This is a genomic window from Streptomyces sp. NPDC058646, from assembly GCF_042716875.1.
GTDB lineage: Bacteria > Actinomycetota > Actinomycetes > Streptomycetales > Streptomycetaceae > Streptomyces.
Window position 1 is genome coordinate 512,615 of the sequence record NZ_JBHXRK010000001.1, and the last position, 54,597, is coordinate 567,211.

Annotated in this window: 59 protein-coding genes and 6 pseudogenes (1 of these 65 running past the window's edge); 40 read left to right on the forward strand and 25 right to left on the reverse strand. The window is 70.0% G+C overall.

Annotated elements, in window-relative coordinates; genetic code table 11:
* Positions 1-117: 117 nt before the first annotated feature.
* Positions 118-813 (reverse strand): alpha/beta fold hydrolase, encoded by a 696-nt coding sequence (locus ACFWUZ_RS02225; protein WP_384365597.1) that lies wholly within the window; start codon positions 811-813, stop codon positions 118-120.
* A 223-nt stretch (positions 814-1,036) separates the two neighbouring features.
* Between ACFWUZ_RS02225 and ACFWUZ_RS02230 the strand changes: the two genes are divergently transcribed.
* The 6 genes from ACFWUZ_RS02230 (at position 1,037) to ACFWUZ_RS02255 (ending at position 8,088) form a co-directional block, all read left to right on the forward strand.
* A complete protein-coding gene (locus tag ACFWUZ_RS02230; protein WP_384365600.1) occupies positions 1,037-2,092 on the forward strand; it encodes a LacI family DNA-binding transcriptional regulator in 1,056 nt (351 codons plus the stop codon).
* Positions 2,093-2,290: 198 nt separating this feature from the next.
* A complete protein-coding gene (locus ACFWUZ_RS02235) occupies positions 2,291-3,490 on the forward strand; it encodes a thiolase family protein (RefSeq protein WP_384365603.1) in 1,200 nt (399 codons plus the stop codon).
* A 157-nt stretch (positions 3,491-3,647) separates the two neighbouring features.
* The gene (locus ACFWUZ_RS02240; RefSeq protein WP_384365606.1) at positions 3,648-5,087 is read left to right on the forward strand and encodes an aldehyde dehydrogenase family protein; all 1,440 of its coding nucleotides are present in this window, start codon (positions 3,648-3,650) and stop codon (positions 5,085-5,087) included.
* A 97-nt stretch (positions 5,088-5,184) separates the two neighbouring features.
* The gene (locus tag ACFWUZ_RS02245) at positions 5,185-5,595 is read left to right on the forward strand and encodes a thioredoxin family protein (RefSeq protein ID WP_384365609.1); all 411 of its coding nucleotides are present in this window, start codon (positions 5,185-5,187) and stop codon (positions 5,593-5,595) included.
* Positions 5,596-5,636: 41 nt separating this feature from the next.
* Complete coding sequence (locus ACFWUZ_RS02250; protein WP_384365612.1) at positions 5,637-7,067, forward strand: dihydrolipoyl dehydrogenase family protein; 1,431 nt, start codon at positions 5,637-5,639, stop codon at positions 7,065-7,067.
* Between the two features lie 199 nt (positions 7,068-7,266).
* Positions 7,267-8,088 (forward strand): metallophosphoesterase, encoded by an 822-nt coding sequence (locus ACFWUZ_RS02255; protein WP_384365615.1) that lies wholly within the window; start codon positions 7,267-7,269, stop codon positions 8,086-8,088.
* Here ACFWUZ_RS02255 and ACFWUZ_RS02260 read toward each other — a convergent pair.
* The 7 genes from ACFWUZ_RS02260 to ACFWUZ_RS02290 form a co-directional block, all read right to left on the reverse strand.
* Positions 8,061-8,366, reverse strand: coding sequence for a DUF2087 domain-containing protein (locus ACFWUZ_RS02260; RefSeq protein ID WP_384365618.1), 306 nt, complete (start codon positions 8,364-8,366; stop codon positions 8,061-8,063). The two genes, ACFWUZ_RS02255 and ACFWUZ_RS02260, sit on opposite strands and share 28 nt — an antisense overlap.
* Positions 8,367-8,524: 158 nt before the next feature.
* Positions 8,525-9,181, reverse strand: a complete 657-nt coding sequence (locus ACFWUZ_RS02265) for a hypothetical protein (RefSeq protein ID WP_384365621.1) — start codon at positions 9,179-9,181, stop codon at positions 8,525-8,527.
* Positions 9,178-9,720, reverse strand: a complete 543-nt coding sequence (locus tag ACFWUZ_RS02270; RefSeq protein ID WP_384365623.1) for a DUF6114 domain-containing protein — start codon at positions 9,718-9,720, stop codon at positions 9,178-9,180. Before ACFWUZ_RS02270 ends, ACFWUZ_RS02265 begins: the two co-directional genes overlap by 4 nt.
* Positions 9,711-10,268: a DUF6230 family protein gene (locus ACFWUZ_RS02275; protein WP_384366295.1), complete on the reverse strand. Its 558-nt coding sequence runs from the start codon at positions 10,266-10,268 to the stop codon at positions 9,711-9,713. The genes ACFWUZ_RS02270 and ACFWUZ_RS02275 overlap by 10 nt, the downstream gene beginning before the upstream one ends.
* 218 nt (positions 10,269-10,486) lie before the next feature.
* A complete protein-coding gene (locus ACFWUZ_RS02280; RefSeq protein ID WP_384365626.1) occupies positions 10,487-11,311 on the reverse strand; it encodes a MerR family transcriptional regulator in 825 nt (274 codons plus the stop codon).
* 28 nt (positions 11,312-11,339) lie between these two features.
* Positions 11,340-12,533, reverse strand: coding sequence for a methyltransferase (locus ACFWUZ_RS02285; RefSeq protein ID WP_384366298.1), 1,194 nt, complete (start codon positions 12,531-12,533; stop codon positions 11,340-11,342).
* Positions 12,534-12,637: 104 nt separating this feature from the next.
* The gene (locus ACFWUZ_RS02290) at positions 12,638-12,988 is read right to left on the reverse strand and encodes a tetratricopeptide repeat protein (protein ID WP_384365629.1); all 351 of its coding nucleotides are present in this window, start codon (positions 12,986-12,988) and stop codon (positions 12,638-12,640) included.
* Positions 12,989-13,092: 104 nt separating this feature from the next.
* Here ACFWUZ_RS02290 and ACFWUZ_RS02295 point away from each other — a divergent pair, with 104 nt between their 5' ends.
* The 3 genes and pseudogenes from ACFWUZ_RS02295 to ACFWUZ_RS02305 all read left to right on the forward strand — a co-directional run bounded on the left by ACFWUZ_RS02295 (position 13,093) and on the right by ACFWUZ_RS02305 (position 16,238).
* A complete protein-coding gene (locus ACFWUZ_RS02295; protein WP_384365632.1) occupies positions 13,093-14,058 on the forward strand; it encodes a pirin family protein in 966 nt (321 codons plus the stop codon).
* 851 nt (positions 14,059-14,909) lie between these two features.
* The gene (locus ACFWUZ_RS02300; RefSeq protein ID WP_384365635.1) at positions 14,910-15,797 is read left to right on the forward strand and encodes a DUF5655 domain-containing protein; all 888 of its coding nucleotides are present in this window, start codon (positions 14,910-14,912) and stop codon (positions 15,795-15,797) included.
* Between the two features lie 19 nt (positions 15,798-15,816).
* A pseudogene (locus ACFWUZ_RS02305) lies at positions 15,817-16,238 on the forward strand (peptide deformylase).
* Between the two features lie 37 nt (positions 16,239-16,275).
* Here the strand turns inward: ACFWUZ_RS02305 and ACFWUZ_RS02310 are convergent.
* Entirely contained in the window at positions 16,276-16,473 is a 198-nt protein-coding gene (locus ACFWUZ_RS02310) for a DUF6233 domain-containing protein (RefSeq protein ID WP_384365638.1), read from the reverse strand.
* Between the two features lie 324 nt (positions 16,474-16,797).
* Positions 16,798-17,034, reverse strand: a complete 237-nt coding sequence (locus tag ACFWUZ_RS02315; protein ID WP_384365641.1) for a hypothetical protein — start codon at positions 17,032-17,034, stop codon at positions 16,798-16,800.
* A 365-nt stretch (positions 17,035-17,399) separates the two neighbouring features.
* On the opposite strand from ACFWUZ_RS02315, the gene ACFWUZ_RS02320 reads away from it, so the two are divergent.
* From ACFWUZ_RS02320 to ACFWUZ_RS02340, 5 genes are all read left to right on the forward strand, one after another.
* Positions 17,400-17,936, forward strand: a complete 537-nt coding sequence (locus tag ACFWUZ_RS02320; RefSeq protein ID WP_328765442.1) for a hypothetical protein — start codon at positions 17,400-17,402, stop codon at positions 17,934-17,936.
* A complete protein-coding gene (locus tag ACFWUZ_RS02325; protein WP_384365644.1) occupies positions 17,933-18,598 on the forward strand; it encodes an RES family NAD+ phosphorylase in 666 nt (221 codons plus the stop codon). The genes ACFWUZ_RS02320 and ACFWUZ_RS02325 overlap by 4 nt, the downstream gene beginning before the upstream one ends.
* A gap of 111 nt (positions 18,599-18,709) precedes the next feature.
* The gene (locus ACFWUZ_RS02330; RefSeq protein WP_384366301.1) at positions 18,710-19,189 is read left to right on the forward strand and encodes a hypothetical protein; all 480 of its coding nucleotides are present in this window, start codon (positions 18,710-18,712) and stop codon (positions 19,187-19,189) included.
* A gap of 599 nt (positions 19,190-19,788) precedes the next feature.
* Complete coding sequence (locus ACFWUZ_RS02335) at positions 19,789-21,192, forward strand: hypothetical protein (RefSeq protein ID WP_384365647.1); 1,404 nt, start codon at positions 19,789-19,791, stop codon at positions 21,190-21,192.
* A gap of 397 nt (positions 21,193-21,589) precedes the next feature.
* Positions 21,590-22,087 (forward strand): ATP-dependent DNA ligase, encoded by a 498-nt coding sequence (locus tag ACFWUZ_RS02340; RefSeq protein ID WP_384365649.1) that lies wholly within the window; start codon positions 21,590-21,592, stop codon positions 22,085-22,087.
* Positions 22,088-22,217: 130 nt separating this feature from the next.
* On the opposite strand, the pseudogene ACFWUZ_RS02345 reads toward ACFWUZ_RS02340, so the two are convergent.
* A pseudogene (locus ACFWUZ_RS02345) lies at positions 22,218-23,052 on the reverse strand (SDR family oxidoreductase).
* 316 nt (positions 23,053-23,368) lie between these two features.
* Between ACFWUZ_RS02345 and ACFWUZ_RS02350 the strand changes: the two are divergent.
* The 14 genes and pseudogenes from ACFWUZ_RS02350 to ACFWUZ_RS02415 all read left to right on the forward strand — a co-directional run bounded on the left by ACFWUZ_RS02350 (position 23,369) and on the right by ACFWUZ_RS02415 (position 33,027).
* Positions 23,369-23,650 (forward strand): hypothetical protein, encoded by a 282-nt coding sequence (locus ACFWUZ_RS02350; protein ID WP_355801129.1) that lies wholly within the window; start codon positions 23,369-23,371, stop codon positions 23,648-23,650.
* On the forward strand, positions 23,604-24,128 hold the full coding sequence (locus tag ACFWUZ_RS02355; RefSeq protein WP_384365652.1) for a DUF6879 family protein: 525 nt from the start codon (positions 23,604-23,606) through the stop codon (positions 24,126-24,128). The genes ACFWUZ_RS02350 and ACFWUZ_RS02355 overlap by 47 nt, the downstream gene beginning before the upstream one ends.
* 22 nt (positions 24,129-24,150) lie before the next feature.
* Complete coding sequence (locus tag ACFWUZ_RS02360; protein ID WP_384365655.1) at positions 24,151-24,999, forward strand: Scr1 family TA system antitoxin-like transcriptional regulator; 849 nt, start codon at positions 24,151-24,153, stop codon at positions 24,997-24,999.
* Between the two features lie 357 nt (positions 25,000-25,356).
* Positions 25,357-25,566: a hypothetical protein gene (locus ACFWUZ_RS02365; RefSeq protein ID WP_384365658.1), complete on the forward strand. Its 210-nt coding sequence runs from the start codon at positions 25,357-25,359 to the stop codon at positions 25,564-25,566.
* A gap of 113 nt (positions 25,567-25,679) precedes the next feature.
* Entirely contained in the window at positions 25,680-25,808 is a 129-nt protein-coding gene (locus ACFWUZ_RS02370; RefSeq protein ID WP_384365660.1) for a hypothetical protein, read from the forward strand.
* A gap of 22 nt (positions 25,809-25,830) precedes the next feature.
* Positions 25,831-27,015, forward strand: a complete 1,185-nt coding sequence (locus ACFWUZ_RS02375; protein ID WP_384365663.1) for a JmjC domain-containing protein — start codon at positions 25,831-25,833, stop codon at positions 27,013-27,015.
* Entirely contained in the window at positions 27,012-27,905 is an 894-nt protein-coding gene (locus ACFWUZ_RS02380; RefSeq protein WP_384365666.1) for an aldo/keto reductase, read from the forward strand. The genes ACFWUZ_RS02375 and ACFWUZ_RS02380 overlap by 4 nt, the downstream gene beginning before the upstream one ends.
* Positions 27,886-28,731 carry a hypothetical protein gene (locus tag ACFWUZ_RS02385; protein WP_384365669.1) on the forward strand — a complete coding sequence of 282 codons (846 nt, stop codon included), beginning with the start codon at positions 27,886-27,888 and terminating at the stop codon, positions 28,729-28,731. The genes ACFWUZ_RS02380 and ACFWUZ_RS02385 overlap by 20 nt, the downstream gene beginning before the upstream one ends.
* A 61-nt stretch (positions 28,732-28,792) precedes the next feature.
* Entirely contained in the window at positions 28,793-29,308 is a 516-nt protein-coding gene (locus ACFWUZ_RS02390; protein WP_384365672.1) for a GNAT family N-acetyltransferase, read from the forward strand.
* 96 nt (positions 29,309-29,404) lie between these two features.
* Entirely contained in the window at positions 29,405-29,926 is a 522-nt protein-coding gene (locus ACFWUZ_RS02395) for an NUDIX domain-containing protein (RefSeq protein WP_384365675.1), read from the forward strand.
* Positions 29,919-30,689 carry a GDSL-type esterase/lipase family protein gene (locus ACFWUZ_RS02400; RefSeq protein ID WP_384365678.1) on the forward strand — a complete coding sequence of 257 codons (771 nt, stop codon included), beginning with the start codon at positions 29,919-29,921 and terminating at the stop codon, positions 30,687-30,689. The genes ACFWUZ_RS02395 and ACFWUZ_RS02400 overlap by 8 nt, the downstream gene beginning before the upstream one ends.
* Positions 30,686-31,513, forward strand: a complete 828-nt coding sequence (locus tag ACFWUZ_RS02405; protein ID WP_384365681.1) for a hypothetical protein — start codon at positions 30,686-30,688, stop codon at positions 31,511-31,513. The genes ACFWUZ_RS02400 and ACFWUZ_RS02405 overlap by 4 nt, the downstream gene beginning before the upstream one ends.
* Positions 31,514-31,614: 101 nt before the next feature.
* A pseudogene (locus tag ACFWUZ_RS02410) lies at positions 31,615-32,028 on the forward strand (AAA family ATPase); the annotation flags it as partial.
* 360 nt (positions 32,029-32,388) lie between these two features.
* Positions 32,389-33,027, forward strand: coding sequence for an HAD-IA family hydrolase (locus ACFWUZ_RS02415; RefSeq protein ID WP_384366304.1), 639 nt, complete (start codon positions 32,389-32,391; stop codon positions 33,025-33,027).
* A 136-nt stretch (positions 33,028-33,163) separates the two neighbouring features.
* On the opposite strand, the pseudogene ACFWUZ_RS02420 reads toward ACFWUZ_RS02415, so the two are convergent.
* Positions 33,164-33,310: pseudogene (locus tag ACFWUZ_RS02420) on the reverse strand (SAM-dependent methyltransferase); the annotation flags it as partial.
* A 482-nt stretch (positions 33,311-33,792) separates the two neighbouring features.
* Between ACFWUZ_RS02420 and ACFWUZ_RS02425 the strand changes: the two are divergent.
* Complete coding sequence (locus ACFWUZ_RS02425; protein ID WP_384365684.1) at positions 33,793-34,146, forward strand: VOC family protein; 354 nt, start codon at positions 33,793-33,795, stop codon at positions 34,144-34,146.
* Between the two features lie 167 nt (positions 34,147-34,313).
* On the opposite strand, the gene ACFWUZ_RS02430 is transcribed toward ACFWUZ_RS02425, so the two are convergent.
* Positions 34,314-34,490 carry a hypothetical protein gene (locus tag ACFWUZ_RS02430; protein WP_384365687.1) on the reverse strand — a complete coding sequence of 59 codons (177 nt, stop codon included), beginning with the start codon at positions 34,488-34,490 and terminating at the stop codon, positions 34,314-34,316.
* Positions 34,491-35,019: 529 nt separating this feature from the next.
* Between ACFWUZ_RS02430 and galE the strand changes: the two genes are divergently transcribed.
* Together galE and ACFWUZ_RS02440 are read left to right on the forward strand one after the other, a co-directional pair.
* Positions 35,020-36,015, forward strand: coding sequence for a UDP-glucose 4-epimerase GalE (gene galE / locus ACFWUZ_RS02435; protein ID WP_384365690.1), 996 nt, complete (start codon positions 35,020-35,022; stop codon positions 36,013-36,015).
* 585 nt (positions 36,016-36,600) lie between these two features.
* Entirely contained in the window at positions 36,601-37,164 is a 564-nt protein-coding gene (locus ACFWUZ_RS02440; RefSeq protein ID WP_384365693.1) for a hypothetical protein, read from the forward strand.
* A gap of 123 nt (positions 37,165-37,287) precedes the next feature.
* Here ACFWUZ_RS02440 and ACFWUZ_RS02445 read toward each other — a convergent pair.
* A pseudogene (locus ACFWUZ_RS02445) lies at positions 37,288-37,446 on the reverse strand (transposase); the annotation flags it as partial.
* Positions 37,447-37,581: 135 nt separating this feature from the next.
* On the reverse strand, positions 37,582-38,052 hold the full coding sequence (locus ACFWUZ_RS02450; protein ID WP_384365696.1) for a hypothetical protein: 471 nt from the start codon (positions 38,050-38,052) through the stop codon (positions 37,582-37,584).
* Between the two features lie 61 nt (positions 38,053-38,113).
* On the opposite strand from ACFWUZ_RS02450, the gene ACFWUZ_RS02455 reads away from it, so the two are divergent.
* From ACFWUZ_RS02455 to ACFWUZ_RS02495, 9 genes are all read left to right on the forward strand, one after another.
* Positions 38,114-38,635, forward strand: coding sequence for a hypothetical protein (locus ACFWUZ_RS02455; protein WP_384365699.1), 522 nt, complete (start codon positions 38,114-38,116; stop codon positions 38,633-38,635).
* A 522-nt stretch (positions 38,636-39,157) separates the two neighbouring features.
* The gene (locus tag ACFWUZ_RS02460; RefSeq protein ID WP_373916414.1) at positions 39,158-40,354 is read left to right on the forward strand and encodes a DUF3800 domain-containing protein; all 1,197 of its coding nucleotides are present in this window, start codon (positions 39,158-39,160) and stop codon (positions 40,352-40,354) included.
* Positions 40,355-40,618: 264 nt separating this feature from the next.
* Positions 40,619-41,569 (forward strand): hypothetical protein, encoded by a 951-nt coding sequence (locus ACFWUZ_RS02465; protein WP_373916415.1) that lies wholly within the window; start codon positions 40,619-40,621, stop codon positions 41,567-41,569.
* Positions 41,570-41,649: 80 nt separating this feature from the next.
* Entirely contained in the window at positions 41,650-42,555 is a 906-nt protein-coding gene (locus tag ACFWUZ_RS02470) for a hypothetical protein (RefSeq protein ID WP_373916416.1), read from the forward strand.
* Positions 42,556-42,578: 23 nt separating this feature from the next.
* Complete coding sequence (locus ACFWUZ_RS02475; RefSeq protein WP_384365704.1) at positions 42,579-43,604, forward strand: ImmA/IrrE family metallo-endopeptidase; 1,026 nt, start codon at positions 42,579-42,581, stop codon at positions 43,602-43,604.
* A gap of 147 nt (positions 43,605-43,751) precedes the next feature.
* A complete protein-coding gene (locus tag ACFWUZ_RS02480) occupies positions 43,752-44,036 on the forward strand; it encodes a DUF3892 domain-containing protein (RefSeq protein ID WP_381571504.1) in 285 nt (94 codons plus the stop codon).
* A 106-nt stretch (positions 44,037-44,142) separates the two neighbouring features.
* A complete protein-coding gene (locus ACFWUZ_RS02485; protein WP_384365707.1) occupies positions 44,143-44,403 on the forward strand; it encodes a multiubiquitin domain-containing protein in 261 nt (86 codons plus the stop codon).
* The gene (locus tag ACFWUZ_RS02490) at positions 44,378-45,541 is read left to right on the forward strand and encodes a ThiF family adenylyltransferase (RefSeq protein ID WP_384365710.1); all 1,164 of its coding nucleotides are present in this window, start codon (positions 44,378-44,380) and stop codon (positions 45,539-45,541) included. Before ACFWUZ_RS02485 ends, ACFWUZ_RS02490 begins: the two co-directional genes overlap by 26 nt.
* Positions 45,538-45,945 carry a DUF6527 family protein gene (locus ACFWUZ_RS02495; protein WP_373916421.1) on the forward strand — a complete coding sequence of 136 codons (408 nt, stop codon included), beginning with the start codon at positions 45,538-45,540 and terminating at the stop codon, positions 45,943-45,945. The genes ACFWUZ_RS02490 and ACFWUZ_RS02495 overlap by 4 nt, the downstream gene beginning before the upstream one ends.
* A 74-nt stretch (positions 45,946-46,019) precedes the next feature.
* On the opposite strand, the pseudogene ACFWUZ_RS02500 reads toward ACFWUZ_RS02495, so the two are convergent.
* From ACFWUZ_RS02500 to ACFWUZ_RS02545, 10 genes and pseudogenes are all read right to left on the reverse strand, one after another.
* Positions 46,020-46,277, reverse strand: a pseudogene (locus tag ACFWUZ_RS02500) (dipeptidase); the annotation flags it as partial.
* Positions 46,278-46,528: 251 nt separating this feature from the next.
* Positions 46,529-47,623, reverse strand: a complete 1,095-nt coding sequence (locus ACFWUZ_RS02505) for an NUDIX domain-containing protein (protein ID WP_384365713.1) — start codon at positions 47,621-47,623, stop codon at positions 46,529-46,531.
* A 65-nt stretch (positions 47,624-47,688) separates the two neighbouring features.
* Complete coding sequence (locus ACFWUZ_RS02510) at positions 47,689-48,453, reverse strand: PIG-L deacetylase family protein (protein WP_384365716.1); 765 nt, start codon at positions 48,451-48,453, stop codon at positions 47,689-47,691.
* 71 nt (positions 48,454-48,524) lie between these two features.
* Positions 48,525-49,409 (reverse strand): glycosyltransferase family 2 protein, encoded by an 885-nt coding sequence (locus ACFWUZ_RS02515; RefSeq protein ID WP_384365719.1) that lies wholly within the window; start codon positions 49,407-49,409, stop codon positions 48,525-48,527.
* A 58-nt stretch (positions 49,410-49,467) separates the two neighbouring features.
* On the reverse strand, positions 49,468-50,274 hold the full coding sequence (locus ACFWUZ_RS02520) for a hypothetical protein (RefSeq protein WP_373916425.1): 807 nt from the start codon (positions 50,272-50,274) through the stop codon (positions 49,468-49,470).
* 122 nt (positions 50,275-50,396) lie between these two features.
* The gene (gene hemC, locus ACFWUZ_RS02525) at positions 50,397-51,350 is read right to left on the reverse strand and encodes a hydroxymethylbilane synthase (protein WP_384365722.1); all 954 of its coding nucleotides are present in this window, start codon (positions 51,348-51,350) and stop codon (positions 50,397-50,399) included.
* Positions 51,351-51,366: 16 nt separating this feature from the next.
* Positions 51,367-51,618: a hypothetical protein gene (locus ACFWUZ_RS02530; protein WP_384365725.1), complete on the reverse strand. Its 252-nt coding sequence runs from the start codon at positions 51,616-51,618 to the stop codon at positions 51,367-51,369.
* The gene (fxlM, locus tag ACFWUZ_RS02535; protein WP_384366307.1) at positions 51,615-53,984 is read right to left on the reverse strand and encodes a methyltransferase, FxLD system; all 2,370 of its coding nucleotides are present in this window, start codon (positions 53,982-53,984) and stop codon (positions 51,615-51,617) included. Before fxlM ends, ACFWUZ_RS02530 begins: the two co-directional genes overlap by 4 nt.
* A gap of 29 nt (positions 53,985-54,013) precedes the next feature.
* The gene (locus ACFWUZ_RS02540) at positions 54,014-54,469 is read right to left on the reverse strand and encodes a phosphotransferase (protein ID WP_384366310.1); all 456 of its coding nucleotides are present in this window, start codon (positions 54,467-54,469) and stop codon (positions 54,014-54,016) included.
* On the reverse strand, positions 54,394-54,597 hold the 3' portion of the coding sequence (locus tag ACFWUZ_RS02545) for an NUDIX domain-containing protein (RefSeq protein ID WP_384365728.1). 825 nt of this gene lie beyond the right edge of the window; the window shows 204 of its 1,029 coding nt (coding positions 826-1,029); its start codon lies off the right edge, out of view; its stop codon occupies positions 54,394-54,396. Before ACFWUZ_RS02545 ends, ACFWUZ_RS02540 begins: the two co-directional genes overlap by 76 nt.

Sequence of the window (54,597 nt, forward strand, 5' to 3'; positions counted from 1 at the left end):
CACCGGCCGACGCCTCCCCCCGGCCCCGCGGCGCTGTAGACGCTGACGAATCCGACACCCGCCACCTCCCCGTTACCGCTCGGTAGGCCGAAGGTAGCGGGCGCCGGTCGCGGACGGCTAGACCCATCCCTCCAGGGAGGCCATGAAGCCGTCGAAGTCGTCCCGGTGGATGGTGTGTCCGGCGCCCGGGACCGCACGCACGACGAAGCCGCGCGCCTCCAGGAGCGCCGCGCGCTCCGCGTCGATCAGGAAGCTGGGGTCGGCGAGCTGGACGAGTGAGGGCACCACGGCCGCGGCGGGCATCAGGTCCGGGCCGGGCAGCGCGGCGAGGCCGAGGGCGGCCGTCTCGTCCCACGCGGCGAGGGTCTCCCGTTCGATGTCGACGTCGGCCTCCTCCCAGCGCGGGTTCATGGCCCGGATCTGCTCCCTCGGCGCCGCCTTGAACCGCACCAGCGCGTCCGGACCCATGCCCTCGGCCGGACCGGGCAGGTGCCACGCAGGGTCGGAGAACACCGCACGCCGCGGCTTCAGCCGTTCCACGGCGAGGGAGAGGGCCAGGCCGCCCAGCGAGTGGCCGAGGGCGAGTTCGGCTCCCGTCGGCAGGGACTCCACGAGGTCGCCGGCGTAGAGCGCGGGGGTGTACGCGCCGCGGCCGCTGGCGCCGTGGCCGCGCAGGTCCACGGCGATGACGCGGTAGCCGAGGTCGGCGAGGGCGGGGCCGACCCGGCGCCAGGTCCGGTGGTCGGCCATCATGCCGTGGACGAGGAGTGCGAGGCGGTCGCCCTCGCCCCAGCTGTGGGTGTGGAGCAGCACGGTGGTGCCTTTCGGGGTCGAAGGGGGCGGGCACGTGTCAGCAGCGAAGTTACACGTGTCACCATCGGTGTGGGTGCTGTGTACCCCAGACGCCCGGCGCGGCGCCGGCCCCGTGACCGCACGGACCTCCCGGTGCGGCGCCCCGCGTCCGGTGCCGTGCGGCACGCGTTTCAGGCCATCCGCCGGTCCGCCGGAACGGCCGGTCTGGAAAGATGCCACGGCAATGTCCCAGTCATCGGAATCGCCGAAGCCGCAGACACCGCCGACACCGCCCCCCGGAGCCCTCGCGCGGCCGCCCTCCGTGCCCACCAGCGCGGACGTCGCCCGCCTCGCGGGCGTGTCGCGCGCGACGGTCTCGTACGTGCTGAACAACGCGGAAGCGGTGCGCATCAGCGAGCCGACGCGCCGCAGGGTCCGCGAGGCCGCCGAGGAGCTCGGGTACGTCCCGCACGCCGCGGCGCGCAGCCTGCGGGCCGGCCACACCCGGATCGTCCTGCTGCCCACCTCGCACGTGCCCGTCGGCCCGCTCTACAGCACGTTCCTCAACGAACTCCAGTGGGGGCTGCGCCGCCTCGACTACACCGTGGTCCAGTACGGCAGCCTCGGCCTGAGCGGTGACGAGGCCGCCCGCGCCTGGGCGGAGCTGCGACCGGTGGCGGTGATCTCCCTCGGTGAGATCACGCTCTCCGCGCACAACGTCACCACGCTCAAACGGGCCGGGGCCCGCGCGGTCATCACCCTGGGGCCGGCCGGGGTGCCGGGGGCGCACGCCCTGGTCATGGACCAGCAGGAGGTGGGCGCCAGGGCCGCCGCGCACCTGGTCGGGCGGGGTCACCACCGGATCGGCGTGGTCGTCCCCGAGGAGGAGGGGCTCGACCTCTTCTCCGCGCCCCGGATCGCGGGCGCGCGCTCGGTCGAGGGGGCGCGGATCGAGGCCGTGCCGATGTCCTACACCGAGGCCTCGGCCGCGGCGCTGGCGGCCCGCTGGCGCGGCCTGGGCCTGGACGCGGTGTTCGCGTACAACGACGAGTACGCCATGCTGCTGATGCGCGCCCTGCAGGACGAGGGCCTGCGCATCCCCGGGGACGTCGCGGTCATCGGTGCCGACGACCTGCTGATCGGCAGGCTGCTGCGGCCCCGGCTGAGCACCGTCCGGATCGAGATGCCCACCGGGGACCACCTGGCGGCTCTGGTGGACCGTGCGGTGCGCGAGCCCTCGGAAGTCACGGAGCGGTACGACCTGATGGCGGCCGTGGTCGTCCCCCGCGAGTCGACCTGACGCCAGCACGGGAGCGGCCGTCCGGCCCGGCAGCTGCCGGCCCGGACGCCCCGGCCGGTCCGGGGGACCGTTGACAGGCGGTGAGGCTCGGACGGAGACTGCGGGCGCGCCCCACCGGGCGCGCCCGGCGGTGCAGCCGTGCGGACACCCGCGCACCGGCGCGCCGCCGCCCGTACGGATCCGCCCAGGAGAGCCCCGATGAGCATCCGCACCGTCCGCGACGTCTACGTCGTCGACGCCGTCCGCACCCCGATCGGCAAGTTCGGCGGCGCCTTCGCCGGGGTCCGGCCGGACGACCTCGCCGCGCACGTCGTCCGCGCCCTCGTGGACCGTACGCCCGACCTCGACCCGGCGTGCATCGACGACGTCGTCTTCGGCGACGCCAACGGCGCCGGCGAGGACAACCGCGACGTGGCCCGGATGGCTGTGCTGCTGGCAGGCCTGCCCGTGACGGTGCCCGGGGTGACCGTCAACCGGCTCTGCGGGTCCGGCCTCGAAGCCGTGGTCCAGGCCGCCCGCGCCATCGCCCTCGGAGACGCGTCGGTCGCCATCGCGGGCGGCGTCGAGTCGATGACCCGCGCACCCTGGGTGGTGCAGAAGCCCGAACGGGCCTTCCCCGCGGCCCACCAGCAGATGTGGTCCACCACCCTGGGCTGGCGGATGACCAACCCGCGCATGCCCGAGGAGTGGACCGGCTCGCTCGGGGAGGGCGCCGAGCTGGTCGCCGACAAGTACGGCATCACCCGCGAGGCACAGGACGCCTTCGCCCTGGAGAGCCACCGCAAGGCGGCCGCCGCCTGGGCGGCCGGACAGTACGACGCCGAGGTGGTGCCGTACCCCGGCGCTGACCTGCTCCGCGACGAGAGCATCCGCGAGGGGTCCACGCCCGAGGCGATGGCCCGGCTGAAGCCCGCCTTCCGCACGGACGGACGGGGCACGGTCACGGCCGGCAACGCCTCCCCGCTCAACGACGGCGCCGCCGCGCTGCTGCTGACCGACGAGGCGGGGCTCGCGGCCACGGGACGGGAGCCGCTCGCCCGGATCAGCGCCTCCGCCGTCACCGGGATCGAGCCCCAGCTCTTCGGCCTCGGCCCGGTGGACGCCGTCCAGCGAGCCCTCGCCAAGGCCGGGCGCGACCTCGCCGGCCTCACCGCCTTCGAGCTCAACGAGGCCTTCGCCGCCCAGGCGCTGGGCTGCCTCGCGGCCTGGCCGGAGCTCGATCCGGCGGTCGTCAACCCGCGGGGCGGCGCCATCGCGATCGGGCACCCGCTCGGCGCCTCGGGCGCCCGGCTGGCCGGTTCGGTCGCGCACCAGCTGGCCGCGGCGGGCTCCGGCACCGGTCTGGCGGCCTTGTGCATCGGCGTCGGGCAGGGCATCGCGCTCGTCCTCGAACGCTGAGCCACGGCGATCGTTTCCGGTCACGGCACCCCGTCAACTGCCCAATAACTGAACAGAAGTGGCGCCTCCGGTCTGGCACGATGGCGCGTGCTGCCGCTCGCCGCCGGGCCACCGCTCCCGGCACCCGCCGCCCATCCCCACCCGGAGGCCCCGCGCCATGCCGCTCCTCGACCCGACGTTCTGGCAGGACGGACCCACGCTCACCGGCGGCACCGCCCCGGTCCTCGAACCCGCCACCGGCCTCACCCTCGCCACGCTCGACCTGGCCTCGCCCGCAGACGTCGGGGAGGCCGCTGTCCGGGCCGCGGCCGCACAGCGCGACTGGGCGCGCACCACCCACCTGGAGCGGGCGGCCGTGCTGCGCCGCGCCGGAGACCTGTTCGCCGCGCACGCCGGCGAACTGCGGGACTGGCTGGTGCGGGAATCGGGCTCCGTACCCGGCAAGGCCGACTTCGAGCTGCACGTCGCCGCGCAGGAGTGCTACGAGGCCGCCGCGCTGGCCTCGCGGCCCGCCGGGCAGGTGCTGGCGAGCGAAGCACCCCGGCTGTCCTTCACCCGCCGGGTCCCGGCCGGAGTGGTGGGTGTGGTGGCCCCCTTCAACGCCGCGCTGATCCTCTCGATCCGCTCGCTCGCGCCGGCGCTCGCGCTGGGCAACGCCGTCCTGCTCAAGCCGGACCGGCGCACCGCCGTGAGCGGCGGCCTGGCCCTCGCCGCCGTGTTCGCCGCCGCGGGGCTGCCGGCCGGCCTGCTGCACGTGCTGCCCGGCGGCGCCGCGACCGGGGCGGCCGTGGTGGGCGACCCCCGGGTCAGGGTGGTGTCGTTCACCGGCTCCACCGCCGCCGGCCGGGCCGTCGGAGAGCTGGCCGGCCGTCACCTCAAGCGGATGCAACTGGAGTTGGGCGGCAACTCGGCCCTCGTCGTGCTCCGCGACGCCGATGTCGAAGCCGCCGTGGCCCAGGCCTCCTGGGGTTCCTTCTTCCACCAGGGCCAGATCTGCATGGCCGCCGGACGCCACCTGGTCCACGCCTCGCTCTACGACGAGTACGTCGAGCGGCTCGCCGCGCGGGCGGAAGCCCTGGCCGTGGGCGACCCGTACCGCGAGCAGGTACACCTGGGCCCGCTGATCGACCGGACCCAGCTGGACCGCGTCCACGCGCTCGTGGAGGCCAGTACCGCGCAGGGCGCCAAGCTCGTCGCGGGCGGCGCCCACCGGGACCTGTTCTACCGGCCGACCGTCCTCGCCGGCGTCGCCGACGACACCCCCGCCTACACGGAGGAGGTCTTCGGCCCCGTCGCCCCGGTACGGTCCTTCGCGACCGAGGAGGAGGCGGTGGCGCTGGCCTCGGCGGGCCCGTACGGGCTCTCCCTCGGCATCGTGACCCCGGACGTCGCCCGCGGCCTCGACCTGGCGGAGCGCATCCCGACCGGGATCGTCCACATCAACGACCAGACGGTGAACGACGAGCCCGTGGCCCCGTTCGGCGGTGTCGGAGCCTCCGGCAACGGCGCCCGGGCCGGCGGCGAGGCGAACCTGGACGCGTTCACCGAACTGCGCTGGACCACGGCCCGCGCCACGCCGGCCGGACACCCCTTCTAGGCCGCGGTGAGCCGGCGGCACCCCCTGCCTGCGGAATGCTGGAGGGGAGCCGTTCGTTCAAGGGAGCAGACGGCACGACACAGGAGGTCTGGACACCGTGGCTACAGTCGAACTCACCAAGGAAAACTTCGACCAGACGGTCAGCGAGAACCCGTTCGTGCTGATCGACTTCTGGGCGGGCTGGTGCCGGCCGTGCCTCCAGTTCGCGCCGGTCTACGAGAAGGCCTCCGAAGCCCACCCGGACCTGCTCTTCGCCAAGGTGGACACCGAGGCGGAGCAGGAGCTCGCCGGAGCCTTCCAGATCACCTCGATCCCGACCCTGATGATCGTCCGGGACCAGGTGGCCGTGTTCGCGCAGCCCGGAGCCCTGCCGGAGGCCGCCCTGACGGACCTCATCGGACAGGCCCGCGCGCTCGACATGGACGAGGTCCGCGCGAAGATCGCCGCCTCCCAGCAGCCGGGCGCCGACGGGCCCGGCACGCAGAATCCCGGCACGCCGGAGGCCTGAGTGCGTGACGCGGCGCCCGGCCTGCGGTGACACTGGCCCGTATGACTGAAGCCGTGGAGTACGACGTCGTGGTGCTCGGTGGGGGTCCGGCCGGCGAGAACATCGTCGACCGGACGCGTGCCGCCGGGCTGACCACCGCCCTGGTTGAGAGCGAACTCGTCGGCGGGGAGTGCTCGTACTGGGCCTGCATCCCGAGCAAGGCCCTGCTGCGCCCCGTCCTGGCCCGGGCGGACGCGCGCCGGGTGCCGGGCCTGGCGCCGGCCGTCGACGGGCCGCTGGACACGGCGGCGGTGTTCGCGCACCGGGACCACTGGACCGGCAACTGGAAGGACGAGGGCCAGATCGACTGGCTCAACTCGACCGGTGCCTCCGTCTACCGGGGCCACGGCCGGCTCTACGGGGTCCGGAAGGTCGCCGTCACCAGCCCCGAGGGCGAGCACCACGTGCTCTCCGCCCGGCACGCCGTCGTCGTCGCCACCGGCACCCGGGCCGTGATCCCCGAACTGCCGGGGATCGACGGGGCCCGGCCGTGGACCAGCCGTGAGGCCACCTCCGCGCAGGAGGCGCCCGGCCGGCTGCTGATCGTGGGCGGTTCCGTGGTGGCCGCCGAGATGGCCACGGCCTGGCAGGGCCTGGGTTCCCAGGTCACCGTCCTGGTCCGCGGCGCCCGGCTGCTGCCGAGGATGGAACCCTTCGCCGGGGAGCTGGTGGCCCAGGCGCTGACCGAGGCCGGCGCGGTGGTCCGTACGGGCGTGGCCGTGGAAGCCGTCGTACGCGACGGGTCGACCGGACCCGTCACCGTGGTCCTGGAGGGCGGCGAGACCCTGGAGGGCGACGAACTGCTGATGGCGACGGGCCGCGCACCGCGCACCGAGGACATCGGACTGGAGACCGTCGGCCTGGCCCCCGGGGAGTGGATCGGGGTCGACGACAGCTGCCGGGTCCCGGGGCGCGACTGGCTCTACGCCGTCGGGGACGTCAACCACCGGGCGCTCCTCACCCACCAGGGCAAGTACCAGGCCCGCATCGCGGGCGCCGCCATCGCCGCCCGAGCGGCCGGTTCCCCCGCGCCGGACACGGACAGCTGGGGCGCGCACGCGGCCACCGCCGATGTGCGGGCCCTCCCGCAGGTGGTCTTCACCGACCCGGAGGCGGCCGCGGTCGGCCTCACCCTGGCCGAGGCGGAACGGGCCGGACACCGGGTGCGTGCCGTCGACCACGACCTGGCCAAGGTCTCCGGCGCGGGCCTGTACGCCGACGGATACCGCGGCCGGGCCCGCATCGTGGTCGACCTGGACCGCGAGGTCCTGCTCGGCGCGACCTTCGTCGGCCCGGGCGCTGCGGAACTCCTCCACGCCGCCACCATCGCCGTCGCGGCCGAGGTCCCCCTTGCCCGCCTGTGGCACGCGGTCCCGGCCTTCCCCACCATCAGCGAGGTGTGGCTGCGGCTGCTGGAGACCTATCGGGGCTGACGGCCGGGTAGGACGCGTGCATCCGCGGGGGAGTCGAACTCCTTGACCTGTGCGCGGCCCACGGCTCCCGAGCGCCCGGAACGGAGGACGACCGAGGCGCCCTGCGCATGTGCCTCCCGGAACCGCCGGATGCCGGGGGAGGGTTCGGCGGGACGCTGTTGAATGGGTGGCCCACCGTTCCGGAGAGAGGCCGTGCACCGTGATCGTGATCGCCCACCTCAGCGACGTCCACCTCGACGGCGGCCCGCGGGCCGCCGCCCGTACGCGCGCCGTGATGGAGTATCTGGACGCCCTGCCGCACGACTTGGACGCCGTACTGGTGAGCGGCGACATAGCCGACAACGGCAAGGCCGCCGAGTACGAGGAGGCGCGCAGGCTCCTGGCGTCGCGGCACCCGCTGGTCGTCTGCCCCGGCAACCACGACGAACGCGCGGCCTTCCGGCAGGTCCTGCTGGGCGAGGAGGCACAACTCCCGGGCGACGGGCAGCGCATCCCGGGATCGGAGCGGCACCTTCCGGGCGGCGCGGCGGTGGCGCCCGTCGACCAGGTGCTCCGGGGGGAGGGCTTCGTGCTCGCGGTCTGCGACTCCTCCGTACCAGGTGAGCACCAGGGCTTCCTGGCCGACTCCACGCTGGCCTGGCTGGAAGGCGTACTCGCCGGCACGCCCCGGGACACCCCGGTCCTGGTCGGCTTCCACCACCCGCCCGTCCCGCTGCACACGCCGTACGTCGACGGCATCCGGCAGTTCGGGGAGGAGCGGCTCGCGGAGCTGGCCGGCCGGCACCCCCACCTGACGGCGTTCCTGTGCGGGCACGCCCACACGGCGGCGGCCACCACCTTCGCGGGACGGCCACTGCTCGTGGCGCCCGGAGTGGTCTCGACGCTACGGCTTCCCTGGGAGGTCCAGGAGGGGCCCGGGCACCACGTGCACCTCGGCGAGCCGCCCGCTGTCGCCTTCCACGTGCTGGGCGGGGACGGGCGGTTGACGACCCATTACCGGGTGGTCACGGACCGCCGGTAGCGGCTCCCGTCCCGGGTCCGCGTCAGCAGCCCCGACGTGATCAGGTAGCGCCGCAGGGCCGAACAGTCCTCGTGCACCGTGCGCAGCGCGTCGTTCACCTCGGGTTCGGTGTAGTCCCGGTCGGCGGCGAACAGGGTCTCCATGAGGTGGACGAGCACCTGCTCGCGCCGCGCGGCCTTCCGGGGGATCGCCTTGAGGCGGCCGCCGGAGAACAGGTCGGACACGTCGCGCGGCGTACGGGCGGATGCGGCGGGGGAGGGCGCGGTGCTCTGTGACATGCCGGAAGCCTCCCCCGGCGACGCGGACCGGGCAACGCATTTTCCCCGCCGCGGGAACGGCCGCGGGGCTGCGACGCCGTCGCCCCGGCCCCACGCGAACCGCCGGTCCCGGACGGGTCCGGGACCGGCGGGCCTGCCCGCGGGGGCAGGTGCGGCGGTCAGGGGGCGACGGTGATCTGCTGCGCCGGGTCGGTCGTGTCGGAGACGAGGTACACGGCGTTGAACGTCGAGGAGGTCGCGCTCGTCGGACAGCCGAAGCCGCCGGTGACCTTGACCGGCACGGACACGTTGCTGAAGGTCAGGTTCGACGGTGCACCGTTGGTCCAGGTGCCGCCGACGTTCGCGGCGGCCGTCGGGGCCGTGGTGACGGTGCAGGAGGCCAGGCCGGTCGTCTTGACCACCAGTCCCCCGACCGGCACGGTCATGGTGGCGGTGACGGGGGAGCCGTGCTGCATCGACACCGTCCAGGCGCCACTGGTGGTGACCGTCGGGGTGACGCCCGGCATGCTGGAGGTGCAGGAGCTGTAGGTCGGCGCGGAGATCGGCGAGGAGACCGGCCCGGCAGCGTTGTGGTTTCCGGGGGCGGCCGGCACCGTGCCGGTGGACACGGAGACCGAGCAGGTCACCGTCACCGACCCGGCCTTGAGGGTGGCCTTCCCGCTCAGGGTGGCCTTGAACGCGTGACCGGCCGGGGTGACGGTGGTCGACCCGGCCAGCGGTAAGGGTGCGGCGGTGGCCGTTGCGGTGACGGAGGCCACGGACAGCAGCCCGGCGGCTGCCGTCGCGAGGGCGAGAGCGGTGCGCGTACGGATCATGGCTGTGCTCCTTGGGGATCGTGGTGCGCGGGGGGAGCGGAAGCGGGAGCGTGCACGGGAGTTGCGGAGGGGCCGGCAGGTGAGGTAGGGGCGGGAGCGGACGGACGTGCGGCCGTGGCGGGTGGGGAACCGCCGGCGGGCTGTGCACCACCGGCGGGCGGGGCGGCGTACGGCTGCCAGGCGAACATGAGGCCGCCGCCGACGATGCCGAGCAGGGTGCCGATCAGGAAACCGCCCAGGTTCGACAGGACCAGCGCGGCCGTGGCGATGAGGGTGGTGAGGACACCGGCGAGGACGCGCTGGGGAGGCGCGAACCAGACGGTGAGACCGAGCACGATCATGACGATGCCCAACAGGACGGACGGGATCCCCGCCACCCCCTGCTGGAGCATCACCTTCAGCGGTGCCAGCGGCAGGACGCAGATCTCGGCGCCGGCCAGGACGGCGAAGAGTCCTCCCCAGAAGGGTCTGCTCCGCCGCCAGCGGCGGAACCGGCCGGCGCCCGCGCGCTCCCGTCCCGCACTGCGCCTCAGAAGCATTCCTTCTTGCCCTTGCTGATGTTCATGTGCAGGCCGGAGAGCTTGAAGGTGCCCGCATTGGTCGCCCATGCGGTCTGCTGGAGGTTGGTGATGCTGACGGTGTCCGCCTGTTGGGCGAAGAGGTCCTGCATGCCCTGCGCGTCGGCCGGCCCCTTGTCGAGGGTGGAGGCGTCGCGGCCGATCTCGATGTTGCTGAAGACGGCGTCACCGGAGAGCTGCGTCGCGTCGACGAACAGGTTGGTCGCCTCGACCGGGGCCTTCTGACCGGCCGTGAGGTTGAGCGAGATGTCCCCGACCACCGGGAGCGTGGTGACCACGGACTGGCAGAGGCTGTGGAGCTTCGCCTCCCTGATGGCGGTGACCGCCACCGGGATGAGCTCCTCGCGCGCATTGACGTCGACGCTGCCGTACTGGGCGAAACCCTGACCGTCGAGGCTCTTCGCCGAGACCTTGAACTGCTGACCCGACACGGCGAAGGAGGCCGCGAGCGCGCCCTGCGCCAGGGCGATGCCGAGACCCGCCGTGACGGCGACGGCCGGGACCGTCAGCAGGGCGAACCGGCGCCAGCGGACGCGGCCGGCGGCGCTGCGCCCAGCGCCCCCGCCCTCGTCGTCCGCGGGACCGGGCGGGTCGGATAAGTGCGGGGAATCTGCCATGAGATCGTCCCTTATTTCGGCTGTGCACCTTTGTTGTTACCGACGAGTTGAATGTAAGAGTGCCAATGGAGGTTGGCAAGGTTGTGCGAGCGCATCCTTTCAGCCGACTCCTACTGCTCCGTACGCAGCAGTTCGGCGACCTCCGCGTCGACCCGTCGTGCCATCGCCCGTGCGAACTCCGTGGCCACGACCTCGCCCGCCACGGGACGCAGCGCCGTCACCGCCCGCGTGATGTGCTGCAACTGCGTGGCCGAAAGCTGCTCCAAACCCTCCCCGCCGATCACATGCCGGCGGAACAGGCCGACGAAGCGGTCCGCGAGGGCGGCGGCCTGCGTCTGCAGGAAGTCCCCCGCGTCCAGGATCTCCGCGAGCGGCACCCCCTGCCGCACCAGTGCGAGCGTCGCCTCCAGCAGCCTCCGGCTCGGGTACGTGACCAGGTCCCCCTCGACCGTCACGTACCCCAGCTCCACCGCCCGCCGGGTGTCCTCGGCCGTGGCCGTCGGGCCGAACAGCTCCCGCAGCTCGGCGCGGGTCATCGTGACCGGCTCCTCCTGCACCCAGTCCCGGGTCATCTCCCGCTCCAGACCCAGGAGTTGCGAAAGACCGCCGCCCTCTTCCCAGGCGTGCAGCAGCTCCGCGATGCCGTTGACGGTGTAGCCGCGGCCCAGCAGGTCGTTGATCAGGCGCAGCCGGGTGAGGTGGTCGTCGGAGTACCAGGCGATCCGGCCCTCCCGCCGGGGTGGGGGGAGCAGCCCGCGCTCCTGGTAGTAGCGCAGGTTCCGCACCTTGACGCCCGCCGCCCGGGCCACGTCCTCCCGGCGGTAGCGCCCGTCCTGGTCGCCGCCCCCGCGGGCGCCTTCTTCGCTGCTCCTGCTGCTGCTCCCGCCCCCGCTGTCGCCGACCGTCCGTCCGTCATGCTCCGTCTGGCTGCTCACGCGGCCGAGTGTAGGACGTACCGGCAGGTCACATAGGTCGCGGACGCTCCTGCTTGACCGCCCGCAGCACCACGAACTTCGGCTCGCTCGCGACGACTTCACTGTTGCCGAAGAGGCGCCTCAGGTGCGTGTGGTAGCCCATGTGCCGGTTGGCGACCACCCACAGCTCGCCTCGGTCCGCCAGCACCTTGCGCGACTGGGCGAACATCCGCAGCGCCGTCGCGTCCGTCGTGGCCTGGTGGGAGTGGAACGGCGGATTGCACAGCACCAGGTCGACGGAGCCGGGGGCCAGCATGGCCACCCCGTCGCCGACGTGGAACTCGGCGGTGCGCCGGCCCTCGCGTACGTTCGCCAGGTACGTGGCACGCGCGGAGGCGACCGCCTGGTAGGACTCGTCGGTGAAGACGACCGCGGCATCCGGATCGGCGACCGCCACCGCCGTACCGACGACGCCGTTGCCGCAGCCGAGGTCCACGACCCGGGCGCCGTCCGTGTTGGTCGGAATGTTCTGCAGGAAGAACCGGGTGCCGACGTCGAGGCGGTCGGCGCAGAAGATCCCGGCGTGGTTGACCACGGTCAGACCGGCGGCCGAGCCCCCTTCCTCGTCCACCGTGTACGTCACCGGCCACGGCCCGGTCCCCGCGGGGCGGACGGCCCCCTGGGCCTGGGGCGTGCAGAAGATCAGCCGGGCCTTCTTCTCCGCGAGCGAGGTCTTCGTCGGCCCGAGGATCTTCTCGAAGAGGCGCAGCGTGGAGGTGTGGATCTCCTTGACCATGCCGGTGCCGACGACGACGGTGCCCGCGTGCACGTGCGGGGCCAGCCGGTACAGCTGGTCCTCCAGCAGCGCCAGGCTCTTCGGCACGCGCACCAGCAGGACATCGATCCGCTGCGGCGGCGGGTCCTGCGTGGTCAGCAGGGTCACCGTCGCCTTGGAGGTCCCGATTCCGGCCCGGTCGAGGTTGGCCGCGGTCGCCGAGCGGCTCAGGGAGGAGTCGGTGATCTGCGTCGGGTGGTACGCGGCGAGCGCCGTCGTCAGCGCTCCCCAGCGGTCCCCCAGCACCGTGATCTGTCCGGCGCCGGCCAGGTCCACCGGCCCGCGCTCCCCGGTGCCGGATTCGAGGTGGCGCAGCAGGTACTCGTCGGCGGCGTCCCATGCGCGGAGCTGGTCGCGCGGGTCATCGGGGAAGCGGGTGAGCTCGTAGGAGCCGAAAGGCGTGGTCAGACGGTTCATCGTGGCCCCAGGCTAACCGAGGCGGCGGCCCGACCCCGCATGGGCGGGGCCGAGCGGCGCCCGCGCGCCGGTGCCCGGCCTCTCCTGCCCGGGCCCTACTCCGGGAACTCGCCGGCCATCGCCGCGGCCATCCTCAGGTACGGACGGGCCTCGTCCGCACGGCCGCCGCGCTCCAGGGTCCGCCCCAGCATCAGCTGCGCGTAGTCCTCCACCGGCCAGCGCTCCAGGATGGCGCGCAGCTCGCGCTCCGCGCGAGAGAGCTGCGCGGAGTGGTAGTAGGCGCGGGCCAGCAGCAGCCGCGGCGCCAACTGCTCGGGGGCCCCGCCCGCCAGCGGTTCCAGGATCCGGGCGGCCGTGGCGTACTCCTTCGCGTCGAAGAAGAGCTGGGCCCGCGCCCAGCGCTCGGCGGCCGTCCCGTGCTCGAAGTACGTCGTCGGCGCGTCCATCGCGTCCCTTCCGCCGTTCAGGTGGTGTGTCGCAGCCTCCAACACGCGTTCGCGGTGGAACATTCCACCCCGCACGGCCGCCCCCGCCCCACTAGGTTGTCCGCATGAGCAATCTCGATCGCCAGCCCGCTCTCTCCGCCTGTGGCGGCCGGGGCTTCGTCGTGGCCGAACCGGTCCGCGAGCTCCTGAGCCCGCGCACCGTCAAGCTCGGGGAATCCACCGAGGTCCGCCGTCTCCTGCCGAACCTGGGCCGCCGGATGGTGGGCGCCTGGTGCTTCGTGGACCACTACGGCCCGGACGACATCGCCGACGAGCCGGGCATGCAGGTCGCGCCGCATCCCCACTCCGGGCTCCAGACCGTGAGCTGGCTCCACGAGGGCGAGGTCCTGCACCGCGACAGCGTGGGCAGCCTGGAGACGATCAGACCGCGCGAGCTGGGCCTGATGACCTCGGGCCGGGGCATCAGCCACTCCGAGGAGAGCCCGCGCCCGCACGCCCGCCTCCTGCACGGCGCCCAGCTCTGGGTGGCCCTGCCGGACGCCCACCGCGACGTGGAGCCGCACTTCCAGCACCACGCCGAGCTGCCGCAGGTGAGCGCCCCGGGCCTGACCGCGACGGTCATCCTGGGCACCTTGGACACGGCGACCTCGCCGGGCACCGCGTACAGCCCGATCGTGGGCGCGGACCTGGCCCTGGCGGCGGGCACCGAGACCCGGCTCCCGCTCGACCCGGACTTCGAGTACGCGGTCCTGTCGATGTCGGGGGAAGCCCACGCCGACGGCGTCCCGCTCCTCCCGGGCTCGATGCTCTACCTCGGCTGCGGCCGCACCGAACTCCCGCTGCGCGCAACCTCGGACGCCGGCCTGATGCTTCTGGGCGGCGAGCCGTTCGAGGAGGAGATCGTCATGTTCTGGAACTGGATTGGCCGCTCCCATGAGGATATCGCACAGGCCCGCGAGGACTGGATGAATGGGACCAGATTCGGCGAGGTGAAGGGGTATGACGGCCCTCCGCTTCCAGCTCCTGACCTGCCCCCGGCCCACCTCAAACCACGCGGCCGAGTGCGCTGACCTGCGATATCTGGAGTGAGGCGGCCCCGCGGGGCGCGGGTCAGGCGCCTTCCGGTTACTGAAGCCTCGGCGCTTCCGATCGCGCCCCGCGCTTGCCCTTCGATGGTGCGGGGCCTTCCCCCTCTGTGGGCGTCCGTGGGTGGGTGTGTGTCTACGAATGCTGACCCAATGCTGACTTTCCTGACGCTGCGTCAGGTGAGGCTTCGTGCAGGTACAGACGTTGAAGCGGCTTCGTCGGCGATCCGCGCTTGTCTGGAAGTTGTTCCCGGCTACGTGACGGTCGGGTTGCCCATTGCGCTTCCCAAGGGCCGGTCCGAGAGTCTGATCGCCTGGTGTTACCGCTTGTAGGAAGTCGACAACCCCTGCAGCGGTCGTCGCAGCGGCGTCCTGCACTCTCGGCGAGGTGGGCTTCCGGGAGGCAGGGCGATGAACGGCGTTGCCGGAAGAGGTCCGCGGCCTGATGGTGACTCAGCGCGGCATGGCGCCACGGCCGCCAGCGGCAACATCCTCGCCCGATGGGAGAGCATCCTGGCCGTGGTCGGCCGAACTCGCCGGGCACGAGGGCGCGGCGGTCCGCACCGTGCACGTCCTGCCTCCTGCGCCACCCGGTACGCCGGCTCCGCCTCGGGCCGCCGACGCTGGACCGGGTGCCGTCCGCGCCCGCCGGGCCGGTGAAGACGGCCCCCCGGAGCCTGACCGTGCCGCGCTACCGCCTGTGAAGAGAGCACTGCGGTCTGAGGCCAGCACGCGTTCACCCGTCTCGTGCTCGCCCGCCATCCGACACCGACGGCTTCGCCGGAAACAATCCGGGCTCCCTCAGCGTTGAGGCCTGCGAAGCACGAGCTATGGGGGTGTCGGGGCTGAGGCTGTTCGATGTGGCCGGGGGAAGCGCGGTCGAGATCGCTGCACGCCCTGCAGAGGTGGAGCGTCACCTGCAGGACGTGGTCGAGGCGAACATGGAGGCCATGCTGGGGGTCCGGTTCCTGGCCAGCGAGTACAGCACCGGACCGGTTCATCGCGGCCGGATCGATTCGCTAGGCCTGGACGAGAACGGCTCGCCGGTCGTGGTCGAGTACAAGCGAGGCCGCGACGCCGGCGTCATTACCCAGGGGTTGTTCTACCTCGCGTGGCTGACCGACCATCGGGCCGAGTTCCAGCAGTTGGTCCGCGAGCGTCTCGGGGTAGACATTGCTTCCCAGGTGCTGTGGAGCAGCCCTCGGCTGATCTGCGTCGCGGAGGACTACACCCGCTACGACCTCCACGCCGTGCGCGAGATTCGACGCACCATCGACCTCGTCCGCTACAGCTACTTCGGGACAGGGCTGCTCGCCCTCGAACCGGTCGCCAAAACGACTGCCGGGGCACAGGAGCGCAGCGAACAGCGTCGTCGCCGACCGAGCACGTCGGTCGGCATGCGTGAGGACCCCATTGCCGGGCTGCGCAGCGCGCTCGACGAACTGCTCCAGGGGCTGGGAGACGATGTGAGCAGCGTTGACCGCAAGCAGTACCGCGCGTACCGGCGGCTGCGGAACTTCGCATGCGTCAGTCACGCCCACCAGCAGGAGGTGGTGGTTACGCTCCGGCTTGACCCCAAGGACGTGGACCTCGTTGGGGGCTTCACCCGGGATGTCAGCCAGATCGGCCACCACGGCACTGGTGATGTCGAGGTCCGTCTTCGGGCGGAGGGCGATCTGAGTCGCGCTGAGCCGTTGCTCCGGATGAGCTACGAGGCTGCCTGAGAACGCCGGCGCCCAGGCTGTGCTGCACCTGTCGCAGTTGACTCGCCCCAATGCCAGCGCGGGGTTTCAGAACCGCCCGAGTACGCGCTTGAGAAGGGCGGTAAGCGCTGCCAGGCAGAGCCATGTCCAGATCAATGCAACGCCCACCTGCAGGAATGGCGAGTCCTTCTCTGAAGCACCAGGTACAAAACTTGCCTATGAGGGGTGCCTGTCCTTCTTCGACGTCCGCGGCCTCGTTCCGCGGTCCTTGTCCATCACCGTCGAAGGCAACAATCTCGACGGCAGCACCACGGTCACCACTACAGCCAGGGCCTGGCCCGGCTCATCCACCACGAGATTGACCACCTCGATGGCCACCTCTACGACGACCGGATGCGCGACGGCGTCACCCCCATCCCAGTTGCCGAGTACCGCCAGACAGGATCCGCCTGGAGCTACTGACGCCCACGGGACTGGTTGTTGACGGCGCCCGTCCCGTCTACGCGTACCCTTCGCCGAGCTGGAGCATGGGCACGAGGACCGCGGCTGCGTCGCAGCTGGTGCAGGCTTCGGCGCCGGGCCGGAGCATGGCGTCGAGGGCTTCCTCGATGCCGAGCTCGCGCCCGCCGCCTTCCACGTGCTCGCAGTCGTGATCGTGGATGATCAGGCCGCGGCCCCGGGCCTTCGGGCGTGTCACCCAGCCCCACCGCGGGGCTGGTTCCGGATCATGGGTGGCCCGGTGCTTGGGCACAACGGACATGTCTGCGCCCGGGATGGGCTCCAGGACCTCGGGCGTCACCCACGTGCGGAACTCCACCGGCTCGATCGTCCCGCCGCCGGCGTGCTGCCACAACGGGGCCCCTATGAGGTACCTCCAGGGCCCATGATCATCTTGGCGTCGTTCGTAGAGCCGGACTTCCAGCCGCTGGCGGCCGTCGGGGAGCAGCAGCGTGATCGGGGCCCACGGCTCAGGCTCACTGCCGGCGTGCCCCTTCCAGGGATCGGGGACTGGGCTGGCCACTCACGCCGCCTCCACCCACGCTCGGGCCCTTGCTGTGCGGCGCAGCTCGACCAAGTCGGCGTGAGAGCGACCGGGCTCCGCCCAGTAGGGGTGGGCATAGAGGTCGCGCAGGTCCGCGATCAGCTGATGCCGCAGGTCGGTGATGTGTCCGCCGCAGGGGCGGGCGAGAGCGGCGTAGGTCCGGATGACGCGGACCTGGGTGAGCAGAAGATCGTCGGGAAATACTGTTCGCGCCATGGCTCGATTAGGCCACTTGTTCGATTTTCCGTGCAAGTCGATCCGGGTCTCAGCGTGCCCGGACGTTTGTGCGTGCGGGTAAGTCCCTCTCGTGACTCTTTCGCCGCCGCTAGAGCCGATGCTGGCGCGGGCGGTCCCGCGCCTGCCGCCTCAGGGCGCGCTGCCAGGCGGGACGGCGTACGAGCCGAAGTATGACGGTTCTCCAGACACGTCCAGGTGTCTCAGGCCGGGTACTTGCGACGCCGGCCCTATCGCAGGCGGCAATAGTCCCTTGCGTAAACGACTCAGCCGTCGGCGTGCCCTGCGTAGTAAGGAGCGGATTGCCCTGAGAGGCGTCTAGGCCGCTGCGGTCGTAACGTGTAAATATGTCCGACCCGAAACGTCTGATCGAAGCATTCGAGAATGAAGCGTCCAGGGCGTGGAACTCCTACCAGGAACTCGGGGAAGAAGATATCAGTCATGCGGATCTGGAAGCCATAGGGAAGCATGCGGCCGAGATTGCTGTCGGCAACATCTTCTGGCGCCTAGCCATCGGCGACAACATCCGAGCAACGGAGCTCGCAGACAAGGTAGGGCGAGATGCGGAGGAAATTGTTCGCCAGGTAGCAGATGGCTGTTTGGTTGGACTGGTGGGACGGAATCAGACGTTCCTCCCCCTTTGGCAATTCGAGGGTGGAGGCGACTATGGGGAACTTAGACTCGGAGAAGCCGCTCAAGTCACGTTGACTGTCTTCTGCGAGGAAATGGGTTCCCTATTTCGACCTACCTATGTCATCTCCTGGGCGAGCACGAAGCAGCCGGAACTGGGAGACCGCGAGCCTCGTTCCTTGATGTCCGACGAAGATTCCTTCCCGGCTCTTAAGTACTCCGCCAAGGTGGCTGCGAGGAGATTGGCGCGATGACCGAAAACCCTCCAGAATGCCCACTGGAGCCCAGTACTGAACTGTTCCGCCTTTATCCCCGGTATGCCCCCAAGCCCGCACCAGACGGGACGCCTGGCTGTCCAGCCTGGTTCTGTGGCGACATAGACCATCGCTTTGACCTACCCGGAGTGGGGCCAGGAACCTGCCATGTCGCAGAGACCCTCCTAGGCGCATTCATTGAGGTATATATCAGAATCTGGGGTAAGGGCATAGATGTGGACGAAGTCCATAGTGAGCGAAGGATGGCCCAGTTGAGCGCAGCTCGACAGGATGGCCAAGCCCCGCTATTCGTGGACCTTAACAGTGAGGCTAATCATGGTAAGCGGGGTGTCGATGCACGGCTTATAGACGAACTTGAGCCCCCATATCCGATACCGAAGGGTGTTGACCCGTATCCGCGTAGTCGCGCGTTCGCGCAGACGGTATACGAGGAGCGCCTGGCGGGTATTAAATACATATCAACCAGGGATCCGGGGCGCAAGCGCGTTAACTATGCCTTTTTTGGTCGAGCCAGCGGGGAGAATAGGGGAATCCTTGACGTGGCATCTGAGGGGGCGGTGCCGTTGTGGGTCATGTATGAGGCTAGTAATAGATTCCGTATTCCGCTAAAGCCATCATCCGCTCAATATCCGCTGACCTGATCTTTGCAGACCTCAGAGTTGCAAGCGACACCGTTCCGTGAGTTGATTCCGGCGGTGTCGGCTCAACCCACCTAGGCGAGAAGGCGCCGCGACTCTGAGACACATCACAGTCTGGAGAACGACGGCTACAGGATGCTCATCTGGGCCCGCCCGGAGGGAGTCCTGCTCCAGTCACGTCGCGGCACCGATCTGACTCCGGCGTTCCCCGAGATCGCAGAGGCTGCAGCTGCCCTCGGCGACACCACGGTGCTCGACGGCGAGGTGGTGATCTACCGCTCAGGTCGGCTCGCCTTCGCCGCGCTCCAGCAGCGTCTGCACCGTACGTCGCGCGCCGTGGCCCGTCTTGCTGCTGCCGAGCCCGCCCACTTCGTAACTGGCCTTCGACCTCCTCGCGCGCGGGGGCGACGTTGCTCTGGCTTGGCCCTACCGACAGCGCCGAGCGGCCTTGGCCGCCGTTTTCCGCGAGCGCGATCTCGCGGCCCCGTGGGCGCTGACCCCCTCGACGACGGATATCAGGCAAGCTCGGCAGTGGATCAGCGAGTGGCCGGCGGTCGGTGTGGAGGGCGTTTTGTGGCCAGGGTTTGCGGTTGACCGTTGACCACTTCATCAGTTGTGCGCTGACCGCCTGGAGGGGATGGACTTCAGCCGTGTGACACCCATCTCGGCTTCGAGTTGTTCCCTTAGCTTCTGGTTCTCCAAGGTGATCCGCTGGATGTGACAGGCGGCGAGCTCGAGGGTCTCGGTGAGTTACGCGTGGTCGTGGGCGCGGGCAGGTCGCGGCTCACGAAGTGCACCTTCGACCCAGGGCTGCGCAACCTACTGAGGATTTCGGGCCGCCGGCTGGGAAGCCACGGTCTACGGATGTTCCGGTGACACGCGCTATCCGGACGCAGGGGGCCTGAACGCTGGGCGTCGGGTGGGTGGGGGAGAGGATCCGGCTCGAGGCCGGACAGGCTCACGGCAGGGCCTGGAGCGCGGTAGTGGCGAGCATGCCGAGCAGGAGCCGCAGCACGGTCTCGGGATGGCGGGGCTGAAGCCGGGCCCCCAGATAGCCGCCGATCGGGCCCCCCACCCCGCAGGCCAGCCCCAACCGCCAGTCAGCTGCTGCTCGAGCGATGGTCGGTCGCTACTGGTTCCACTGCTGGAAAACTGCTGCCCAGATGCGACTGAGGCCGCTACTTTCAGGCCTTATGAGCAAGCATCTCTCCCTGCGTGAGGCCGTGTTGTCGTGGCTCGAGTACGCGGGCGGTCTGCCCCCAACACCCCAGTCCATCGTGGTATTGATGCTCCAGCCCCACTGGGAGGACGTGGTCAGAGAGGTGGCCGCCGCAGCGCCCAGGGAAGAGCACCCCGACCTCTACGCCAAGACCGACGGAGACTGGGTCCCGAACTCCCGAACACTGTTGGAAGCGTCGGGACTGGGCATGGCTGCACGTCTCATTGCTCAGGGCGTGCCAGTTCCCGTCTCCGAGGTCGCGGACAGCTTCGTCACCTTCTGTACTGGCCCGGCACCGGTCCCCGAGCGATGGCTTCTCCTCAACGGCACCTTCCCCCAGGGAACACGAATTCCGCTGGGGAGGCACACACTGCAGACCTTCACCGCGGACGAACTCAAACAGACGATCCCGATGCCTGCGCTGAACGTCCTGCAGCGCCGGAGCCATGATCTCGACCTGATCACTGGCGCACCGTTTCTCCATGTTCCTGATCCCGACCGTCCGGTAACGCGTCGCCCGACCTGGTTCGACTTCACCGGCCCGCGTGCGGAAGCCCAGCACTGGCAAGCACTCCTTCCTCTGATGTTGTGGGACAGCGAACTTCTTCGAGTGGACTCGGTCTTCACCGTTGCGCGCGGACGCCTCTTCGATCTGAACCCCAGAGACGTGCCGACGACCATCGAGGTCTATGAAGGCCACGACGGGAAAGCGGAGGAGGTTGAGGTCCGCGACACCGGAGCCTTCCATGTCCCGGCCGAATACCTTCCGGCCCTGGCTGACTTCTGCACCGCGATCTCGGCGAAGATCGACGCGGTCATGGCAGGCACGACCCACGAGCAGCGCATCCTCAACCGGCGCGCGCGGCGACTCGAACGCGCAGCCCGGCACCTCCTGGCCGCTTACCAGCGCACCTACAACGACAACGGCGTCTGGGAGGTGGAGGCCGACGAACTGCGCCTTGACTACGTCATCGCCCTGGAAGCCCTGCTGATCAGCCCCAACGACACAGGCGGCCGGATCACCGCCAACATCCTCTCCCGCGCGGCTGCGCTCTTCCTTACCCGTGACCACCAAGAAGAAGCCAAGGGCATCGTCCGACGTGCTTACAAGGCCCGATCCCTTTACGTCCACGGCGACGTGATCAAGGACCAGACAGAAGAGGAGAAACTGAAAGAGCTGCGAAATCTCCGGCTCCTCACACTGCAGGTCATCCTGCGCTGGCTTGTCCTGACCCCTTCCGACACCGAGGACCTCGCACCCCTGCTCGATGCCGCAGCCCAAAGCCCAGGCCGCGAGAACCGTATTGACCAGCCCCTGCACGCCTTCTTCACCACTACCCCGCCACACAACCGGCCCGCCGACATCACCGCCACCTGACCCTTGAGGGAAGCAGCCCGTAGCAAGGGAAGAAGCCCCGGCGGCCGCTGGCGCAGAGCGAGCCGCCGAGGGCTTCATGCGAGTCGCCCGGAGCCGACGGGGAGGCGGCCGCAGGCGTTGATCAGGGGGAGACCACGGCGTCGTGTCCGCCGCGGGTGGTGGACACTTTCGCGAAAGTCACCACCACCTTGGCGTGACCTTCGTGGACTGGGCACACGCCACACCCAGCCCGGCCTGCGTCGACGCCACGTCTCTCGCGCCGCAGCCTCCCTTGGCCTCTTTCCCGTGGGCAGCCCAAGTCGTAGCGGAAGTCGGAAGGTCTTCTCCAGGTGGGCGGAGAGGACCATCGTTCATCCCCGTCCCGGGCCCGACACCCCACCGTCCCCTCAACCGGTCAGTGACCGACTATGCACAAGGCATCGTCGCCAAGGGCATGGCCCAGCCGTATCGGCCCGAGGTGCGGGGCTGGCAGAAGTACCGCGCAACCGACACCGCCGAAGCCCTGGTGGGCGGGGTGACCGGGACGATTACCCGCCCGCTGTCGCTGCTCTTGGGGCGGCGTACGGACGACGGCGACCTGCTGCTCGTTGCTCGAACAGGGCCGCTCACCGCGGCCCAGCGGCCAGAGCTCGCACCGCTCCTTCGCTCAGGGGGCGCCGGACATCCGTGGAAGGGGGTCCGGTTCTCTGCCGCATGGGGAAGCCGCGATCCGCTCGAGTACCGCACGGTGGAATCGGACCTCGTGGTCGAGTTCGAAGGGGACACCGCTGTCGATCACGGACGGTGGCGCCACGCGGTGCGGATGGTCCGCGTCCGCGAGGACCTGGCACCCGCGGACGTCCCAACTGTAGGAGGCCGAGCCGGGCATGGACAGGGCAGCAGTCCTGCCGCGTGAGCAGAGCCCGCTGAGGCGTCGGGAGTCGGCTTGTCACAGCGACGTGGATGGTGGCATCGGTGCTGGGGTTACTGGAGGAACCCGAACTGGCGGCGCATCAGCGGGTGGAGGCCTTGCGCGAGCAGGCTTTCTAGGCCACCGAGGCAAGGAACTGGTGGCCGCCGCGCAGCGTGGTGCGCAGTTTGCGCTGTGTCGCGCGGCTGTCGAGGCGTACATCGAGGGCACCGGGTAGAGCGCTGTGGGCCCGCAGACCTGTGGGCAGTCGGGAGTCGTCGAGTCCGTCGCGCCTGGCGATGAGGACGCCGAGTTCGTGACGGCTCAGGGCCTCGTTGCCACCGAGGTGGTGGATTCCGGTTGCTCCTCCCGACGCGAGTTCCATGAGAGCTGCGGCCAAGTCGGTCACATGCACTGGGCAACGGATGTCGTCTGTGAACAGGACGCCGACGCGGGCGGGTACTGGCAGCAAGGTCGTGAACGGCACGTTCGTGTTCGGACTGCCCGTCGCCGATGATCAGGGAGGTGCGGGCCACCACGGCGTCCGGCTGCACGAGAAGAACCCCTGTCTCCGCCGCGGCCTTCGCCGCCCCGTACGGGGTGATGGGATCGGGCAGGCAGAACTCGTCGTAGAGGACGCGGGTCTTGCCGGAGAACACGGCGTCGCTGGAGACATGGATCAGACGGCTCCCCGACTTCGCGCAAGCCAGCGCCAGGCGTACGGGCCCCTCGGCCGTGATCGCCCAGTCTGCCTTACCGCTCGATGCGTTGATGACGACACGAGGCCTGGCCTCGGCCAGCACAGCTTCCGCTCTCCCGGGATCACGTAGGTCGAGGGCGTGCCATGCGACCGCCCGAGCGATCCCAGGCTTGGTCGCGTAGGTCGCAGTCGTCGTGTGCCCAGCCGCTACCGCCTGCCGAACCAGCTCGGCGCCCAAGAACCCGGACCCACCCACGATCAAGACGGTCATGAGGGGACAGCGTAGACCGGGCAGGATGGGGTGACGGCAAGAATGTAGGCAGAGGCATCGGTGGCCGCGCAGACGATCCGGCAGGCATGGAGAAGTTGGCCCCTCGGTGAGAGTGACCTCGATCCGGACTAGGTCGGGTTCCTCAACTAGGCCGAGGAGCAGATCCGTGGCGGGGGCTTCTTCGTTTCCGGGCTCAGCGCGGTCCGGCACTGGCCGGCGCCCCGGACCCTGACCGGTTCCCGCCCTTGACGCCCGGGTGCCCGTGGACGAGCGTCACACGCAAATACGCGCAACTCACTGGACAGGGGAGATCGTCATGGCGCTACGGTTCGTCGGGATAGACCCCAGCACTGGCGGCGGAGGTTCCCCCACCGTCTGGGTTGACGAGGAGAAACAGGAACTCGTCATCCAGGGGTGGAACCTCGACCCGGCCCGCACGGCCGAGGTCGCGTCCACCGAGTGGATCGCCGGGCACGCCGTCGGCATACCCGAGGGCGAGACGCCGGTGCGGGTTCCGTTCCGGCTGGTTCCGATCTTGAGGGAGGCATGTGATGTCGCAGAACGCTCCGGACTTCGCCGCACTGATGAGGCAGGCTGAGCACAGCGCGGTCCACCTGGAGATGCGCGACACCTACGGAGTCGGAGACGAGGCCGAGGAGTTCGAGGAGTTCAAGCGAACTGGCCATGTCGACCTCGACCCCACCTTGCGATGGTGGCCCGAGTGGCTCGGCATCGTCCGGGATACCGTCGGCCGCGGTGTGGTCATGCGGCGGGCGCGGATCGTCTCGGAGCCGGTGACCGACTACATCCGTTGGGAACACGCCGTCACCCCGATGAACATCGAGGCCGGGGAACAGGTCCGCTGGCTTCCGCGTCGGCGGGCGTCGGACATCGCGCTGCCGGGGAACGACCTGTGGCTGATCGATCGCCGCCTGGTGATGTTCCACTTCTGGACTGGTGAAGGCGACTGGGCCGGCCACGAGTTCACGGAGGAGCCCTCCGTAGTCAAGCTCGTCACCGACGCCTTCGAGACGGTTTGGGAGCGCGGCACCCCCCACGACCAGTACACCGTCTGACTCCGACCGGACCCACCTCCTCATGGCATCATCCCCGTCATCCAGCGCACAGGCTGCCCGTGAAGCGCTGGCCATGCGCCTGTCCCACCTCCGCAAGGACGCCGGTCTCACCGGGCGAGAGTTGTCCGCCCGGTGCGGCTGGCATCCCGCGAAAACGACCAGGCTTCAAAAGGGTGAGATCGCAGCCTCGGACTCGGACATCCGCGCGTGGTGCGCGGCCACCGACTCCGACGACCAGGCGGCCGACCTGATCGCCACCGCCCGCGCTGTCGATTCGATGTACCAGGAGTGGCGGCGCCTCCACCGCAACGGCATGCGCAAAGCCCAGGAAGACTGGTCGGACCGGCATCGGCAAGCCCGAATCTGCCGTACCTACGTCTCCAACGTGGTCCCCGGCTACCTTCAGACCCCCGCGTACGCTACGGCGCTCATGCGCAGCATCACCACCTTCCAGGGCACTCCTGACGACGTGACCGAGGCCGTGGCCGCCCGCGTCGCCCGCAGCCGGTTCCTCTACGAGGGTGGCCACCGCTTCGTCGTGCTCATGGAGGAGTGGGTCCTACGCTCCCGGATCGGCGACGCCGACACGATGACCGCCCAACTCCGGCACCTCCTTAACGTGCAGCCACTCGCCTCGGTCTCCCTCGGGATCATCCCGGCCAGCTCACAGCGCACCATCTGGCCGTTGGAGGCGTTCTACCTCTTCGACGACCGCCAGGCCGCCGTTGAGACCTTGACCGCCGAGGTCAACATCACCCAGCCCCGGGAACTCGCGGACTATGCGGAGGCGTTCGCTGGCCTGGCAGACATGGCGGTCTACGGAGACAACGCCCGCGCATTGATCACGGCCGCGATCGGCTCCCTCGGATAAGAATCCGCAATTAGGCGCAACTTCGTTGAGTGCGGATCCCCCGTCTCCCTACGGTGAGGACACGCCGCTCGGGGTGGTCACAGGCCTCCGGGTGGCTCCCCCGAAGCAGCGGACCACAGTCCCTCGCGCTGCGGTCCGCTGCCCTCCACCGGTCAGGAGCACGCCATGCCCGAGCCTCCCTCGCCGCCCGCCCGCAGCTCCAGGACCAGCCGGAGTACACCCCCTGGGGCGACGCCTTCGGCAGCCCGACCCCAGCCCGGCCGCCCGAGTCCGCGCCGAGCGCGGCATGGAGAGATGCCTGCGCTGTGCTGGCCGCGACGACCGGGGCGATCAGGTGAGAGACCAGGACGGTGCGGCATGAACAGGTTTCCCGGCTGGCTGTACGCGGGCGCCCGCGTCTTGGACCCCGCCAAGGACCGCGAAGGAGTCATTCAGTTCATCGGCGAGTGGGAAGACCCTCAAACCCGCCGCGTCATCCCCGAGGCCGTTTTCCTGCGTCCTGAAGGGGGCGGCGTCGAATGGGTCGTCGCCGACCACCAGGCGCTCCGCCAGGCCGACGCCCGCTGAACCCACAGGCTTCCCGCCCCGCACCTCCTACAGCGCCAACGCCGGGTCGGGCACACCACTTCCTGCCGGATGACCGGCAGGACAACACCACGAGGAACAGGAAGGAATACGCCATGCACGAGAACACGCAGACGCAGGACCGCGGTCTGGTGGTCGGCGTCCGCCGAATCACCGCGGCCCGCACCCGTGCCGAGGAAGCCTCGGACAACACGGGCGGCAAGTCGGACATGAACGACACCTGATCCACGGAAGGACACGCGCACGATGACTGATTCCTCATCGTGGGCGGCGCGGCTGGGCGGGGACACGTTCCTCGCCCAGTCGTGTTTCCGCGCCCACAAAGTGATCCGCTCCACCGGCAACACCAGCGCCTTGCCGCTGTCCTGGGACGATCTGAACGAGATCATCGCCACGCACCGCCTGGAGCCGCCGCGGATGCGACTCTCCCGCGCAGGCGAAGCCGTCCCCGCCACCGCGTACTCCCTGCTCCGCACCAACCGCAGGGGCACCTCCTGGTACCAGCCCGAGCCCGCCGAGTTCCACGCCCGGCTCGCTGAGGGCGCCTCCCTCGTGATCGACGCCATCGACCAGATCCATGCGCCCATCCGCGAGTCCGCCGAGGAGCTGGAGCGCTTCTTCCGCACGCCGGTCCAGGTCAATGCGTACGCCTCCTGGACGGCGGAAGAGGGCTTCGGCACCCACTGGGACGACCACGACGTAGTGGTGCTCCAACTCGACGGCGCGAAGCGCTGGCGCATCTACGGCCCCACCCGGCAGGCGCCCGCATGGCGCGACGTCGAAGCCCCCCAGGCCCCCACTGGGGAACCGCTGGCGGACATCGTCCTCACGCCGGGCGATGTGCTCTATCTCCCGCGCGGCTGGTGGCACGCAGTCACCGCCGACCAGGGCACCGCTTCCCTTCACCTGACGTTCGGGCTCGCCACGCTGACCGGCGCCGAGTTCCTCGGCTGGGCCGTGGACGAGCTGCGCGCCAGCAACACCGTCCGCCAGGACGTGCCGCGCCACGGCGACCAGGACGAGCGCGCCACCTACCTCGAAGCCGTACGCAAGGACGTCCTGGCGCTCCTCGACGAGCCGGATGTGCTCGACCGCTGGGCCCGCTCGATCGACAGCACCCACCCCGGACGCCCCCGCCTGTCCCTGCCCCACCTGGGCGCCGTCCCCGCCGAGCCCCGGACCACGGTCAAGCTCACCGCCCCCCGCGCCCACCTCGACCAGGACGACCAGGTGGTGACGCTCGCCGGCGCGGGTAAGGAGTTCGCCTTCGCCCTCGCTGTCGCCCCGCTCCTGCACCTCCTGGCCGAAGGTCGGCCGGTCACCCTCGCCGCGCTCGCACAGCACTCCGGGCTCACCGTCGACCAGGCCGCGGAGGTCCTGACCGCGCTGGTCGCAGGACAGGCCGCCGCCGTGGTCGGGAGCAGCCGGTGACCGCCTCGCTCGGTCTGGGCACGTACAAGGTGCGCGACGTCGCCGAAGCAGCGCGCACCGCCTGCTCCCAGGGCGCGGCCTGGATCGACACCGCCCCCAACTACGGCCACGCGCACCAGGAACTCGCCCCGGTCCTCGCCGAGCACGTGCAGGTCAAGGTGTCCACGAAGACGGGGTTCTTCGGTAGGCAGGAGGGCACCGCGGCGGTCCAGCAGGGCGTCCTCACCGACGACCAGGCCGCCGCCGGTCACAGCCTCGCTCCCGAATTCCTGCGGTGGCAGACGGACCGGTCCCTGGACGTCCTCGCCCGCGCCGACATCGTGTTCGTCCACAATCCCGAGCACGCCCACCTCGACCGCGAGGAGCTGCACGAGCGGCTGCGCGAGGCGTTCGCCGTGCTGGAGGAGTTCGCACACGCTGGGCGCATCGGAGGGTACGGCGTGGCCGCCTGGTCCGCCTTCACCTCCGGCGCGTTCACCGTCGCCGAACTCCTCGACCTCGCGCGGGAAGCCGCCGGATCGGGTGAACATCACCTGCGCGCCGTACAGCTCCCAGTGAGCCTGGTCATGGTCCGGCCCATCAGCCTCGCCCTGGACGGCCGCGGCCCCCTGGTGCAGGCTCGCGCGGCGGGGCTGACCACGTTCGGCTCCTCGCCCCTGCACGGCGGAGAACTCCCGCGCTTGGCCACACCCGAACTCGCCGACTACATCCGCCCCGGCAGCACGCCGGCCGCAGCCTGTCTCCTCGCCGCCGTCTCCTGCCCCAGCCTCGACGTGGTACTGCTGTCCGCGAGCACCCCCGAGCACTGGGCCGCCGCGCAGGAGGCCGCCGCCGCCCCGCTCGCACCCGACCACCTGAGGAAGGTCACCGATGTACTCGCCCAAGGATGACGAGACCCAAGGCCGCATGGAGCACGCCCTGGCCCGCGCCTGCGACCACTTCGGTACCTCCGCGACCGGCCCGGTCTCCTGGGGCTGGCTCGGCCGCACCATCGGCTCCCGCACCACCGATGACCGGTGGCTGCGCGTCCACTGCGGAGAGATCGCGAAGGCATCAGCCGCGATGACGGAGGGGATCGTGGTCGCCGAGGAGCGGATCTCCAGCCTCGTCTCCCGCCCGCACCTGCACGGCCTGCACCGCTGGGAGTCCGACCCCTACGTCTTCGAGGGCGAGCTGATCGACTACATCGCCCAGCCGGTGATCTCCCCGGAGACGCCCGACCTCGTCGAGGACCCGCACCTGCCCGATGCCTGGTGGAGCGACCTGCGCAACAGCCTGGACGCCCTCGCCGACGCCGAGCCCCCGCGGACCACCATTCGCCAGGAGTGGGCGGATCGCGTGTTCCCCGAATTCCTCGGCATCCCCGCGCCGGCCATCACCGAACGCGTCACTGGTCACGCCGATCTCCAGTGGGCGAACATCACCGGACACCCCTTCGTCCTGCTGGACTGGGAACGCTGGGGAGCCGTCCCGCTCGGCTACGACCCCGCCATGCTGTACGTCAACAGCCTCCGCGTCCCGGCCGTCGCCGAGCGGGTCCGCAAGGAGTTCGCGGACGTCCTGGAGACGGAAGCCGGGCGCCTCGCCGAGCAGATCGCCCTCGCCGAGATGCTCCAGGCCGTAGGCCGCGGCTGGTACGAAGAGCTTGCTCCCCACCTGCGCCAGCGGGCCGAGGAGCTGACCGGCGTCACACCGCCCACGCCCCTCAGAGCGTGATCCCCACATGACCGTGCCCTCTCCTCGAGCGACAGTAGCGACGAAAGGAAGCGAGGAAACAGTGAGGCTTTCCAGCCGACGTCTTGTGATGCGAGGGCCCGAGGCGGGCGATATCGACTGGGTTACCACCGAGCTGCAGGACTTGGAGATCCAGCGGAACACCACCGTGCCGAGCCCGTACGCCAGAGCCGACGCCGAGCGGTTCGTGCACAACGCCAACACCGGGCAGCAGACCACGTTCATCATCACCGAGGGCGGCCAGGGTGCCGGAGCGATCAGCCTGCACCTGCACGACAAGAAGGCGTCGAGCATCGGCTACTGGATTGGCAAGGCAGCCCGCGGCCGCGGCATCGCCACCGAAGCCGTCACCAGAGTCTGCCGCTGGGGCTTCGAAGACCTCGGGCTGCCGATCATCACCTGGTCGGCGAACGTCGGTAACGAAGCGTCCCGGGCGGTCGCGGCCAAGGCCGGATTCCAGATAGAAGGAACCCTGAGGCTCCGCTCCATGTCCCAAGGCGCCCTGCGAGACTGCTGGGTGGGATCGCTGCTGCCGCACGAGCTGCGAGACATCCCCTGACAGACGGGCCTCAGGGAGAGTACCGGCGACCGAAATCGGCTGCCGGTCACGGAGAGGCACTGTAGCGTGACCGGCCTTGACGATCGGAGGAGAGCCATGCCCGAGAAGACCGCCGGGTCCGGCCGCACTTACACCGCTCACTACGCCGACGTCCATCTGATCGTCCGCCAGGGCGACGAAATCCTGATGGGGCGCCGCAGAAGTCAGCCGGTCTTCCCCGACATGTACCAGGTACCGGCCGGGCTGATGGAGGACCACGAACCCGCCACGATGGCGGCGGCCCGGGAGTTCACCGAGGAGACCGGCGCCACCGTCGATCTCGGCGACGTACGGTTCGTGCACCTGATGCACCACGTCTCCACTCACGCCGGGTCGCGACGGATCGCGTTCTTCTTCGAGGTCGACCGTTGGCACGGCCAGATCGGTAACCCGGAGCCGGACAAGTGCCAGGGCTGGGAGTGGCACAAGGCCACCAACCTCCCGGAGCCTATGCCTCCATACCTCGGCATCGCCCTGCAGCACATCGCCGACGGCGTCACGTACAGCGAGTACGCCTGGCCCCGCGGCGCCCAGGCCGTTGCGTCCGCGACTGCCTCCACAGGCACGACCCATGGATGAGCACGTCACCCGCGGGCGCACCGTGCGGGTCGGCTGGTTCGGGACCAGCATCATGGAACACCTGCAGGCCCACGTGGCTGCGATGTCGGACCAGACCCGGCTCCCGCTGGTCGGCGCGACGGTGACCGTGGAAGGGTGGCAACGGCGCGGCTACCCGTACCTCGTCGCGCTGGCACTCCAGGCCGACCATCCAGGCACGCTCTTCGAGCACGACAACCGGGCCCAGGGCGGAGCAACCATCCGCGACGTGCACCGAATCGTGTACGACACCGTGAAGGCCAGCGGGGCCCCGTACGACATGGCGGTCATCGGCTGCGGCATCAACGACGTGTGGCGCGCCCATCAGGCCGGCAGGGAAGCGGAGGGCGTCGGGCCGGAGGAATTCGCCGACCTGTACGCGCGGACCCTCGATGTGCTCGTCTCCGCCAGCAAGAAGGTGCTCTGCATCGGTGAGACGGCGGTGGGGGCCGGAGCCGTCGATCTGGACGCAGTGACCGAGATGAACAACACGCTGGCCGCGTACAACACGATCGCCGCGGCCGCAGCCGCAACCGCCGGGGCCCGCTACGTGGACGTGCAACAGGCGTTCCAGAACGCGGCCGAGAACCTCCCGCCCGGCCTCTCGCTGTGGACGGACGGCGTCCATCTCACCGAGCTCGGCGCCACCCTCCTCGCCCGGCACGTCCACCCCCAACTCGCGAGCCTCGTCGGAACTCATTCACAGCCAACACAGCCAGTGCCGGCAAGGAGAATCGACGGATGACCGCACGCCGCTGGAATGACCTGCCCACCTCCCTGAGGGACCGCCTTACACGCGACCTCGCGACGACCGGCGTGCCGGTCCCCGTGTCCGGCGGCTACACCTCCGGGGTCCGCGTCCGGATCGCCACCGCCCGCGGCCCGGTGTTCGTCAAGGCGATCCCCGCCGATGACCCCGCCGCCGGGATGTACCGCACCGAGATGGCAGCCGCCCAGACCCTGCCCGCCGGTATCGGCCCGGCGCTGCTCACAGCGGCCGAGTCGCACGGCTGGATCGCGCTCGCTTTCGACTACGTCACAGGCCGGCATCCCGACCTTGCCCCCGGATCACCGGACCTGCACACCCTGACCGAGACCCTGAGTCACGCACACGCAGCGCTCACCCCCTGTCCCCTTCGCTCTGCCCCGCCGCTCGTGGACAGCCCGATTTTCAGCGGCCGCCCCCTCCCCGAGGAGTACGGGCGTGGCGACACCCTGCTGCACTGCGACCTCCGCGCCGACAACCTCCTTGTCACCCCTGACGGCACCGTCACCCTCCTCGACTGGGCATGGCCCTACCGCGGCCCCGCGTGGGCAGAGTTCGCACTCCTCGTCCCGCAGCTCATCCTCACCGGTCACACCCCCGCCAACGCCGAACGATGGGCCGCTCAGGCCCCCGCCTACCGGAGCGCACCCCCTGCCGGGATCGACGCCATCGCCGAAGCCCTCACCGACTACTGGACCAGCCGTACCCACCAGGGAACACCGGAGCTCCGCGCCTACAGGACCCGAGCCGCCGAGGCAGGCCGGGCATGGGTTCAGCACCGACAGGCGAACTCGACACCGTGACCGAGGAGACCACCACGAGCGCCACCAGCAACGAGACCACGCTCGACGGAAACCACTTCCGGAACGAAGCGAGAGCCGGGAGCGCGCCGCGCTGCATCCTCATGGCGGGGCTACCCGGCTCGGGCAAGACCTACCTGGCTGAGGCCCTTGCCCGGGCCGGGCTGGTGAGGCTGTGTACGGATGAGGAGATGCACCGACGGTACGGAATCTACGGTGTGGACTACCCGCGCGGGACCTTCACCGCTCGCGAGCGGCCAGTGCTCGAGGAGATCCGATCCCGGGTGGGCGCCCTGTTGGGGTCAGGCCATGACGTTGTTCTCGACCACGGCCTGTGGACCCGGGCCGAGCGGCAGGGATGGCGGCAGACCGTCACCGCGTCGTTCGGCGTGCCGCTGATGCTGCACCTGCCCGCCACACATGCGCAGCTGTGGGCCCGGGTCAGGGAGCGGAACGTGAAGGGAGGCCCGGCTGATATCCGGTTCGAAGAACACGACCTCGAACGGTTCGCCGCACGGTTCGAGCCCCCTGGACCAGACGAAGACGCCATCACGTACGAAGGTGACCCGGCCTTGGTGCTCGCGCTCCTCGGAAACGGCAGGCCGGGCCACCGAACACAACCCCGCCCAGACCCTCGACACCACCCGCAGAAGCTAATGCGCGCACCGACAGCTCCGCCCCCTGTCGGGCGACCAGCCTCGGGAGCAGGGCCCCCGGGGGAAACGAATGAGCCGGTCCAGCGTCGACGGGGAGAATTGACTCATGCCGGGGAGCGGGAGCGGCTGCTCGGCGAGCGCGGGGCCTCCTCAAACGCTCCGCGTGTCTGGGTGCGCGGTAGCGTCCCCTGTGAGACCAATCGCGGAAGGGACGGTTACCGGATGCCGCACAGCACTGACAGCGCGAACGGGCGTGAACAGCTCGGCCTGGTCATCGACTTCGCAGGAGTGCTCACAGCCAACCCTCTCGCTGTCCACCGCGCATGGTGCGTATCCGAAGGACTGGCCCCGGAGGCGTGGCGCAGCACCCTCAACGACCACCCGGACGGTCGGCGTCTGTACGCGGCCCTGGAGGTCGGGGAGATAGGGCAGGCGGAGTGGAACGAGGGCACTGCCGCTCTGCTGGGTGCGCACGTTGACCCGGTGAACCTGATGGGCCGGGCGTGGGCCGGGGTGCCGGCGGCTCGTCGGATGGCTGCCCTCGCCCGTGCGGCACGGGCGGCTGGTCATCGGGTCGCCCTGTTGTCCAACAGCTTCGGCCTGGACCCGTTCAACCCGTACGAGCACGTCGGAATCTGGGATCTGTTCGATGTGCACGTCGTCTCCGAGCTGGTCGGCATGGCCAAGCCTGATCCGGCGATCTACCGGCTGACCCTGGACCGCATCGGCCTGCCCGCTGAGCGGTGCGTGTTCGTGGACGATCACGTGGTGAACCTGCCGCCGGCCGCAGAGCTGGGGATCACCATTGTCCACGCCACCGGTGAGGACGAGACCGTTGCGGAGCTGGAGGCCCTTCTGTGAGTCAGCGCGGTCCTCGCCGCTTGACCTCGGCCTCTGGCTGGTGGCGGCCTCCTCGCCCGTTTGGAAGCGACAGGTCCTGGGTGAATTCCGGTCGGCCTGGTCGCGGAAGCCGTCGCCACAGCTCAAGGATGCTGTTCTATGCGTGCGCTGTTCGGCAGACGAGGATTCCGCCGAGGCGGGTGACCCGGAACGCGCCCTCCGCCCGGATGGCTTCGTCCACCCGTTGGTGGGCCCGTTCGATCGTCTCCTTGGACGGGACGCCCATCTGGTCGGCCCACGCCGGGCAGCCCGAGATCGCCGAAACCACGGCCCGCTGGCACACCAGAACCGACCTCGATGCCCCATCCCCGGACTGGATCCCCATCCCGACGACTGGCGCCGACTCCTCCAGCTCGTCACAGACGCCCACGGACCCGGCCGCGTACCGCTCGGCCACCTGGACCTCAAGCCGGAACACATCCGCCGCCGCGCCGACGGGCACCTCGCCCTCATCGACGCAGAAACCCTCCGCGCGGACATCACCGGGCCGCCCGATCTGATCACCCTTGCCCACATGGCGGACCAGCAAGGAAACCCGTCTCCGCGCTGGGTACGCCACGCCTACCTGCACCACGTACGCGAACTCGGCGCCCAGTGGAACGATCACGACTCCATACGCGCCCTGGCAGCGTTCGCCGCTGCCACCGCCCTCCGTTCCCTGCACGGTGCCCACGAGTGACCACCCCGGCGGTACCGTGCCACTTCCCGACGCAAGGAGAATCCCAAGTGCGCGGTATCCGCACCGTCATGGTCTTCGTCGACGATCCCGAAGCCGCCGCCCGCTGGTGGGGCGACATCTTCGAAGCCGAGGTCAAGCTCGATATCAACGGCAATGCTGTCTACGCCTGGCTCGACCTCGATGGGCTCGAGTTCGGCTTCCACCAGGCGTCTCCCAAAGCCAACGCCCACGGGCGAAGCACCGTCCCGTACTGGTCCGTCGAGGCCCTCGAAACCGAACGCAAGCGCCTCCTTGAAGCGGGCTGCACCCATCACCGCGGCCCCCTCGATGTGGAGCCCGGCCGGCGCATCTGCCAGCTCATCGACCCGTTCGGCACTGTCTTCGGACTCGACGGGCCCTGACTCCTCGGAGCCCCCAATGCGCCACTGGCCCCTCACCGGCCTCCAGCTCACCACCGCCGAACTCGTCCTGCGCCTCCCCTCGGACGAGCTCGACGCCCTAGCCCAAGTGGCCGCCGACGGAGTCGTCCCCGACGACGCCGTGTACTTCCCGCAGCCCTGGCCCTCCGCTACGCTTCGTACGTGGCGTTGCCCTTGCTTTCCACCCCGTTGCACGGGATGCAGATCGGGGCGAGGTTGTGGGGGTCGTGGATGTCGAAGTCGATCGGCAGACTGTACGAGCTCCAGAGTTCGTGCAAGCGGAGCTCGCTGACGTCCTGGGGGATGATGTGGTCGATCTGGGTCACGTTGAGCTCCACCGGCTTGCTGCACCAGTAGCACTTCGAACCCCAGGCTTCCCACAACGCTAGCCGCAGGACCCTGTTGGCGCCCCCCTTCCTGTAGCGGACACTGCCAACTGCCCTGCGAACCATGGTGTTCCCCCGGCCTCTTGTTGCCAATGTGACCGTTGTACCGCAGGACATGAGGATGCGATGAACACACCGCTGCAGCCCGGCGGCCGTGGCGGGCAGTCGGGACGGGGCAAGCAGCCGGGTAGGGGGCCCGGGTCCGATGCCCCGAGAGCCCAGCGGGTTCGAGCGCGGTCGAGGACCGCCTCCGGGCGCTGGGCCCGGTCGTCGGCCGGGTCCGTCGCCTGCGATGGCGTCTTCCTCGGCATTTGTCAACACGGGTGCTGTTTTGCCGGCTGTGCTGCGTTGTCACAGCCGGCAAGGGCGTCGGGGCGCGGTGGGAAGCCACACTCCCATGCCCGGTTTCTCCGCTAGCCTGCGGCCGGTCGCCTACTGGGTCTGGAACCAGGCCGGGAAGAGAATCGCCATGTCTGTCCTCATCGCCGGGGGAGCCGGTTACATCGGAAGCACCGTAGCCTCAGCGTGTCTGGAAGCGGGCATCACCCCGGTGATCCTCGACAACCTTGTTCGGGGCCGCGCCGAGTTTACCGATGGGCGGACCTTCTACGAGGGCGACATCTCGGACGGTGCGCTGATCGACCGGATCTTCGCGGAGCACCCGGGCATCTCCGCCGTGGTGCACTGTGCGGCGCTGATCGTCGTGCCGGAGTCTGTCGCGGACCCGATCGGCTACTACACGGCGAACGTCAGCAAGAGCCTGGCCTTCATCAGCCATCTGCACCGCAACGGCTGCGACCGCATCATCTTCAGCTCCTCGGCCTCCATCTATCAGGCCGAGGACGGCTCGCCCGTCAACGAGGACTCGCCGCTGGCGCCGCAGAGCCCCTACGCGCGGACCAAGGCCGTGTGCGAGGAGATGTTCGCCGACATCGCCGCAGCCGGGAAGATGCGGGTGCTGTCGCTGCGGTACTTCAACCCGGTCGGGGCCGACCCCGAGCTGCGGACCGGCCTTCAGCTCAAGCGGCCTAGCCACGCCTTGGGCGTGCTCATCCAGGCACACCAGGAAGGCCGGCCGTTCCCGATCACCGGCACGAACTATCCGACGCGCGACGGCACGGGCATCCGCGACTACGTGCACGTCTGGGACCTCGCCGCTGCACACGTCGCAGCGATCGAGCGCTTCGACTCCATCCTCACGGAGTCGAAGCGCTCGATCGCGATCAACCTGGGCTCCGGCTCCGGCACCACCGTGAGGGAGCTGTGCGACGCGTTCAACAACGTCGTCAGCACGCCCCTGGCCACCGTCGACACCGATCCACGCCCCGGTGACGTCGCTGGCGGCTACACCAAGAGCGACCGGGCGGCCGAGCTGCTGGGGTGGAGGCCAAAGCTGTCCCTGGAGGAGGGCATCCGGTCAGCCCTGGACTGGATCCCGGTACGCGACGAGATGCTGAACGACTGAGTCCCTCTCGCTTTCACCCCTTCAGGTGGACCTGGCGTCAGCGCATGCCGGCTTCGAGGGAGGCGGCCGGGCCCGACCTCCTGGCCATCGCCGAGGGCCACGAGCACCCCTGCGCCCCCGCCGGCTGGTACCCGGGAAGAACGTGCAGGTCGGGTCGTGGCTGCGGCTGAGCATGTTCCCCGCAGACCGGCAGCGACGTCTGCGGGCCGAGTTGGAGGCCGCCGGGCCGCCCGAGGGGACGTAGGAGCGATCGGCGAACCATCCGTGCCGGATGTCCTGAGGTGGAGTTTGGCCGAATGTCCGCGAAATCCGGCGGGTGGTGGCATCGGCAGGGAGGGCAGCGGGAAGCGCTGGCCCGACAGCAGTCACCTTGCTGCCAGTCCTCGGAGCGTAGCCAGCGTCAGCGCCTGACGCCTGCGGGCACTGCCGACCACGAAGGAGAGCGCTCCCTCCGATCTGAGGCTTGGTGCATTGTGGCAAAGGAAGTCCCTGTTCGATGAGCAGGGGCTTCTTCGTGTGCGGGGAATGATCGCGGAGGGGTAGGGGCAGGCAGCGAACGGCTTGTTGTGGATCGAGGAGGGTGCGATGCCGTCGGTGCTGGGGTTGATGGAACAGCGTGAGGCTCGGGCGAGGCAGGGTCTGGAGTCCTGGACGAAGGTTCTGGAGCAGGCTCAGGCGGAGGTGGATGCAGCGAGGGAGCGGGTCGAGCGGGCTCGGGTGGGGCGTGGGGAGGGCGTATCGGTGCTGGCCGAGGAGCGCCCGGTTGATATGCCGGTTTCCGTGCCGTCTGGTGGTGAGATGGCTGCCGTGGGAGCGAGCGGCTCGAATGTGGGGCCTGGCGTGCGGCCGCCGGTGTGGCGGTCGGGCATGGGTGAGGAGGTGCTCAGCGGCCTGTATCGGGAGGTGTTCGCCGCGGTGGTGGCTGCTTCGGGGCCGGTGAACGGGGTGGGGCTGACGCGGGCGGTGGGCCGGGAAGCGGAGATCAAGAACGATGTGGAGAAGATCCGTCACCGTGCCTATGAGCTGGAGAAGCGGGGCTGGCTGGCGCGGGCGAAGGACGGACGGTTCATGCCCGCGCCCGCAGCAGTCGGCCGAGGCGCTTCTCCGGCCAGTGCGGAGCATCCCCGGCCAGACGCCGGGACAGCCTGATCACGGCGGCCCACCACACCATCTGGGCGTGGTGGTCGAGGCGGGGTTCGTGGTCGCGGTTGAGGCGGCGTGAGGGGGCCAGCCAGCGTGCGCTCTACCACCCACCTGCGGGCCAGTACGACAGACGCCGGCCTTGGTCCAGTCCTGCAGCCGGCGCCAGGCCGTGACTCCGGAGCAGCCCACGGTCTCGGCCGGGACGTCGCGCCAGGCAACGCCGGTCCGCAGGACGTACACGATGCCCGTGGGAGCCGCTCGGTCCGGAACGCGAAGCCGCCCGGGATACGAATCTGTAGGACGGACGCCAAGGGTTCAAGGAACTTGTCACGACGTGTCCGGCAGCCTTGAACCGTCTGGCGCGGCCGATCGCGACGCCGCCCTGCCCATAAGGCTCGCCAACTGGTCTAGGGTCGGCCCGTGTCACAGACCGACGATCAGGACGTTCAGAACGAGGTACCAGGGTTCCTCTACCAGTGGGACCGCGACCAGGCGCTCACCCAGGACCGATGCTTCCTGTGCGGGGTCGACCTTGCCGGAGGCCGGACCGACGAGCATGTCTTCCCCCAGTGGCTGCTGCGGCGGTGCGACCTGTGGAACGAGAAGATCACACTGCTCAACGGCACCCTGATGCCGTACAAGCAGATGAAAATTCCCTGCTGCAGCACCTGCAACAACGAACACTTGTCCCGCATCGAACAAGCCGTGGGCGACGCCTTCGCCGAGGGCCCCGAAGCGGTTGCGGCCCTGGACGCCACCACCCTGTTCTTGTGGATGGGCAAGATCTACTACGGCCTCATGTTCCGGGAACTGTCGCTCCTCGCTGACCGGCGTGACCCGCAGGGCGGCTCCATCGTCTCGCCCGAATTCCTGACCACCTTCCGCATGCACCAACCTGCTGTTGCAGGCGGCTCGCGGCGCCGTACGCTGGCAAAAAAATCAGCATCCGGCCTCCGTGTTCGTTTTCCAGGCGCAGGAGCCCACCGACCCGCGCCACCGCTTCGACTACGTGGACATCATCAACTTCCCGTTCTTCGCCATCAGAGTCGGGGCGACCGCCGTCGTCGCCGTGCTCCAGGACTGGGGCGCGCTCGCCCAGGCTGTGACCGTTCCAGCTTTCGAGGCGGCCCGACAACTCGTGCTCCACCCACAGCAGTTCCGTGAGGTGGCTGCCCTGGCTGCCTACATGACTACTCTGTTCAACCGCGTCCCCAAGCACCTTCTGTATGCAGGTGAGAACCACGTCGATGTCATGACGCTGCCCCTCCAGGGCATGTCCACCAAGTTCGTCTTCGATCCCTTCGATGTGGGCGACTACGCACAGGTTCTGGCCCATGTCACGGGTCATCCCCTCGAGGAGCTGTATGACGGACGCAACATCGTCACCCTCCTGCGGGACGGGGACAACCAGCCGTGGGCCGTTCCATGGCCTGCCGACGAACGCCAGTACCCCCACATCCGGTTCATGCAGCGCTGACCTGCACAGCAATTCCCGCAGGCCGACAGGAGCAGCTCACGGCATACGGCCTGCACCCGAGCCCCAAACCGCGGTCTGCATCGGGAGCGTCGACGTCGTGCCGGCGATGCCGGCGCAGGCAAGGGAACGGATCTCGCCGGCGGCGCGGAGGTGGTCTGCCCGGCGGCGGAGCGAGGAGGGCACGGTGGGTCCTTCGGCGCTGTCCGGCCGGCTGGAGCACCACATGATGCGGATCAAGAACGATCATGAAGGGCGAAGCGGGTGCGCCGCACCTTCTGCCGGCGCCACGGAGCATCCGGGATGTCTCCTGCACCCGGTCCGGTCCTCCACGGACTGGTACACCGACGCTACAACTGCGCGGCGCACCCCTCGTCTGCGATACGCACCGTCATCCCTGCCCGGCTGCGAGAAAGAGGCTTCACCGGCATGCTCGTCATGCCTGCAGCGCAGCAGCAGGCACGGGAGTCGGGTGGAGCGGTCGGGCAGCTTGTCGGTGTGGCGTCGTGCGCCGAGGATGGCGGGATGATCGAACGTGACCATGCGCCGAACGCCGGGACGGGACTGCTCGGAGCGAACTTCAGTCGTCGCAGCCGTCTGGAACCGACCGACGACCGGGCCGGGGCCGGGCGGTGGATCGCCATCGACGAGTCCGGCTACCACGGCGATCAGCTGCACGGCGGCGACCGCTACATGATCCTGGGCTCGGTGGCCATTGATGACGCCGATGCTGCCGCCATCGTGGACACCCTGCGTGTCGAAGCAGGGATCCAGAAGTCCGCGACAGAGCTGAAGTTCCAGAAGATGTTCGCCGGCCCGGCTGCGGGCCGGCGCCGTCACCTCCTGGGCGACCTGCTGGCACCCGGTGGTCCGCTCCATGACCGCGCCTCGGTATACGCGATCGACAAGCACTACTTCGTCGGGGCCAAACTTGTCGACCTCCTGCTGGAGGAGCGGTTCAACGCCATGGGCATCGACATCGTCATGAACGGCGTCGCCAGGCAGTTCGCCCTGGACCTGGCCACCGAAGGCCCCCGGGCGATGGGCCGCGACGGCTTCGACCGACTCATCGCCACCGCCGTGGGCTTCTTCTCCAAGAGGAACCGTACGGGCGACCATGTCACCGTCGACGAGCTCTTCACCGTCATCCAGCAGTGCCACGCCTACGCCCGCCGCCGTAAAGCCCCGCAGGCGAAGAAGGCGACAGCGGTCCTGGAGATGCTGCGAGAAACCCGCCGCGAAGCCGAAGCCTTCGCCCGTGAACGTCCGGCCAACGCCACTCCGACCGGAGAGCTCGGGCTGCTCGACGACTCCACCGATCCGCTCGTCACCGCCGTGCCGACGGTCATCCTCCACGCCTCGATCCGACACGGCGGTAAGCTCCAGGTCCTCGCGGACGACCAACGGCTGCTGACCGACGACAAACTCGACGTCCTGGAACGTGGGGCGACAGCCGTGGGTCTGGTGCAAGGCCTGATCAAGCAGAGCCACCTTCAGAGCCTGGTCCGCGGCCGTTCGGTGGACCACCCCTCCCTCCAGCTCGCCGACCTGGTGGCAGGCGCCGGCCGGGCGGTTGCGCGATGGCACGACGGCCAGGACGACCCCGCCGGACAAGACCTCCACCCCATGGTGGCGCCACTAGTCGATCCCGGCGGTCTGCTCATGGATGAGAAGCCCGACGATTTCGCGCGAGTCGACACCGCCCGCGCGAAGCGCCGCTGAACGCCGTGCGCTGCCGCAGAGTCACCTGCGGCTCGAGCACCGGATCGGACGCTGCCCGCCCGAGGTGCTGTGCCGTCGCTACCGCTGCCCCTGCCGCCGCGCAGAGAGCTGATGCCCCGTGCCCGGCCAGCAGTCGACGAGCCCTTCCGCACGGCAAGTGGAATATGCGCGTGTCGCATGCGAGGGAGGTGGATGCTCGTGTAAGCAGGCGTGAGACCCCGCGGCCGTAGACGTCCGGCGGGGGCAGGGATCGGGGTGGGGCTCGTGACAGAAAGCGCGTACGAGGAGCTACAGACCGGCCGGTTGGGGCCGGCCACGTTCGAACTGCTGCGGAGGCTGGTTCACCAGGTCCGCCGTGGCACCGGTTTTCCGCCCCCGGAGGGGCACACGGTGTGGAGCGATGACGCGGCTTACGACGTGATTAGCGCGATGTTGTCCCAGGAAGGAGCGGGACAACGGTTCGTGACCGTCTGCTTCACCCAGGCCGCCGACCAAGCCTCTCTGGAACGACTGTTTCTCACATCGATCAAGAACTTCCTCATCGACGAGGCGAAGAAGACACCGCGAGGCAAGCTTCGGCGCCGTATCGCCCGGCTGATGGGCGAGGACGCGGCCTACCGCAAGCTCAAGGGTTCCCCGCCGCGCTGGGCACTGGCCGACCACGCCGAAGGAGCCGTATGGCAGGGAGATCTTGACGATCTCATCGCCCAGGCCGCACAGGTGAAAGGCGTCGGCATCACCCGCTGGAACCACTCCGGCCCCACACCCCAGCAGACCGTGCACGCCCTGATGGCCATCCTGCTGTCCGTGCTGCAGTGCGCACAGGGAGCGGTACGGGAGGAAGACCTCGCCAAGGTTCTCGAGGCCCGGTTCGGGCTTCTGGCACCGGCCCGCATGACCCCTCTGTTCGCCGACGAAGGGACCGTGGCCGCCATCGTCGAGCAGCATGCAGCCACCACCGCACCGGACCCGACCGGGGTCGAAGGGGTTGCCGAGGACATCTGGCAGCGTCTCTCACCCAACGAGCGTCTGCTGCTTCCCTACCTCGACAAGGACGCCCACCACGCGGCGCAACTACTGGAGATCCGGCAAGGCCATGCGGCGCTTGTCCTGTCCAACCTCAAGACAATGCTCCGTGATGCCATCTCCGCTGACAGTGCCCCCCAGGTCGTCATGGCTGCCCTGTTGCGGCGCTGCAGCGAGGCTGCGTCGTGAACAGCCCCAGTTACGTCGTCTTGACCCAGTGAGAAGAGAATGCGCTGATGGACCACAGCCGAGGAGACGGGGGAGACGGCATGAGCTCTGTCCACACCACTGCCTACCAGAGGCTTCTAGCCGCCGCAGCGAGCCTGAAAGTACCCGACGCCGTCCACCGAGTGGCCACCGCAGCACCCCAGGACCCCCGCCCCGGCCAAATCTGGCGCGCGATGTGGGAGGACACCATCCAGCTGCTGCTGATCACCACGGCCGGTGACGACGACACCGCGCGCGTCGTGCCGGCCTCATTCGAGCGGTACGCCGACGCCGACACCCTGCTTCTGCCCGCCCAGGCGACCACCCTGGAGCAGCCGCTGGCCCTGTGGTGGGGCCTGGAGACCACCGTGCCGTGGTGTGTGCTGGACCGGCAGGTCAGCGAGCTGACAAGCCGCCCCGACAACCTGACCTCCCGTGCGCTCGCCGACACAGTGACCGGCGCCCAGTGGGGAAGCTGTACCGTCTTGTCCTCAGCGGCAGACGAGTACCGCGCCGTTCTCACCGGCCACTTTGAGGTCCTCGGCTCCGCATGGTGGGCCCCGCAAGGATCGGGAGGTCTCTCCGAGCTCCTTGGTGAGCACGGAATCACCGTCAAGCAGCTCGCGGCCGAACTGAAACTGCCACCCCCTCTGGCGCTGGACGTGTGGCGGGGCCAGCAGCCCCTCACCGCCGAACAGGCCGCCACGCTCGCCGCACTCCTCGGCCAGCCCGCAGCCCGCTTCCTCGACGCCAACCCCGCCCTGCCACCCGCCGTCGTCCACGAACTCAACCGGCCTCTGCGGCGCAGCCAGGTCAAGAAGCTCTCCGCCCAGTACGACGAGACCGAACACGCCGCCCGTCTGCGCGCCGCCTATGGCGTCTACACGCTCGCGGCACGCGACGACAACCGCACCCAGCCGAACTGGACCGCACGCACCGACCGCTACTTCGAACTCCTCCTGGACTAATAGAGAAGAGGGGGTACCCACGAGTGGTCAACTACGTGCTCGCCGGCGCCGCCCGCACCCAGGCCGCCGCCATGATCACAGAACTCGAAACGGCCCGCCCCGGCGCCGTCGAACTCCTGGCACAAGGCGCCCTCGCGGAACTGCGGACCTGGCCCGAGCTCACCGTCAAAGACGTCCCCGAGAACGAGGCGGCCCAAGGCTGCAGCGTCGCCGGCGCGTACGACTACGGCCCCCCACCCCGCCTGTCCGTCGCCACCTCCAACAGCCACGCACGGCGGGAGTTCACCGCCCTGCACGAACTCGGTCACCACCTGCAGAAGAACAGCTTCGACCTCATGGAGCCCTTCAGCAAGGAAGCCGACCGCGGCGTCCTCCTCGAAGACGCCGCCTGCGACGCGTTCGCCGCCCAGATCCTGCTCCCTGCACACCTCGTCGACCAGCACCTGGACGCCAAAGGGCCCACCGCCTCAGCGATCACCCTCCTGTGGGAGACGAGCAACGCCTCCCGCATGGCCGTCTGCGTACGAGCAGCCCAGCGCCTCCCCGCCCCCGGTCACGTTCTCCTCCTCGACTCCGTCGGACACCTCGCTTTCGCCGCCTCCCACGGTCTGCCGCCCCTGCGGCGCGGCAGCTTCCAAGGCGACATCCCCGTGGTCGACCGCGCCCTGGCCGGCCCCGGCCGCGTACAAGGACGGACCCAGGTCCGCTACCGCGACGGCATCCTCGGACGCGAACTGCACACCGATACCGCTCCCATGGACGGCTACATCGTCGCCGTCCTCGTTACCGACTCCGCCCCCTGGCGCGCCTTCACCCCGCCCACCACCGACACCGGCCCCCGGTCGCGCGACTACATCTGCGCGAACTGCGACGAGAACTACCGCTCCTTCGAACCCGCCTGCCTGCGCTGCCGCGTCCCTCACTGCCCCGAATGCGGCCGCTGCGCCTGCCCGCCCCGCACCCCCGGCCGTTCCTGCCCCGGCTGCTTCCTCGAGCACCCGCCCGCGATGTTTGCCCCGGACAGCGACCGCTGCCTCGACTGCTCCTGACACCCCGCCGGCCCCGCCAGCCACACGCGTCTTCCTACCCGCGAGTTACGTCGTCTGTCCCAGGCGAAGCACCCCACCCGGGGTGCTCACGGAACCCGGGCGCCGGCCGCGGGGACCCGTAGGAACGTCGCCGGCAGGAACAGCAACATGGCTATCCAGATCACCGCAGTGCGCCTGACGGTCGGCGGAACCGCGCACGAGCACATCACCCACCTGTGGTGGACCGAGCAGGCGACTGGCAAGACCGGCGACAACACCCGGGCCGAGATCGTCCACTGGATCGAGAACAAGGCCGGCAAGGCCTACACCAGTGACGCAGCTGGCCGCAGCACGGAAGTGCTCGTGGTGACGCCCACCCGGGGCGAGAAGTACCTGCGGACCCACGCCGACGGCGTATGGACCAACAACCTTCTCGCCCTCCCCAGGCGCTGACCCGCCACAACCCCCCCGGGCACTCGGCGCGCCACCCCCGCAGCGGCGCGCCGGATACCCCGGCATCCACAGTCCGAACACGCGCTCCCCACTTCAGGAGGACCCCATGTCCCACGACACTCACGGGCCTAAGCCCGTCACGATCATCGTCAACGCCCGCCCCCACATCTGGGAGGCGAAGGAGATCACCTATGAGCAGGTCGTCGACCTCGCCTACCCCGGCCAGCCGCCGAACGACCAGGACACCTACACCGTCCGCTACAGCCGCGGACACGACGGCCACGGAACAGGCAGCCTCACCACCGGCCACAGCGTCCGAGTGAAGGAGGGAATGGTCTTCGATGTCTACCGCACTTCTCGCTCGTGACCCCGACCTGTCCCGCCTCATCGACGACGGCTACGCCATCACCGTCCACGCCGGCCACATCATCGTCCGGATCCCGTACGTCACCGAGAACCGCACTGTCGAGCACGGCTTCCTCGCCCACCCGATCACCGTCAGCGGAGACCGCCTCGTCTCCGGCACCGACCACCGCATCTGGTTCGGCGGCTCCACCCCCTGCACCGAGCACGGCCACCCCCTGCCCCTGGCCACCCCCGAGAGCCGGGTGATAGCCGAGGGCATGCAGGCGAACTTCATGCTCTCCAGCAAGCCCCCGGACGGCTACCCCGACCAGTACACGAAGATCACCGCGTACACGCGGATCATCGCCGACCACGCCCACGCCCTCGACCCCTCAGCCACGCCCACCCCCGGCGCCGCGTGGCAGGAGATCGACGACGACAGCCCCTTCGCCTATCGCGACACCGCCACCTCCCGCGCCGGCATCACCGCTATCAACCGCCGCTTCCGGGGCCACCGGATCGTGATCGTCGGCCTCGGCGGCAGCGGCAGCTACATCCTCGACCAGGTCGCCAAGACCGAGGTCGACTCGATCCTCCTCATCGACGGCGACACTTTCGACAACCACAACGCCTTCCGCGCACCCGGCGCCCCCACCCTCGACACCCTCCGCACCCGCCCACCCAAGGCGACCCACTTCGCCTCGATCTACGCCAACATGCACCAGGGCGTGACCGCCTGCGCGCAGTACCTCGACGAGGACAACCTCGACCTCCTCACCGGGGCGACGTTCGTGTTCCTCGCCTCTGACGACGCCGTCAGCAAGCCGGCCATCATCGACTGGCTCGAAGCCCACGACGTGCCGTTCATCGACGTCGGCATGGGCATCGAAGAGATCGACGGCCGCCTCAGCGGACTGCTCCGCATCACCACCAGCCTCCCCGGCCGCCGAGACACGCCCCGCGAGCGCATCCCCCGGCCAGCACCCGAACGCGACGCCTACGCAAGCAACATCCAGACCGCGGACCTCAACGCGCTCAACGCCGTCCTGGCCGTCATCCGATGGAAACGCTCCCTCGGCATCTACGCCGACGCCACCGACGAGGCCCACACCACGTACTCACTGATCACCAACGAGATCGCCAACGAGGACCTCCCGTGACCCCGCTAGACACCCTGCGCCCGGTCTTCACCGAGACCTTCCCCCAGGCCATGGACGCAGGAGTGCTCTATATCTCGATCCCGTACCGCACCTGCGGCCACCTGTGCTGCTGCGGATGCGGGTACGAAGTCGTCACACCGCTCTCCCCGGCCCAATGGTCCCTCACCTACGACGGCGAGAACGCCTCTCTCACCCCCTCGATCGGCAACTGGTCCCTCCCGTGCCAGTCTCACTACTGGATCCGTGACGGCCGCGTCCGCTGGGCCCGCCGCTACTCGCCGGCGGAAATCGACCAGAACCGGAACCGGGACGGTCGCCTGCTGGCCGTCCACGACACCAGAGATCCCCAGCCGAAACGACGGGGAGGGATTGGCCGCCGTCTCCGGTTCTGGCACCGTCCGTAGACTGACGTGCGAGCCCCCCACCGCAATGCCGACCGTGCGCGCGGCCATCCAGGGCGCCCGCTCACCGACAGCCAGTACCGGCTGGCGGCCTCGTGTACCCGGTCCTGTGTCCAGGCCTGGTTGGTCGTGCGCAGCTCGTCCGCGTACTCCTCGAAGTAGCGCCGTTGCAGGTCAGGCGGGCGGTAGCCCTCGATGAACAGCAGGCGCAGGCCGGCGGGCAGGAGCGACTGGGCGTGAAGGAGCCGGTTGAGAACTCCCTGGCGGAGATGAGCGAAGGCGCCCGCCGGGTCGGACCTTCGGTCGTCGACCAGCAGGTTCCCGCGGACGTCGACAGGATGAGTGGACCGACGGCATCTCGCGGGTTCGTGTTCAACAGGGCTCCTTGATTCGTCGGCAGCGTGCGGACCCGCACGCCTCGTGGGGCGTGTCTCCTCGCCCGGCGGGGCGGTGGTGCTGTCGGCCGCGCCGGCCGGAAACGGTGCCCCGATGGGATCGTCTCTTGCTGAGCGGCTGGTCGGCCGAGGGAACGGCGTCGGACATGGCGTTCCTCGATTCGGCTGGCTTCGCTTCGGGCGGTGCTGAGCTACCAGGTGGTGGGGACGCTGAGTTCGGTGACAGGCTGGCGACCGGCCTGGGGAATGCCGAGGAGGACGCGGGCCTGGTGGACCGCATGGAGCTGCTCGGCCGCGGATGGCCCCCAGTCGAAGAGTTCCAGGGCCTGCTCCGGGGTGGCCAGGATCCGGACGTAGATACGGCCGGTGGCCGGATCGACAGTGGCCGGGCCGAGGCTCATGAGGGCGGCGGCGTAGCGGACGCGCGCACAGGGTTCGTCGGGGTCGGACAGGTACCCGAGATACCGGGTGCCGGCCAGCTCGGCGGCGGCTTCCTCGCGGGCTTTACGGATCAACGTGGTCTCGGGGTCGGCGTGGTCCGCGGGTTCCGGAGTGCCGCCGGGCAGGCAGGCCGCGCCGGTGTCGGGTTCGAGGAGCACCAAGACACGCCCGTCCGGGGCGAAGGTCCACGGCCAGGACTGGCGGACCGTGAGGCCTTCGGGGACGGGGCCGGGGTGGAAGGGGAAGTGGTGACAGGCTCGGGCGGTGCGCAGGACGCCGACCCGGTCAAGGACGGTGGGGTCGATCGGGAGCCCGTCCTGAAGGAACGCGGGACCGGCCGCGTTGATGCGGGCGCGGAGCGCGGACAGGGCGCGGCGGGCGTCGCCCGGAGACATCAGAGCGGGCAGGTCAGCGGGTTCGACGAACTCGACGGCCTCGATCTCGCCCGGTGCGGGCCGGATCGCCGCGATCTGGTCCTCGTCCCAGACGCCGCCGTCGAAGACGTGCAGGAGCTCGCCGGGGAACTTCACGGCGGGGGACGCTGTGCGGCCGGCGGGGGAGACCCAGTCGACAGCCAGCCCGCGGGTGACGGTCGCCGTGACGCCGAGTTCCTCCTTCAGTTCGCGGGCAGCGCCCTGGGCGGGGGACTCGCCTTTGTCGACGGCGCCGCCGGTCAGCAGGCGGGTGGGCCGGTAGGTGACGCGCTGGATCAGGACCTGCCCTCGCTGGTTGGTGATCAGCACGGAAGTTCCGGCCCACAGGGCGGCCGAGGCGCGCAGCGCCCCGTACGCATCCTCGGTCATCGCCACACTGGGAAGTTCGTCGGGCGCAGAAGTCGTAGTCATCTCTCTCCGATCGGTGAGTGCTTGCTCGTGGGCGGTGAAGGGGTGGCTGGCACGGGGCCGGGGCGTCAGGTGATCAACTGGGCTGGGTCGCCCTTCGTGGGGCCGGGGGTGAGGCGGGTGAAGTGCTCGGTCTGGATGATCTGGTTGCGGTCGGCTTCGGGAAGGCGGGCAAGGATGCCGGGCAGGGGCCGTTCGCGCGCGACCTCGCTGCGGTGCGCGAGGATCGCGGCCCACTTCTGCTCGAGCCAGCCGCTCACGTCGACCGTCGCGGTGATGTGCTCGTCCGGGACGCTCAGTACCTTCTTCCCCACGCGTGCCAGCAGCGGGCCCAGCTGGCCCACCCCTGAGTGCGGGTGCGTGGCCGCGTACAGGGCCTCGGGCTGCCACGGGGCTCCGGCATCCGGGTAGCGGTGTTCGAGGCCTGCGGCGTGGAACGCGAGGACGGTGGCCTGATGAGTGCGGATGTGATCGGGATGACCGGTCAGCTGGCCGTAGGCGTCGTGGGTGACAATGAGTTGAGGCTGCACAGCGCGGATGTGCTCGACGATGCGCCCCACCACCTCATCCAGTGGGGCGTCGCACAGCCGGGGCCGGCCGGGCGCGGAGTCGGGGATGCGGGCGTCTGCGAAGCCGAGCATCCGTGGCTTCCCGGCCTCCAGGATGGCCAGGGCGTCAGCGAGTTCGCCGGCCCGGTGGCTGTCGGGGGCCCAGGTGGCGGTGACCACGGCGGTCGCCGCGTTCGCGGCGGCGTGCTGCGCGAGGACTCCGCCGGCCAGGAGGGACTCGTCGTCGGGGTGGGCGAAGACGGCGAGCAGGTTCGGTAGCGGCACAAGGTTCTCCCAGTTCAGTGGCGGGGTGCGATGCTGGCTGGCTGGCTGGCTGGCTGGCGGGCGGGCGGGCGTCAGATGATCGGCGGGCGTCCCGCAGCGGTGAGGCGGAGTACGTTGCGCCAGCTCATGGGTTGGCGATCCTGCTCGTGGCGGCCGGCCCACCCTTCGCGGAACCCGCGCAGGGACTCTCGGGCCCCACCGGCTCGAACGGCCCGGATCGCGGTGGCCGTCATCCACAGCACGAGGTACGGGGGGATCAAGGGGGCGGGCAGGTTGCGGTACGCCACCCAGACGCGGTTGCGGGCGGCGAGCCGGTTGAAGAGGACGTGGCGGGTGGGGCTGGTGAGGGGATGGTGCATGCGGATGCCGGCCGCGTACCAGCCGGTGGCGCCCCGGGCCCAGATGCGTTGTGCGAGGTCGAGGCCTTCATGGAACAGAAAGAAGGGGTCCGCCCAGCCGCCGGCCGCGTCGAAGGCCGTGCGGCGGATCAGGACGACCCCTTCCGTCATGGTGGTGATCGTGCCCGGGCGACCAGGGTCACTGGTGCGCAGGCGCGGGACCCAGCGCCGTGGCGTGGTGGTGTCGTCCGGGCCGGTGAGGCGCGGTTGGACGTAGCCCGCCTCGGGGTGGTGCTCCGCCTCGGTTACGAGGCGGGCGAGGACATCGTCGGTGGGGAACGTCGCGTCGTTGTCGAGGAAGAACAGGTACTCGCCTGCCCGACCGGCCTCCGCGAGGGCGCGGGCGCCCGCGTTGCGGCCGCTGGGGATGCCCAGGTTCTCCTCCAGGGTGACCGTCAGGGCCCCGGCGGGGACGATCTCCGGGGTGCAGCCGTTGCCGACCACGCAGATCCGCAGGTCGACTCCTGTCTGCGCGAGGAGGGTTGCCTGGGCGGCTGTCTCCTCTTCGGGTCGGTCGTTCATGGTGAGCAGTACGACGTCGATGCGGGGCCGTAGCACGCATTCCTCCTCAGGATGGGCTATCGGCACTGCCAACTGCCCAAATCCATAGTGGTGTTCAGGCTGGGCTGTATGGGACGGGCGCGCCGGTCAGCTGCTCAGCGCGGCGGGCCAGATGGGGGGCGAGTTCGGGGTGTCCTCCGCGAGCGGCGACTTGGAGCAGCTGTGCGAGAGCGACCAGTTCCCCAGTCCTACCGGCCGGGGTGTCGAGGATGTGGGCGAAAGTGCGGCGGATCCGGGCAGCGGTGACGGGGACGGTCAGGCTGTACGCGTGAAGGAGGCCGGTGTCGTAGCCGGCGGGGACGGCGCCCCAGGATTCCCAGTCCAAGACGGCCAGATGGTCTGCGCACAGGTTCGCCCAGTGGAGGTCTGCGTGACCGGTCACCCACGCGGTGATCTGGATCGGGGGGATGCCGAGGTAGGTGGCGAAGTTCCGGTCGATCCACCCTTGCCGGACGGAGACCCGGTCGGTTGAGACCGTTGCCAGGGTCGTCAGGGCGGCTCGGAGCTCAGCCCACCACCCGTCCGGCAGGTCGGCCTCGCGCTCCAGGACGGGCCCGCCGCGTTGGAGGACCGGCCAGGGCACGAGCTCGGACAGCTCGGCCCGGTAGCGGTGGCCGCCCGCGGTCCAGTCGATGACGTCTAGGAGCCTCGGCCTGGGGATGGTCCGCGGCAGGCTCGCGTCGGCGGCCGCCGCGCCGTCCCACAGCCTGCCGGTGGGTTTGTTCAGAGGCTGGGAGACCACACGCAGCCACCGGTCGCCGACTCGGCGGCTGATGGTACGGCCCTGCCACCCCCAGGACTCGGGCCCGGATGCCGCGGGCATGAGGAATGCCTGCGCCGCCGACCGGTGGGCTTGCCTCATCCGATGCTGCTCCTGGGGAGCTCGGGGCGGTGCGAAAGGTTGCTCCATCACCTTCTCCATGGTTGGGGAGAGCAGGCGGGCCGGGATCCTGGGGGTCGCGGTCCCGCCTGTTCTTGTTCGGTCTATTCGGGGGTGACGGCGAGGAGGCGGGCCGCGCCCGCGTTCAGGAGACCCTGGGCCGCCTTGCGGCCGACGTCGGCCGCGCGGTCGGCGGGGCCCGAGGAGTCGGTGCGCAGGGCAGGGCCGCCGGCGGGGTCGAGGACGGTCGCGTGAACGGTCACGCGTCCGTCCTCGAGAGTGGCGTGGGCGGAGGCCGCGGTGAGGCATCCCCCTTCAAGCCCTGCCAGGACGGCTCGCTCCGCGTCGAGGAGGATCCGTGTGGCGGGGTGGGTGAGGGGGGCGAGGAGCTCGGCGGTGGCGGCATCGCCGGCGCGGTGCTCGACGACGACGATCCCGGCGCCCGCGGCAGGCAACCACAGCGTCGGGTCGAGGATCTCGTCGGCCCGGTCGGCGAAGCCGAGGCGGCGCAGGCCGGCGAGCGCGGCGATCATCACGTCCACCCCGAGCTCTCCGCTGTCCAGGCGGGCGAGCCGCCGATCGGCGTTGCCACGGATCGGGACTGCCGTGAGCTTGGGGTAGAGGGCGTGGAGGAGTGCTGCGCGGCGGGGCGCGCTGGTGCCGACCCGGGTGCCGGGCGGGAGTTCAGCGAGGGTTGCTCGCGGATGCCCGGCCGGCAGTACGAGGACGTCACGGGCGTCCTCACGGGGCAGGACGGCGGCCACGGTGATGCCCGGTGTCCGGTCGTGGGGGCTGGGCAGGTCCTTGGCGCATGCGATGGTGGCGTCGACCTGGCCGGCGAGGAGGTGTTCGTCGGCGCGGCGGGTGAAGGCGCCCTTGCCGCCGATCTGGGACAAGGGTCCGTGGTGCGCGTCGCCCTCGCTGGTGATCTTGCAGATGTCGAGGGTGATGTCCGGGTACTGGGCGCGGAAGGCGTGGGCGAAGCGGGTGGTCTGTTCCATGGCCATGGGGCTGGGCCGGGTGCCGAGCCGGACGGGTCGGGCTGTGAGGGTGGTCAAGGTAGCGGGTCTCCGGTCAGGTGCTGGTGTGGAAGAGGTGGGCGAGAGCGGCTTGGAGGGTCTGTCCGGGGGTGAGGGTGCTGGTGTCGATGACGTGCGCGACGGTGTGCAGCCATGCGGTGGCGGCGTGTTCGTAGTCGGGGGTGCGGCGCCGGCGGTGGGAGCGGTCCTCGGGGTCGGCGAGGACGGATTGGGACAGTGCCGTGTGGAGACCTGCGGCCAGGGTCGACTTCCCGGCGCCAAACGCGCCGTTGATCCAGACGATCACCGGGGCTCCGGGAGCACAGCGGGCGTGGCCGGCGGGTGGGCGGGGGCCGGGAGGAGGGCGTCGCGTCCCGGCCATTGGAACACCAGCCTGCAGTGCGTGCGGTCCAGGACATCGCCGGCAGGCAGCCTGTGGTCGGGGGTGCCCGCCGGATGGACGCTCAGGGCCGGATCGTCCGCGCCGCGCACGTTGGTGTCCCAGGCCTGTACCGCCGCGGCCAGCTGCCGTGCGATCCGTGGGCCCTGCTCGCCGAAGGCGTGGACAACGAACTCCCACTCCTCATCCTGCGGGTTGTCCCCGCCCCGGTGGACGTAGATGAGGTAGGCGAGCGAGGTGCCGTCGAGGAGCGCCGGTACGTCGGCGCCTTTCCCGATCTGGGTGACGCCGGTGTCCTTGTCCACGGTGGCCGCCAGACGGCAGAACGCTGGCAAAGTCGTGGCCGCGAACAGCTGAAGGGATCCGAAGTACTCGCCGGAGCGCACGGTCACTGCGGTGGCGACCTCGTGGCGTGGGCCCCGCAACGCCTCGTCCAGGCCCCCGGCGTCCACCGGGCGGGCGTCTTCGCACCGCAGCAGCAGTTCCCCGCCCAGGAGAGCAGTGGGCCGGTCCGCCCGCGCGTCGGAGCCTTGCGCCCGAACGAACCCGCAATGAGTGGATTTCCTCGCGTGGAGGACATCGCCTTCGCGCTGGAAGGCGATCGCACGTGTGTACCCGTGGATTTCCAGAGGCAGTACGAGGTACCGGTCCTGCGCCAGCTGGCTGTGCCATGCGGGCGGGATGTCCCACACGTTGTAGGTGATCATGATGCCGTCGAAGCCGCCCCGGGGTACCAGGTGGGCGGGCGCGCCGAGGGCGGCGTCGCCCTGGAAGGCGGTCACCCGTCCGCTGCCGGCCTCCGCGGTGAACCGCTGGGTGCGGTGCACGACGTACGGGTCGATGTCGCCGGTGACGACCCTGCCGTGGGGGCCTGTGACGTGGGCGAGGAGCTCGGCGTTGTAGCCGCCGGAGCCCGCCTCGTACACATGCGAGCCCGGCGGCAGGTGGAGGCTTTCGATCATGTCGGCCTGCAGCCAGGCAGCGGACACCGAGCTGATGGCCTGGCCGGTGTCGTCGCGGCGGGTGATGACCGCCAGATCGTCGTCGTAGGCGGTTCGCAGGTTCGTCTCCGGGGTGAACCGGTGCCGGGGAACCGTACGGAGGGCTTCCTGGACGGACGCGGTCGGTGCCCAGCCGGCGGCGATGACCGCGTCGGCCATCTTGTTGCGCAGCCGGACGGCCTCCGCGGGCTCCCCGGGTACGGGCGGGTGGGTGCCGGCGATCGGGTAGGCGTGCACGGCGGGCAGGCCGGGGATGATGCCGGGCCAGATCGCATCGAGTGCGGCCGCGGCCGGCGCGAACACGTCCCCGAGACAGGCCAGAGCGTGGGGGGAGAGCCACTCCCAGCGTTCGAAGAGCCGCTCTTCTGGGTTGGTGAGCGTTCCCGATACGGCGGTCACACGGACCACCGCGGTCAGGCGCGGCACGCCCTGGCTGTCGTCGACCAGCATCGTCACCACGTGCGCATCGGACACCTCAGCCCGCAGGCCCGTCTCCTCCTCGAGTTCCCGCACCGCGGCCGACGCGAAATCCTCGAACCCGGTTGGTTTACCGCCGGGCAATTCCCACATGCCGCGGGTCGAGCGGCCCAACAGGACCCGCCCGGAGGTGTCGGTGACCACGGCGACAGCCCCGGTCAGCGCGTGGCCGGTCGGCGGCCGCTTCTCCACCGGACGGGTGTCCTCGTGGCAGCCGCCCCGCAGGACAAGAACGGCAAGGCCTTCGGCATCCAGTCGCACGGCCTGTTCCCAGCCTGCGGAAATCTCGCTGATCTCGGCCTCGTCGAGGGCGATGTCCCGCCGGCCTTCCGGGGTCTGGTCGGTGGTCGGGGTGATGATGACCAGCGCGCCGCCGGGCCGCAGCCGCTCCCCGAGCCCGTGAAGGGTGCCCGTGCGGTTCTTCAGGAACGGGGCCACCAGGCGGAGCGTGATCAGGTCGTAGCCTTCTGGGTCCAGGTCGGCGGGATCGTCGTCCTCGATGTCCAGCCGCATCCACCGCGCCCCCTTTAGGTCGGGGTGTTCCTGGCGGGCGCGGTCGATGGCGCTGGTCGCGAAGTCGACGGCGTCCACGGTGTAGCCGAGCGACACCGTGTAGGTGGCGAGTTCACCGGTTCCGCAGCCCACATCGAGAGCCTTCCCGCCGCCGGCCGGCGCGGGGACGTGCTCGGCGAGCAGGGCACGCTCGACATCACCGAGGGGACGGAATCCCTGACCTCCGGCGAAGTGCCGGTCCCATTCGCCTTGGTGGACGTACGCCACGGTGCTGCTCCTCATCGGGTCGGGTGCGGTGGATGGTGTGCTGTTCACGGGCGGACCGCGGCACGGAGCCGGGCCAGGGCGCGGCGGCCGCGCTCGATGAGCTCCGCATCGCGGTTGGCGGCGCCATAAGCGATTCCTGACACGGAGTCCAGGACCGTCAGGACCTCCATGTACTGCTCCTCGGCCGGGGTGAGCGGGCGCCCGTATCCCTCGATCAGGGCCTCGAACAGATCGGGCCGGCCATGCCAGGCATCGGCCAGGCGCACGATGTCCCGGACACCGGGGCCTTCCTCGCTCCGCTCGAAGTCGATCACGTGCAAGGTCTTGGCGACCGGGTCCCACAGGAGATTCCTCAGCTGGAAGTCCCCGTGGGTTGGCACCGTGGCCAGTGCCGGCAGGCCGGCGGCCCGCCCGGCCACCGCCTTCACGAACTCCTCGTCCCCTGGAGCGAGGAGCAGGCGCGCGCCGTCCAGGTGCCGCTCGAGTTTCCCCAGGGGCAGTACCGGGCCGGTGGCCGGGCGGGCCGGTGGCCGGGCGGGCCGGGGCGCTGGCGTGGATGGCGGCCGCGAGCCGGCCGATCCGGTGGAAGATCAGCTGCTCTTCCTGCGGCGGGTGGACGGCGCCGTGC

Bases quoted from the DNA above. Each gene is read 5' to 3' on its own strand.
- ACFWUZ_RS02365 (WP_384365658.1), top strand. From the start codon at position 25,357: ATGAACAGGTTTCCCGGCTGGCTGTACGCGGGCGCCCGCGTCTTGGAC.
- ACFWUZ_RS02265 (WP_384365621.1), bottom strand. From the start codon at position 9,181: ATGATCCGTACGCGCACCGCTCTCGCCCTCGCGACGGCAGCCGCCGGG.
- fxlM (WP_384366307.1), bottom strand. From the start codon at position 53,984: ATGAGGAGCAGCACCGTGGCGTACGTCCACCAAGGCGAATGGGACCGG.
- ACFWUZ_RS02360 (WP_384365655.1), top strand. From the start codon at position 24,151: ATGGCATCATCCCCGTCATCCAGCGCACAGGCTGCCCGTGAAGCGCTG.
- galE (WP_384365690.1), top strand. From the start codon at position 35,020: ATGTCTGTCCTCATCGCCGGGGGAGCCGGTTACATCGGAAGCACCGTA.
- ACFWUZ_RS02350 (WP_355801129.1), top strand. From the start codon at position 23,369: ATGGCGCTACGGTTCGTCGGGATAGACCCCAGCACTGGCGGCGGAGGT.
- ACFWUZ_RS02520 (WP_373916425.1), bottom strand. From the start codon at position 50,274: ATGAGGCAAGCCCACCGGTCGGCGGCGCAGGCATTCCTCATGCCCGCG.
- ACFWUZ_RS02480 (WP_381571504.1), top strand. From the start codon at position 43,752: ATGGCTATCCAGATCACCGCAGTGCGCCTGACGGTCGGCGGAACCGCG.
- ACFWUZ_RS02470 (WP_373916416.1), top strand. From the start codon at position 41,650: ATGAGCTCTGTCCACACCACTGCCTACCAGAGGCTTCTAGCCGCCGCA.
- ACFWUZ_RS02295 (WP_384365632.1), top strand. From the start codon at position 13,093: ATGAGCAATCTCGATCGCCAGCCCGCTCTCTCCGCCTGTGGCGGCCGG.
- ACFWUZ_RS02460 (WP_373916414.1), top strand. From the start codon at position 39,158: ATGATCGAACGTGACCATGCGCCGAACGCCGGGACGGGACTGCTCGGA.
- ACFWUZ_RS02370 (WP_384365660.1), top strand. From the start codon at position 25,680: ATGCACGAGAACACGCAGACGCAGGACCGCGGTCTGGTGGTCGGCGTC.
- ACFWUZ_RS02395 (WP_384365675.1), top strand. From the start codon at position 29,405: ATGCCCGAGAAGACCGCCGGGTCCGGCCGCACTTACACCGCTCACTAC.
- ACFWUZ_RS02335 (WP_384365647.1), top strand. From the start codon at position 19,789: ATGAGCAAGCATCTCTCCCTGCGTGAGGCCGTGTTGTCGTGGCTCGAG.
- ACFWUZ_RS02400 (WP_384365678.1), top strand. From the start codon at position 29,919: ATGGATGAGCACGTCACCCGCGGGCGCACCGTGCGGGTCGGCTGGTTC.
- ACFWUZ_RS02485 (WP_384365707.1), top strand. From the start codon at position 44,143: ATGTCCCACGACACTCACGGGCCTAAGCCCGTCACGATCATCGTCAAC.
- ACFWUZ_RS02385 (WP_384365669.1), top strand. From the start codon at position 27,886: ATGTACTCGCCCAAGGATGACGAGACCCAAGGCCGCATGGAGCACGCC.
- ACFWUZ_RS02490 (WP_384365710.1), top strand. From the start codon at position 44,378: ATGTCTACCGCACTTCTCGCTCGTGACCCCGACCTGTCCCGCCTCATC.
- ACFWUZ_RS02415 (WP_384366304.1), top strand. From the start codon at position 32,389: ATGCCGCACAGCACTGACAGCGCGAACGGGCGTGAACAGCTCGGCCTG.
- ACFWUZ_RS02230 (WP_384365600.1), top strand. From the start codon at position 1,037: ATGTCCCAGTCATCGGAATCGCCGAAGCCGCAGACACCGCCGACACCG.
- ACFWUZ_RS02440 (WP_384365693.1), top strand. From the start codon at position 36,601: ATGCCGTCGGTGCTGGGGTTGATGGAACAGCGTGAGGCTCGGGCGAGG.
- ACFWUZ_RS02240 (WP_384365606.1), top strand. From the start codon at position 3,648: ATGCCGCTCCTCGACCCGACGTTCTGGCAGGACGGACCCACGCTCACC.
- ACFWUZ_RS02260 (WP_384365618.1), bottom strand. From the start codon at position 8,366: ATGTCACAGAGCACCGCGCCCTCCCCCGCCGCATCCGCCCGTACGCCG.
- ACFWUZ_RS02320 (WP_328765442.1), top strand. From the start codon at position 17,400: ATGTCCGACCCGAAACGTCTGATCGAAGCATTCGAGAATGAAGCGTCC.
- ACFWUZ_RS02250 (WP_384365612.1), top strand. From the start codon at position 5,637: ATGACTGAAGCCGTGGAGTACGACGTCGTGGTGCTCGGTGGGGGTCCG.
- ACFWUZ_RS02235 (WP_384365603.1), top strand. From the start codon at position 2,291: ATGAGCATCCGCACCGTCCGCGACGTCTACGTCGTCGACGCCGTCCGC.
- ACFWUZ_RS02375 (WP_384365663.1), top strand. From the start codon at position 25,831: ATGACTGATTCCTCATCGTGGGCGGCGCGGCTGGGCGGGGACACGTTC.
- ACFWUZ_RS02325 (WP_384365644.1), top strand. From the start codon at position 17,933: ATGACCGAAAACCCTCCAGAATGCCCACTGGAGCCCAGTACTGAACTG.
- ACFWUZ_RS02355 (WP_384365652.1), top strand. From the start codon at position 23,604: ATGTCGCAGAACGCTCCGGACTTCGCCGCACTGATGAGGCAGGCTGAG.
- ACFWUZ_RS02290 (WP_384365629.1), bottom strand. From the start codon at position 12,988: ATGGACGCGCCGACGACGTACTTCGAGCACGGGACGGCCGCCGAGCGC.
- ACFWUZ_RS02270 (WP_384365623.1), bottom strand. From the start codon at position 9,720: ATGCTTCTGAGGCGCAGTGCGGGACGGGAGCGCGCGGGCGCCGGCCGG.
- ACFWUZ_RS02505 (WP_384365713.1), bottom strand. From the start codon at position 47,623: ATGACTACGACTTCTGCGCCCGACGAACTTCCCAGTGTGGCGATGACC.
- ACFWUZ_RS02405 (WP_384365681.1), top strand. From the start codon at position 30,686: ATGACCGCACGCCGCTGGAATGACCTGCCCACCTCCCTGAGGGACCGC.
- ACFWUZ_RS02315 (WP_384365641.1), bottom strand. From the start codon at position 17,034: ATGGCGCGAACAGTATTTCCCGACGATCTTCTGCTCACCCAGGTCCGC.